General features: G+C 63.9%; 54 protein-coding genes, 1 tRNA gene and 1 riboswitch (2 of these 56 running past the window's edge). Of the genes, 15 read left to right on the top strand and 40 right to left on the bottom strand.

Going from position 1 to position 55516, the window contains the following annotated elements; genetic code table 11:
* The 8 genes from dnaJ to J3U95_RS16475 all read right to left on the bottom strand — a co-directional run.
* On the bottom strand, nt 1–558 hold the start of the coding sequence (dnaJ, locus tag J3U95_RS16510; RefSeq protein ID WP_208279764.1) for a molecular chaperone DnaJ. Its footprint begins 570 nt before the window's first position; 558 of the gene's 1128 nt are visible here — the first part of the coding sequence; the start codon lies at nt 556–558; its stop codon lies beyond the left edge, outside the window.
* Between the two features lie 117 nt (nt 559–675).
* On the bottom strand, nt 676–2628 hold the full coding sequence (gene dnaK, locus J3U95_RS16505) for a molecular chaperone DnaK (RefSeq protein ID WP_208279763.1): 1953 nt from the start codon (nt 2626–2628) through the stop codon (nt 676–678).
* A gap of 121 nt (nt 2629–2749) precedes the next feature.
* Nucleotides 2750–3334, bottom strand: a complete 585-nt coding sequence (gene grpE, locus J3U95_RS16500) for a nucleotide exchange factor GrpE (RefSeq protein WP_208279762.1) — start codon at nt 3332–3334, stop codon at nt 2750–2752.
* A gap of 236 nt (nt 3335–3570) precedes the next feature.
* On the bottom strand, nt 3571–4674 hold the full coding sequence (gene hemH, locus J3U95_RS16495; RefSeq protein WP_208279761.1) for a ferrochelatase: 1104 nt from the start codon (nt 4672–4674) through the stop codon (nt 3571–3573).
* A 136-nt stretch (nt 4675–4810) separates the two neighbouring features.
* Nucleotides 4811–5239, bottom strand: coding sequence for an organic hydroperoxide resistance protein (locus J3U95_RS16490; protein ID WP_208279760.1), 429 nt, complete (start codon nt 5237–5239; stop codon nt 4811–4813).
* 135 nt (nt 5240–5374) lie between these two features.
* Nucleotides 5375–7039: a DNA repair protein RecN gene (recN, locus tag J3U95_RS16485; protein ID WP_208279759.1), complete on the bottom strand. Its 1665-nt coding sequence runs from the start codon at nt 7037–7039 to the stop codon at nt 5375–5377.
* Between the two features lie 66 nt (nt 7040–7105).
* A complete protein-coding gene (locus J3U95_RS16480) occupies nt 7106–8008 on the bottom strand; it encodes an NAD kinase (RefSeq protein WP_208279758.1) in 903 nt (300 codons plus the stop codon).
* Nucleotides 8009–8146: 138 nt separating this feature from the next.
* Nucleotides 8147–9055 carry a DUF3667 domain-containing protein gene (locus J3U95_RS16475; RefSeq protein ID WP_208279757.1) on the bottom strand — a complete coding sequence of 303 codons (909 nt, stop codon included), beginning with the start codon at nt 9053–9055 and terminating at the stop codon, nt 8147–8149.
* A 145-nt stretch (nt 9056–9200) separates the two neighbouring features.
* On the opposite strand from J3U95_RS16475, the gene J3U95_RS16470 reads away from it, so the two are divergent.
* The 8 genes from J3U95_RS16470 to ribB all read left to right on the top strand — a co-directional run bounded on the left by J3U95_RS16470 (nt 9201) and on the right by ribB (nt 17228).
* On the top strand, nt 9201–9521 hold the full coding sequence (locus tag J3U95_RS16470; RefSeq protein ID WP_208279756.1) for a hypothetical protein: 321 nt from the start codon (nt 9201–9203) through the stop codon (nt 9519–9521).
* Nucleotides 9522–9524: 3 nt separating this feature from the next.
* Nucleotides 9525–9956 carry an OsmC family protein gene (locus tag J3U95_RS16465; protein ID WP_208279755.1) on the top strand — a complete coding sequence of 144 codons (432 nt, stop codon included), beginning with the start codon at nt 9525–9527 and terminating at the stop codon, nt 9954–9956.
* A gap of 99 nt (nt 9957–10055) precedes the next feature.
* Nucleotides 10056–10469, top strand: a complete 414-nt coding sequence (gene gloA, locus J3U95_RS16460) for a lactoylglutathione lyase (RefSeq protein WP_208279754.1) — start codon at nt 10056–10058, stop codon at nt 10467–10469.
* A 204-nt stretch (nt 10470–10673) separates the two neighbouring features.
* Nucleotides 10674–13499 (top strand): type VI secretion system Vgr family protein, encoded by a 2826-nt coding sequence (locus J3U95_RS16455; RefSeq protein WP_208279753.1) that lies wholly within the window; start codon nt 10674–10676, stop codon nt 13497–13499.
* Nucleotides 13500–13537: 38 nt separating this feature from the next.
* Nucleotides 13538–14203, top strand: a complete 666-nt coding sequence (locus tag J3U95_RS16450; RefSeq protein WP_208279752.1) for a hypothetical protein — start codon at nt 13538–13540, stop codon at nt 14201–14203.
* Nucleotides 14142–15101 carry a hypothetical protein gene (locus J3U95_RS16445; RefSeq protein ID WP_208279751.1) on the top strand — a complete coding sequence of 320 codons (960 nt, stop codon included), beginning with the start codon at nt 14142–14144 and terminating at the stop codon, nt 15099–15101. Before J3U95_RS16450 ends, J3U95_RS16445 begins: the two co-directional genes overlap by 62 nt.
* A gap of 15 nt (nt 15102–15116) precedes the next feature.
* Nucleotides 15117–16226: a hypothetical protein gene (locus tag J3U95_RS16440; RefSeq protein ID WP_208279750.1), complete on the top strand. Its 1110-nt coding sequence runs from the start codon at nt 15117–15119 to the stop codon at nt 16224–16226.
* A 100-nt stretch (nt 16227–16326) separates the two neighbouring features.
* Nucleotides 16327–16478: riboswitch (FMN riboswitch) on the top strand.
* A 102-nt stretch (nt 16479–16580) separates the two neighbouring features.
* Nucleotides 16581–17228, top strand: coding sequence for a 3,4-dihydroxy-2-butanone-4-phosphate synthase (gene ribB / locus J3U95_RS16435; RefSeq protein ID WP_208279749.1), 648 nt, complete (start codon nt 16581–16583; stop codon nt 17226–17228).
* An 89-nt stretch (nt 17229–17317) separates the two neighbouring features.
* On the opposite strand, the gene J3U95_RS16430 is transcribed toward ribB, so the two are convergent.
* From J3U95_RS16430 to J3U95_RS16415, 4 genes are all read right to left on the bottom strand, one after another.
* Nucleotides 17318–18676 (bottom strand): TolC family outer membrane protein, encoded by a 1359-nt coding sequence (locus tag J3U95_RS16430; RefSeq protein ID WP_208279748.1) that lies wholly within the window; start codon nt 18674–18676, stop codon nt 17318–17320.
* A 37-nt stretch (nt 18677–18713) separates the two neighbouring features.
* The gene (locus J3U95_RS16425) at nt 18714–19037 is read right to left on the bottom strand and encodes a rhodanese-like domain-containing protein (RefSeq protein WP_109346086.1); all 324 of its coding nucleotides are present in this window, start codon (nt 19035–19037) and stop codon (nt 18714–18716) included.
* Nucleotides 19038–19046: 9 nt separating this feature from the next.
* A complete protein-coding gene (locus J3U95_RS16420; protein ID WP_208279747.1) occupies nt 19047–19700 on the bottom strand; it encodes a protein-L-isoaspartate O-methyltransferase family protein in 654 nt (217 codons plus the stop codon).
* Nucleotides 19701–19861: 161 nt separating this feature from the next.
* Complete coding sequence (locus J3U95_RS16415) at nt 19862–20503, bottom strand: TetR/AcrR family transcriptional regulator (RefSeq protein ID WP_208279746.1); 642 nt, start codon at nt 20501–20503, stop codon at nt 19862–19864.
* Nucleotides 20504–20707: 204 nt separating this feature from the next.
* Here J3U95_RS16415 and J3U95_RS16410 point away from each other — a divergent pair, with 204 nt between their 5' ends.
* Nucleotides 20708–20974 (top strand): YkgJ family cysteine cluster protein, encoded by a 267-nt coding sequence (locus J3U95_RS16410; RefSeq protein ID WP_370661264.1) that lies wholly within the window; start codon nt 20708–20710, stop codon nt 20972–20974.
* A gap of 15 nt (nt 20975–20989) precedes the next feature.
* Here J3U95_RS16410 and J3U95_RS16405 read toward each other — a convergent pair whose 3' ends face one another.
* The gene (locus tag J3U95_RS16405; protein WP_208279744.1) at nt 20990–21397 is read right to left on the bottom strand and encodes a hypothetical protein; all 408 of its coding nucleotides are present in this window, start codon (nt 21395–21397) and stop codon (nt 20990–20992) included.
* A 237-nt stretch (nt 21398–21634) separates the two neighbouring features.
* Between J3U95_RS16405 and J3U95_RS16400 the strand changes: the two genes are divergently transcribed.
* A complete protein-coding gene (locus J3U95_RS16400) occupies nt 21635–22468 on the top strand; it encodes an undecaprenyl-diphosphate phosphatase (RefSeq protein ID WP_208279743.1) in 834 nt (277 codons plus the stop codon).
* A 41-nt stretch (nt 22469–22509) separates the two neighbouring features.
* A complete protein-coding gene (gene recQ / locus J3U95_RS16395) occupies nt 22510–24342 on the top strand; it encodes a DNA helicase RecQ (RefSeq protein WP_208279742.1) in 1833 nt (610 codons plus the stop codon).
* A 5-nt stretch (nt 24343–24347) separates the two neighbouring features.
* Here recQ and J3U95_RS16390 read toward each other — a convergent pair whose 3' ends face one another.
* The 3 genes from J3U95_RS16390 to trmB all read right to left on the bottom strand — a co-directional run bounded on the left by J3U95_RS16390 (nt 24348) and on the right by trmB (nt 27108).
* The gene (locus J3U95_RS16390; RefSeq protein WP_208279741.1) at nt 24348–25097 is read right to left on the bottom strand and encodes a LytR/AlgR family response regulator transcription factor; all 750 of its coding nucleotides are present in this window, start codon (nt 25095–25097) and stop codon (nt 24348–24350) included.
* The gene (locus tag J3U95_RS16385; RefSeq protein ID WP_208279740.1) at nt 25094–26176 is read right to left on the bottom strand and encodes a sensor histidine kinase; all 1083 of its coding nucleotides are present in this window, start codon (nt 26174–26176) and stop codon (nt 25094–25096) included. The genes J3U95_RS16390 and J3U95_RS16385 overlap by 4 nt, the downstream gene beginning before the upstream one ends.
* A gap of 251 nt (nt 26177–26427) precedes the next feature.
* Complete coding sequence (trmB, locus tag J3U95_RS16380; RefSeq protein WP_208279739.1) at nt 26428–27108, bottom strand: tRNA (guanosine(46)-N7)-methyltransferase TrmB; 681 nt, start codon at nt 27106–27108, stop codon at nt 26428–26430.
* Nucleotides 27109–27280: 172 nt separating this feature from the next.
* On the opposite strand from trmB, the gene J3U95_RS16375 reads away from it, so the two are divergent.
* Nucleotides 27281–28396, top strand: a complete 1116-nt coding sequence (locus tag J3U95_RS16375) for a succinylglutamate desuccinylase/aspartoacylase family protein (protein ID WP_208279738.1) — start codon at nt 27281–27283, stop codon at nt 28394–28396.
* Here the strand turns inward: J3U95_RS16375 and J3U95_RS16370 are convergent.
* From J3U95_RS16370 to J3U95_RS16360, 3 genes are read right to left on the bottom strand one after another with little or no spacing between them, the layout of a single operon-like run.
* Nucleotides 28373–28807: a nuclear transport factor 2 family protein gene (locus J3U95_RS16370; protein WP_208279737.1), complete on the bottom strand. Its 435-nt coding sequence runs from the start codon at nt 28805–28807 to the stop codon at nt 28373–28375. The genes J3U95_RS16375 and J3U95_RS16370 overlap by 24 nt on opposite strands.
* 47 nt (nt 28808–28854) lie before the next feature.
* The gene (locus J3U95_RS16365) at nt 28855–29604 is read right to left on the bottom strand and encodes an SDR family NAD(P)-dependent oxidoreductase (protein ID WP_208279736.1); all 750 of its coding nucleotides are present in this window, start codon (nt 29602–29604) and stop codon (nt 28855–28857) included.
* A 37-nt stretch (nt 29605–29641) separates the two neighbouring features.
* A complete protein-coding gene (locus J3U95_RS16360; protein WP_208279735.1) occupies nt 29642–30703 on the bottom strand; it encodes an aldo/keto reductase in 1062 nt (353 codons plus the stop codon).
* A gap of 282 nt (nt 30704–30985) precedes the next feature.
* Here J3U95_RS16360 and J3U95_RS16355 point away from each other — a divergent pair, with 282 nt between their 5' ends.
* Nucleotides 30986–31366 (top strand): CHAP domain-containing protein, encoded by a 381-nt coding sequence (locus J3U95_RS16355; protein WP_208279734.1) that lies wholly within the window; start codon nt 30986–30988, stop codon nt 31364–31366.
* On the top strand, nt 31347–31877 hold the full coding sequence (locus J3U95_RS16350) for a YqhG/Tai3 family protein (RefSeq protein ID WP_208279733.1): 531 nt from the start codon (nt 31347–31349) through the stop codon (nt 31875–31877). Before J3U95_RS16355 ends, J3U95_RS16350 begins: the two co-directional genes overlap by 20 nt.
* Nucleotides 31878–31885: 8 nt before the next feature.
* Here J3U95_RS16350 and J3U95_RS16345 read toward each other — a convergent pair whose 3' ends face one another.
* From J3U95_RS16345 to J3U95_RS16250, 20 genes are all read right to left on the bottom strand, one after another.
* Complete coding sequence (locus tag J3U95_RS16345) at nt 31886–32566, bottom strand: DUF6064 family protein (RefSeq protein ID WP_208279732.1); 681 nt, start codon at nt 32564–32566, stop codon at nt 31886–31888.
* Nucleotides 32563–33510, bottom strand: a complete 948-nt coding sequence (locus J3U95_RS16340) for an aldo/keto reductase (protein ID WP_208279731.1) — start codon at nt 33508–33510, stop codon at nt 32563–32565. The genes J3U95_RS16345 and J3U95_RS16340 overlap by 4 nt, the downstream gene beginning before the upstream one ends.
* Before the next feature lie 70 nt (nt 33511–33580).
* Entirely contained in the window at nt 33581–33790 is a 210-nt protein-coding gene (locus J3U95_RS16335) for a hypothetical protein (RefSeq protein ID WP_208279730.1), read from the bottom strand.
* 33 nt (nt 33791–33823) lie between these two features.
* Nucleotides 33824–33897: transfer RNA gene (locus J3U95_RS16330), tRNA-Gly, on the bottom strand.
* 68 nt (nt 33898–33965) lie between these two features.
* Nucleotides 33966–34991, bottom strand: coding sequence for a TraB/GumN family protein (locus J3U95_RS16325; RefSeq protein WP_208279729.1), 1026 nt, complete (start codon nt 34989–34991; stop codon nt 33966–33968).
* A gap of 110 nt (nt 34992–35101) precedes the next feature.
* The gene (locus tag J3U95_RS16320; RefSeq protein WP_208279728.1) at nt 35102–36643 is read right to left on the bottom strand and encodes a UdgX family uracil-DNA binding protein; all 1542 of its coding nucleotides are present in this window, start codon (nt 36641–36643) and stop codon (nt 35102–35104) included.
* Nucleotides 36640–37869 (bottom strand): putative DNA modification/repair radical SAM protein, encoded by a 1230-nt coding sequence (locus tag J3U95_RS16315; RefSeq protein WP_208279727.1) that lies wholly within the window; start codon nt 37867–37869, stop codon nt 36640–36642. The genes J3U95_RS16320 and J3U95_RS16315 overlap by 4 nt, the downstream gene beginning before the upstream one ends.
* A 104-nt stretch (nt 37870–37973) precedes the next feature.
* A complete protein-coding gene (locus J3U95_RS16310; protein ID WP_208279726.1) occupies nt 37974–39545 on the bottom strand; it encodes an SEL1-like repeat protein in 1572 nt (523 codons plus the stop codon).
* Nucleotides 39546–39551: 6 nt separating this feature from the next.
* Nucleotides 39552–41765 carry an EAL domain-containing response regulator gene (locus tag J3U95_RS16305; protein WP_208279725.1) on the bottom strand — a complete coding sequence of 738 codons (2214 nt, stop codon included), beginning with the start codon at nt 41763–41765 and terminating at the stop codon, nt 39552–39554.
* 8 nt (nt 41766–41773) lie between these two features.
* Complete coding sequence (locus J3U95_RS16300) at nt 41774–43951, bottom strand: HDOD domain-containing protein (RefSeq protein WP_208279724.1); 2178 nt, start codon at nt 43949–43951, stop codon at nt 41774–41776.
* Between the two features lie 317 nt (nt 43952–44268).
* Nucleotides 44269–45558: a multidrug effflux MFS transporter gene (locus tag J3U95_RS16295; RefSeq protein ID WP_208279723.1), complete on the bottom strand. Its 1290-nt coding sequence runs from the start codon at nt 45556–45558 to the stop codon at nt 44269–44271.
* A 12-nt stretch (nt 45559–45570) separates the two neighbouring features.
* Entirely contained in the window at nt 45571–46773 is a 1203-nt protein-coding gene (locus J3U95_RS16290) for a THUMP domain-containing class I SAM-dependent RNA methyltransferase (RefSeq protein WP_441295265.1), read from the bottom strand.
* Nucleotides 46774–46989: 216 nt separating this feature from the next.
* Nucleotides 46990–47403, bottom strand: a complete 414-nt coding sequence (locus tag J3U95_RS16285; RefSeq protein ID WP_208279722.1) for a CopD family protein — start codon at nt 47401–47403, stop codon at nt 46990–46992.
* 21 nt (nt 47404–47424) lie between these two features.
* Nucleotides 47425–48690, bottom strand: a complete 1266-nt coding sequence (locus J3U95_RS16280) for a glutamate-5-semialdehyde dehydrogenase (protein ID WP_208279721.1) — start codon at nt 48688–48690, stop codon at nt 47425–47427.
* Between the two features lie 67 nt (nt 48691–48757).
* Nucleotides 48758–49771: a DNA polymerase III subunit delta gene (gene holA, locus J3U95_RS16275; RefSeq protein ID WP_208279720.1), complete on the bottom strand. Its 1014-nt coding sequence runs from the start codon at nt 49769–49771 to the stop codon at nt 48758–48760.
* A 14-nt stretch (nt 49772–49785) separates the two neighbouring features.
* Complete coding sequence (locus J3U95_RS16270) at nt 49786–50295, bottom strand: LPS-assembly lipoprotein LptE (protein WP_208279719.1); 510 nt, start codon at nt 50293–50295, stop codon at nt 49786–49788.
* A gap of 9 nt (nt 50296–50304) precedes the next feature.
* The gene (gene leuS, locus J3U95_RS16265; RefSeq protein WP_208279718.1) at nt 50305–52947 is read right to left on the bottom strand and encodes a leucine--tRNA ligase; all 2643 of its coding nucleotides are present in this window, start codon (nt 52945–52947) and stop codon (nt 50305–50307) included.
* A gap of 129 nt (nt 52948–53076) precedes the next feature.
* A complete protein-coding gene (locus J3U95_RS16260) occupies nt 53077–53403 on the bottom strand; it encodes a barstar family protein (protein WP_208279717.1) in 327 nt (108 codons plus the stop codon).
* Nucleotides 53403–54215, bottom strand: coding sequence for a 4-hydroxy-tetrahydrodipicolinate reductase (dapB, locus tag J3U95_RS16255; RefSeq protein ID WP_208279716.1), 813 nt, complete (start codon nt 54213–54215; stop codon nt 53403–53405). The genes J3U95_RS16260 and dapB overlap by 1 nt, the downstream gene beginning before the upstream one ends.
* 10 nt (nt 54216–54225) lie before the next feature.
* On the bottom strand, nt 54226–54831 hold the full coding sequence (locus J3U95_RS16250; protein WP_208279715.1) for an outer membrane protein assembly factor BamE: 606 nt from the start codon (nt 54829–54831) through the stop codon (nt 54226–54228).
* 79 nt (nt 54832–54910) lie between these two features.
* Between J3U95_RS16250 and fur the strand changes: the two genes are divergently transcribed.
* A complete protein-coding gene (fur, locus tag J3U95_RS16245) occupies nt 54911–55342 on the top strand; it encodes a ferric iron uptake transcriptional regulator (RefSeq protein ID WP_123071719.1) in 432 nt (143 codons plus the stop codon).
* Between the two features lie 84 nt (nt 55343–55426).
* Here the strand turns inward: fur and J3U95_RS16240 are convergent, their stop codons facing one another.
* Nucleotides 55427–55516, bottom strand: the 3' end of a protein-coding gene (locus J3U95_RS16240; protein WP_208279714.1) for a TonB-dependent siderophore receptor. It continues 2118 nt past the right edge of the window; only the last 90 of its 2208 coding nucleotides appear in the window; the start codon falls outside the window, past its right edge; its stop codon occupies nt 55427–55429.

The raw sequence follows: 55516 nt of genomic DNA, 5'->3' as shown, positions 1-55516 counted from the left end.
GGTCTGCTGGATGCTGAAGAAGCCCTGCTGCATGCGCACCTGGCCGTGGCCGGCGCAGGTGGTGCAGGTGACCGGCTGGGTGCCCGGCTTGGCGCCGCTGCCGTGGCAGGTGTCGCACTTGTCCCAGCTCGGCACGCGGATGGTCGTGTCGAAGCCGTGGGCCGCCTGTTCCAGCGTGATCTCGAGGTTGTAGCGCAGGTCGGCGCCGCGGTACACCTGCGGGCCGCCGCCGCGGCCGCCACGGCCGCCGCCGAAGATGTCGCCGAAGATGTCGCCGAAGGCGTCGCCGAAGCCGCCGCCACCGAAGCCGCCTCCGCCCATGCCGCTGTTCGGGTCGACGCCGGCGTGACCGTAACGGTCATACGCTTCGCGCTTCTCCGGATTGGTCAGCATCTCGTAGGCCTCTTTGACCTCCTTGAACTTCTCTTCCGCTTCCTTGTTGTCCGGGTTGCGGTCAGGGTGGTACTTCATCGCAAGCTTGCGATACGACTTCTTGATCTCGTCTTCTGACGCACCCTTTGCGACCCCGAGGATCTCGTAAAAATCACGCTTCGCCATGGTCGGCACCTAAAGTTATCTGCTGTATCTCTGAACCAAAAAAACCGAGCCGATGACCGGTGAAGGTTTCGGCTCGGCCTGTGCGCGGGAAGCTGTTCGTTCCCGCGCCAAAGACGCTTACTTGGCGTCCTTCACTTCCTTGAAGTCGGCGTCGACCACGTCGTCGTCCTGCTTGGCCGACTGTTCGCCACCGGCCGCACCGGCTGCACCTGCACCAGCGGCGCCCGCGCCGCCGGCCTGCTGCGCCTGCATGTCGGCGTACATCTTCTCGCCCAGCGATTGCGCTGCGCTCGACAGGGCCGCGGTCTTGGCATCGATGTCCGCCTTGTCGCCGCTCTTGATCGCGCCTTCCAGGTCGGTGATCGCCGCTTCGATCTTCTCTTTCTCGGCCGCGTCCAGCTTGTCGCCGTATTCGGTCAGCGACTTGCGGGTCGAGTGGACCAGCGCGTCGCCCTGGTTACGGGCTTCGGCCAGTTCCTTGACCTTCTTGTCTTCTTCCGCGTTCAGCTCGGCGTCCTTCACCATCTTCTGGATTTCTTCTTCCGACAGGCCCGAGTTGGCCTTGATGGTGATCTTGTTTTCCTTGCCGGTGGCCTTGTCTTTCGCACCGACGTGCAGGATGCCGTTGGCGTCGATGTCGAAGGTCACTTCGATCTGTGGCGTACCGCGTGCTGCCGGCGGGATGCCTTCCAGGTTGAACTCGCCCAGGCTCTTGTTGCCTTGCGCGATTTCACGCTCGCCCTGGTAGACCTTGATGGTCACGGCCGGCTGGTTGTCGTCGGCGGTCGAGAACACCTGCGAGAACTTGGTCGGGATCGTGGTGTTCTTGTGGATCATCTTGGTCATCACGCCGCCCAGGGTCTCGATGCCCAGCGACAGCGGGGTCACGTCCAGCAGCAGCAGGTCCTTGCGCTCGCCCGACAGGACCGAACCTTGAATCGCAGCGCCGACGGCGACGGCTTCGTCCGGGTTCACGTCCTTGCGTGCATCCTTGCCGAAGAACTCTTTAACTTTCTCTTGCACCTTCGGCATACGGGTCATGCCGCCGACCAGGATGATGTCGTCGATGTCCGAGACCTTGACGCCCGCATCCTTGATGGCGATGCGGCATGGCTCGATGGTCTTGGCGATCAGTTCTTCGACCAGCGACTCCAGCTTGGCGCGGGTGATCTTGAGGTTCAGGTGGACCGGCGCGCCGTTCGCCATGGCGATGTACGGCTCGTTGATTTCGGTCTGCTGCGACGACGACAGTTCGATCTTGGCGCGCTCGGCCGAGGCCTTGATGCGCTGCAGGGCGATCGGGTCTTTCGACAGGTCGAGGCCGTTGATCTTCTTGAATTCGTCGATGATGTAGTCGATCACGCGCTGGTCGAAGTCTTCACCGCCCAGGAAGGTGTCGCCGTTGGTCGACAGCACTTCGAACTGCTTCTCGCCGTCCACGTCCGCGATCTCGATGATCGAGACGTCGAAGGTGCCGCCACCCAGGTCATACACGGCGATCTTGCGGTCGCCCTTGTCGGTCTTGTCCAGGCCGAATGCCAGCGCTGCCGCTGTCGGCTCGTTGATGATGCGCTTGACGTCCAGGCCGGCGATGCGGCCGGCGTCCTTGGTCGCCTGGCGCTGCGAGTCGTTGAAGTAGGCCGGCACGGTAATGACGGCTTCGGTGACTTCTTCGCCCAGGTAGTCCTCGGCGGTCTTCTTCATCTTGCGCAGGACTTCAGCCGAGATCTGCTGGGCTGCCAGTTTCTTGTCGCGCACGCTGACCCAGGCGTCGCCGTTGTCGGCCTTGACGATCTGGTATGGCATCAGCGAGATGTCTTTCTGCACTTCCTTCTCGTCGAACTTGCGGCCGATGAGGCGCTTGACGGCGAACAGGGTGTTCTTCGGGTTGGTGACGGCCTGGCGCTTGGCCGGCGCGCCGACGAGGATCTCGCCGTCTTCCTGGTAGGCGATGATCGACGGCGTGGTACGCGCGCCTTCGGCGTTCTCGATCACCTTCGGGGTACCGTTTTCCATGATGGCGACGCAGGAGTTGGTGGTGCCCAGGTCGATACCGATGATTTTGCCCATGATGTGTTCCTTTAGTATTTGTGAATTTCTGATGGATTCAATATTGGGAAGGAGCAGCGTGCTTTCAAGTGGCTCAGTTGACAGCGTCAGTTAGAACACACACAGATGCCGCTGCGGCTCCTTATTTCGGCGCTGCGGCGGTCACGATGGCCGGACGCAGCAGACGGTCGGCGATCATATAGCCCTTTTGCAGCACGGTGACCACGGTATTGGCTTCCTGTTCCGACGGCACGACGGCCACGGCCTGGTGCTTGTTCGGGTCCAGCTTGTCGCCCGCCTGCGGCATCACTTCGACCAGGCGGTTCTTTTCGAAGGCGGCGGTAAGCTGCTTGAGGGTCATTTCGACGCCTTCCTTGATCGACTCGACCGTCGGGGCTTCGACCTTGACGGCCATTTCCAGGCTGTCGCGCACCGGCACCATGGCCTCGGCGAAGCTTTCGATGGCGAATTTATGGGCCTTGCTCACGTCTTCCTGGGCGCGGCGGCGGATATTGTCCGCTTCGGCCTTGGCGCGCATGAAGGCGTCATGCATCTCGGCCAGCTTGGCTTCGGTCGCGCTCAGTTGTTCTTCGAGGCCCGGTTCGGCCGATGGCGCGGCCGGAGCAGCCGGCGCCGCGGTTTGTTCGGTCGCAGCCTCAGTGGCGTCAGCGGCAGGCGCTTCGCCAGCCTGCTGGTCGAGCACCTCTTTGTTTTCTTGGTCTTGCATCGGAAAAACTCCTAGAATCAAGGACTTGGCTGAGTTGAAAACGTATCCTGATCGATACACAGCGCCCCAGATGGGGCGATCTCCTACAATTTCAAGGGGAATTGCAGAGATGGCATCTAAAAAACGGATAAATACGGCACCCAGCACCAACAACCTGGCATTTTAGCAGGTTGTCAATAAGCAAGCGCTTGTGGACGCCCGTGGAATCGATGCCGGCCTGGCGCCGGCATGCAGGGTCAGGCGCCCAGGCGGGCCGCGTTCTGGGCGCCGCGCTCGGCGTCGAGGCGGCGTGCCTCGTGCTGGGCCGGGGTCTGGATCGTGGGCCAGCCGATCAGGTGCTGCTCGGCGATCTCGGCCATGCCACGGATCCAGGACGGCGAGGCGTTCAGGCAGGGGATGTAGTGGAATTCCTTGCCGCCATTGGCTTCGAAGTCGTGCCGCACTTCCATCGAGATCTCTTCCAGCGTCTCCAGGCAGTCGCTGGTGAAGCCCGGACAGATCACGTCGATGCGCTCGACACCGTCGCGCGCCAGCTGCTGCACGGTCGGCGCGGTGTACGGCTGCAGCCATTCGGCCTTGCCGAAGCGCGACTGGAAGGTGACCAGGTAGTCGTCCGGCGCCAGCCCGAGCGCGTCGGCCAGCAGGCGCCCGGTCTTCTGGCACTCGCAGAAATACGGGTCGCCCAGCTCCAGGGTGCGCTTGGGCGTGCCATGGAAGCTCATCACCAGCTTCTGGCCGCGGCCGTGGGCGTCCCAATGGGCCTGGACGCTGTCGCGCAGCGCGTTGATATAGCCTTCATGGTCGTGGTAGTGCTTCACCAGGCGCAGCTCGGGCACGTTGCGCACGCGCGCGTAGTGCTGGAACACCGAGTCCCAGATCGAGGCGGTGGTGGTGCCGGAATACTGCGGGTAGGCGGGCAGCACGACGATGCGGTCGCAACCGTCGGCCTTCAGCTGGTCGAGCACGTCGGGCAGGGACGGCGTGCCGTAGCGCATGGCCATCGCCACCTTGACGTCTTCATGGCCGCGTTCGGCCAGCACGGCCTGCAGCTTTGCCGCCTGCTGGGCGGTGTGGATGCGCAGGGGCGAGCCTTCGCGGGTCCAGATGGTGCGGTACTTGGCGGCCGACTGGCCGGAGCGGAACGGCAGGATGAACAGGTTCAGGATGAACCACCAGATGCGGCTGGGGATCTCGACCACGCGCGGATCGGACAGGAACTGCTTCAGGTAGCGGCGCACGCTCGAGCGGGTCGGCTCGTCCGGGGTGCCGAGGTTGACCAGGACGATCGCGCTGTGCGATACGGAGCCGTGAATGTGAGGCGGTTCTTTACGAAATGGCATAGACAGGGGCTGGAGAAAAGACCTGCCTATTATAAGTGGCGGCTATCGGCCACGCGGATGGCGCCCCCTTTTGCCGGAGTGGCGCCACCGCCTTCCGTGGCGCTGCCGCCACGGAAACTCTTCTAACTGCCAGGAATCAGGTGTTCACGTGCAGGCGCACGTCGATATTACCGCGGGTGGCGTTCGAGTACGGGCACACGATGTGGGCCTTGTCGACCAGCTCTTGCAGCTGGGCGTGGTCCATGCCCGGGGCCTTGATGGTGAGGTCGACTTCGATGCCGAAGCCGGTCGGGATCTGGCCAATGCCGACGTCGCCGGTGATGGTCAGGTCTTGCGGCAGCGCGACCTTGGCCTGGCCGGCCACGAATTTCAGGGCGCCCAGGAAGCAGGCCGAGTAGCCGGCCGCGAACAGCTGCTCCGGATTCGTGCCCGGGCCGCCGCCGCCGCCGAGTTCCTTCGGCGTGCTCAGTTTCAGGTCAAGGACGCCATCGGAACTTTTCGAGGTGCCTTCACGGCCGCCTTGCGAGGTGGCTTGGGCGCGGTACAGGACTTTTTCGATGCTCATGCGAATTCCTTCCATGGTTGAGGTTGGCGAACGATGCTGCGGCGTGAGGACCGCAGGTCGAACGTCACTCTGCCACAGAATGAAGAAAGCGGCATGACACCAGATTGAAGAGTTCCGTAGTGGAAGCGCAGTGGTTCAGGAAGCGAGCAATTCCCGCGCATGCTTGCGCGTGGTCTCGGTGATCTCGATCCCGCCCAGCATGCGCGCCACCTCTTCCACCCGTGCGCGAGTGTCGAGCACGTCGATGCGCGAGACGGTGCGCCCTTCGCCGGTCGTGCCCTTGGCCACCTGGAAATGCTGGTTGGCCTGGCTCGCCACCTGCGGCAGGTGGGTCACGCACAGCACTTGCCGCTGCTGGCCCAGGCGCTTCAGGAGACGCCCCACCACCTCGGCCACGCCGCCGCCGATGCCGGTGTCGACCTCGTCGAAGATCAGGGTCGGCACCGTGGTCGCGTTCGAGGTGATCACCGAGATCGCCAGCGAGATGCGCGCCAGTTCGCCGCCCGAGGCCACCTTGGCCAGTGGACGCGGCGCCACGCCGGCATGGCCGGCGACCAGGAATTCGATCTGCTCGAGGCCATGCGCGCCCGGCTCGCCGCTGTTGAGACCGATGGCGAAGCTGCCGCCGCTCATGCTAAGCTCTTGCATCGCGGCCGTCACCTGCGTGCCCAGCTCGGCGGCGGCCTTGACGCGGCGCGCCGACAGGCGCCCCGCCACTTCCATATAGGCGGCTGCGGCCTTGTCTTCCTGCTTGCGCAAGCCGTCGATATCGGTGGCGTCGGCCAGCTGGCGCAGCTTGGTGGCCAATTGCGCATGTTCTTCGGGCAGTTCTTCGGGCGTCACGCGGTACTTGCGCGCGGCGCTGTGCAGGGCGTCCATGCGGGCATCGACTTCGCGCAGGCGGTCAGGGTCGAGCTCGACCTTGTCGATGTAGTTGTTCAGCTCGGACACCGCCTCTTGCAGCTGGATGCGGGCCGGCTCCATGCAGTCGAGCACCGCCTGCAGCTGCGCATCGACGTCGACCAGCTTGCCGAGCTTGGCGTTGAGCGAGGACAGCTGCGACAGGATCGGATGCTCCGATTCCGAGATCGCGGCCAAGGCTTCCTGCGCGCCTTCGAGCAGGCTGGCGGCGTGCGACAGGCGGCTGTGCTCGTTGCTGATCTCGACCCATTCGCCGGCCTTCGGCGCCAGTTTATCCAGCTCGCTGACCTGCCACTCGAGACGCTCGCGTTCGATCAGCACGTTCTTGGCATTGGTCTCGTATTCTTCGCGCTGGCGCACCAGCGCGCGCCAGGCGCGCCAGGCTTGCGACACGGCTTGCGCCTCGATGCGCGCCTGCGGATCGCGCACCGCGATCTGATTGTCGAGCAGCGCGCGCTGGGCGTCCGGCTTGAGCAGCGACTGGTGGGCGTGCTGGCCGTGGATGTCGACCAGCAGCTCGCCCAGTTCGCGCAGCTGGGCTGCGGTGGCGGCCACGCCGTTGATATAGGCCTTGGAACGGCCGGCGTTGTCGATCACGCGGCGCAGCAGCGCCCCGCCCTCCTCGACGCTGAATTCATGCTGTTCAAGCCAGGCACTGGCCGCCTCGGTCGGCGAAAAATCGGCCGTGATGTCGGCCTTGGCCGCGCCTTCGCGCACCATGCTGGCGTCGCCGCGTCCGCCCAGCGCCAGTTGCAGCGCATCGATCAGGATCGACTTGCCGGCGCCGGTCTCGCCGGTGAACACCGAAAAGCCGTTCGAGAACTCCAGTTCGATGGCGTCGACGATGACGAAGTCGCGGATGGTCAGTGTGCGCAGCATGAAAAATCGGGTCTCCGGTGATTGGCGATTCTGTGGCGATCAGGTCAGGCGCTGGATCGTGGCGACTTACTTGAGCTTGCCGTCGTTGGTGGGGTATTCGTTCCAGTGCAGCTTCTGGCGCAGCGTGTGGTAGTAGCTCCAGTCGAGCGGATGCAGGAAGGTGATCGTGTGCGGCGAACGCGAGATGACGATCTGGTCGCCCAGTTGCAGGCTGGTGAAGGTCTGCATGTCGAAGTTCACGCTGATGTCGCGTCCGCTGACCAGCTCGACCACGATCTCGCTGGTATCCGGCACCACGATCGGCCGGTTCGACAGCGCATGCGGCGCGATCGGCACCAGCACCGTGCCTTTCAGCCTCGGATGCAGCAGCGGACCGCCGGCCGACAGCGCATAGGCCGTGGAGCCGGTGGGCGTGGACACGATCAGGCCGTCCGAGCGCTGGTTGTACATGAATTGACCGTCGACGGTCAGCTTGAGTTCGACCATGCCGGCGCCGGTGCCGCGCGCCACGACCACGTCGTTGACGGCCACGCTGCAGAAGATCTGCTCGCCGCCACGCATCACGCGCGCCTCGAGCAAAGTGCGTTCCTCCAGACGCGAACGGCCCTCCAGGATCTCGCTGAGCGCCGGCAGCATGTCGTCGAGCGGAATGTCGGTGATGAAACCGAGCCGGCCCAGGTTGATGCCGACCAGGGCGATGTCGTACTCGGCCAGCTGGCGCGCGATGCCCAGCATGGTGCCGTCGCCGCCGACCACGATCCCGATCTTCGCCTGCGCGCCGATCTCGGCCACGGTCATCGAATCGATGTTATCCAGTTGCAGGTGCGCCGCGGTATCGGCTTCGAACACCACGCGGTAGCCCGCCTCTTGCAGGAAATCGCGGATGCGGCCGACCGGCTCTTCGACGCCTGCCGTGTTGTGCCGCACCACGAGCGCGATGATCTGTTGCGGTTGGGGCGAAGCGGGCATGACGGTCTCTGCGATAGTGGGTTAACGACAGGCTGAGATTAACCGATAATCCCTGCGGCTGCCATACGGCGCTCGGCAATTACTGTATAGATGAACAGTATAGCTGGCGCTGCCCCTGCCCTGCAAGAGCCGACAGGTTCAGCCCATCAGTACCATGCCCATCACGGTCAATACGGCCGAGGCCAGGGTCACGACGTGCGCGAAGATCAGCACGATCCAGCGGATCACGGTGCCCACCCAGCTGCGCTCGTAGACGCGGCGCATCGCCATCGGCAGGTAGAACACAAGCCACAGCAACAGCGCGAAGGTGATGAATTTCCAGGTCTCCGGCACCAGGATCATCACCGACAGCATCAGGAAGGCGAAGGCATTCACGTGCAGGGCGAACAGGAAATGCTCGCCGTAGCGGCGTCCGGTGCCCAGGTACAGGATCTTCAGGTACAGCGCGAACAGCGGCATCATCGCGAAGATCGCGTAAGGCGTGTAACTGTAGAAGGCCTGCTTGAGCGCCGCCTTCTGCGCTGCCGGGGTCAGGGACAGGAAGCGCGCCACCCGTTCGCGCAATACCGGATGCACGTTGCTGGCCCTCTTTTCGAGCACGGCCAGGACTCTTTCATACTCGGCGGCGTCCGCCCCCATGGCCGGACCCAGCACCGTCTCCTTGGCGCGCCCTTCAGCCACCGCGGCGGCCAGGGCTGGCGTCGGCTCGTCGAAGCGCATCAGCTCGACGCCACTGAGCTTGAACAGCGCGAAGAAAATGATGCTGAAGGTGAGGTAGAGGCGCAGCGGCTCCAGATAGCGCACGCGGCGGCCCTCGATGTATTCGCAGGTCAGCAAACCCGGCTTGGCGATCAGCAGGGCCAGCGACTTCCACAGTTTCCCTTCCAGCGCCACGTAGTGGGCGATGAACTCGTGCAGGAATTCGCGTGCGCTCGGCACGTGCAGGTGGACGGCCTGCCCGCACTGCTGGCAATAATTGCCGTGAGAATTCGTACCGCAGTTCTTGCAGGCGATGCCGGCGTCGTGGGTCAGGGTGTCGGTGCTCAAGGCGCGCCTTCAGTCAATACGTTCACCTTCCCATCTTAGCCGTGTAATTGCAAAAAAGCATCATCAAATTACAAGGTTCAATTGCGCGACTCATTCAGCGACAGGAAGTTAGGATGATGATGACGAAAATGCAAAGGAGAGCACCATGGTGACCGAATCCAAGGACCGGTTCGTCAATACCAAGGAACCGATGAGCAACGATGGCGTCAAACGCCAGCCGCATGAACGCGACGAGACGCCGGACGGCCAGGACCAGGCGCCGCGCGGCGTCATGAAGCAGGCGGCCAAGGACCTCGAGCAGGGCCTGGTCGACACTGATTCGCGTAACACGCCCGGCATTTCGGAGGCGGTCGATCCCGCCCCCGGCGCCAGTGGCCAGGCCAAGCCGCAGCCCGACCGTCATCGCGACATGCGCGACCATGACGCCGAGCCTGCACCCGAAGACAACGACAAGGAAAGGAAATAACTGATGACGATCAAACGCGATGGCAGCGCCGTCTGGAGTGGCGGCATCAAGGATGGCAAGGGCCAGGTGTCGACCGGCAGCGGCGCGCTCAAGGACCAGCCCTACGGCTTCAACACCCGCTTCGAAGACGCGCCGGGCACCAATCCCGAAGAGCTGATCGGCGCGGCGCACGCGGGCTGCTTCACGATGGCGCTGTCGGGCCAGTTGGGCCAGGCCGGCCTCACCGCCGACGAGCTGCGCACCAAGGCGACGGTGTCGATGGAAAAGGTCGAGGGCGGCTTCTCGATCACGGCCGTGCACCTCGACCTGGTGGCGAAGATCCCGGGCGCGAGCCAGGAAGCCTTCGACAAGGCGGCCACCACGGCCAAGGAAAACTGCCCGGTCTCGAAGCTGCTGAACGCGAAGATCACGCTCGACGCCAGGCTCGAGAACTGATCCGGCGCGCCGCGGGCCTGCCTGCCTGCGGCGCCTCCGGCAAGGATGCCGTCGAACGCATAAAATGGCGGTTCTTCGAAACACATAGGGCAAGCCAAAATGCGCATCCTGCATACCATGTTGAGGGTCGGCGACCTGCAACGCTCCATCGACTTCTACACCAAGGTGCTGGGCATGAAACTGCTGCGCACCAGCGATAATCCGGAATACAAGTACAGCCTGGCCTTCCTCGGCTACGGCAGCAATCCGGACCACGCCGAGCTCGAGCTGACCTATAACTGGGGCACCGACAGCTACGACATGGGCAGCGCCTACGGCCACATCGCGATCTCGGCCGAAGACATCTACGCCACCTGCGAACAGGTGCGCGCGGCCGGCGGCAACATCACCCGCGAACCGGGCCCGGTCAAGGGCGGCACCACCGTGATCGCCTTCATCACCGATCCGGACGGCTACAAGGTCGAGCTGATCGAGCGCGCCGACCATGCCGGCGGCGGTGGGCTGAGCAACTAAGTACTGCCTGGATTTTCAGCAAGAATGGCGCGGCGCCTCAGGCACCGCGCCATTTTTTATTTCGACCTACCCGTTACGCATATCCCACTTGCGGCTTGACGGCCGTCATGCCTGCAGGCATCACCTGGAAGACCCGCTCTCTTAAGATCGACATTGCCGCCAACGCAAAGGAGCGACGATGTCCATCCAGGCCTGCCTGCGCCCATGAGAGCCTTTCCCTCCCCCGCCGTGCTCGGCCTGTTCGGCACGGGCCTGAGCCAGCATGCGCGGCTCCTCACCCTGGCCAGCAGCCAGAAAAGCGGCCTGCCGCAATCGCTCGTGGCGGAGCGCTTTTCGGGACGCGAGGCCGTCAATGCGCTGTTCCGCTTCGAGGTCGATGCGCTCAGCACCTCGACCGACCTCGATCTTTCTTCCTTCATCGGCGAAGAATTGAGCGTCGGCCTGCTGCAGCCGGATGGCGGCCGGCGCGCCTGGCATGGCTTGTGTACGGCGGCCTCGTGGCTGGGCGCCGATGGCGGCGTCGCCCGCTACCGGCTGGTGCTCGAACCGGCGCTGGCGCTGTTGACCCTGCGGCGCGATTGCTACCTGTTCCAGAACAAGAACGTGCGCGACATCGTCTGTGAATTACTGGCGGATTATCCACAGGTCGAAGTCTCATTCGACGTGACGCAGGAACTGGCGCCACGGCCCGTCTGCACCCAGTACCGCGAAAGCGATTACGCGTTCTTCGCGCGGCTGCTCGCCTCCGAGGGCTTGAGCTGGCGCTTCGATCATTCTCCGTTCGAGTCAGTGGCGGGCGCCGACCACGGCCAGGCGCGGCACCGGCTGGTGATCTTCGACCGAAGGGCGCGGATTCCCCCGACGCCGGGCGGCGCGACGCTGCGCTTTCACGGCGTACGCGCGACCGAGCACGACGATGCGATCGACGCATTCCACGCGCGGCGCCGGCTTGCCGCGAACGGCGTCAGCATCAGCAGCTGGAATCCGGCCATCTTGCTGGCGCCGGCGGCCGAACTGGGTTCGCACCTCGACGCCGGCGCCCTGCCGGTGCTCTCCATCCATGACGGCAGCGGCGAACGCATCGGCGGAGACACTGGCGACGCGATGCGCGGTCACAGCGAGTTGATGCTGCTGGCGCTCGAGCTGGACAACAAGGTCTTCGAAGGCGCGGGCGCCGTGCGCCGGCTGGCGGCGGGACATGGCTTTACCTTGACGCAGCACGATCGCTATCCTGCCGGCGCCAACGCCTTCACCGTGCTGTGGGTCCGGCACGAGGCGCGCAACAACTTCGACACGGGCATCGCGGGCGCGTCGAAACAGGTCGAGAACGGCACCTACCGCAACACCTTCGCCTGCGTGCGCGACGTGGTGGCGCTGGTGCCGGTCGCAACCGCCGCGCCGCATCCCTGCACGAGCCTGGGGCCGCAGACCGCACTCGTGGTCGGCTTGCCAAATGCGGTCGCCACCAGCACGCGCGATCATCAAGTAAAAGTCCAGTTCGCGTGGCAACGTGGTGTCAATCCGAATCCGGGTGGTGTGTCGCACAACCTGGATGAGCGGGGCAACGCGCCCGGCAATGACGCTTCCGGCAGCTGGATACGCGTGGCCGAGGCGCTGGCCGGGCCGAACTGGGGCACCGTGTTCACGCCGCGCATCGGCACCGAGGTGCTGGTGGATTTCATCGAAGGAGACATCGACCGGCCGGTCATCGTGGCGCAGTTGCACAACGGCGTCGACCTGCCGCCCTTCCCGGCTGGCGTGGATTCCGGCGCCGAGCATGCCGGCGTGCTGTCCGGGATCCATAGCCAAAACTTCGATGGCGGCGGTTTCAATCAGTGGCAGGTGGACGATACGTCCGGCCAGTTACGCACGCGGCTGGCAAGCAGCAGCGCCGGCAGCGAACTCAATCTTGGTTATCTGATCGAGCAACCGCCCGGCACGTCACAGCGCGGGCGCTATCGCGGCAGCGGCTTCGAGCTGCGCACCGATGCCTGGGCGGTCGTGCGTGGCGGTGAAGGTGTGCTGCTATCGACCAGTGCGCGGCCGCAGCTCGGGAGCGGGATCACGTCGACGCAGATGGATGCGGCGGAGGCGGTGGCGCAGTTCAAGGCGGCGCAGTCGCTGGGCGATGCGCTGCGCGATGCGGCGAGTCAGTCGCAGGCGCTGTTCAGTCTTGACGCGGCCAAGGCGCAGGAGGAGTTCATCGCGCTGATCGATCCGCAGGCCAAGGGCAAGTACGACGGCGCGGTTGGGGGGCAGACGGCGCTCAAGGCCAAGGCTGGGTCGCGCGAGCTCGATGGCGAGCAGCCCGTTGAAAAATTTGGGGCGGCGATCGTTCTGATGGATTCGGCGGCCAGCGTGAATTGGGCGACGCCGGCATCGACCGTGGTCTATGCCGGCGGGCAGATGCAGTGGACGACGCAGTCGGATTTCCATATCGCCGCGGCGCATACGGTATCGACCGTGGCGGGTGGCGCGGCCAGCCTGTTTTCCCATGCGGGCGGGATCCAGGCGATCGCGGCGAACGGGCCGGTGTCATTGCAGGCGCATACGGATCAGCTGGAGATTTTGGCTGACAAGGAAGTCACCGTGATTTCGGTGAATGATCGGATTGAGATCAAGGCGAAGGAAAAGATCGTGCTGCAGGCGGGCGAGTCGGCGATCACGCTGGAAGGTGGGGACATTACCTTCGCCTGTCCGGGGAAGTTTTCGGTCAAGGGTGGCAAGCACCTCTTCGACAAGGGCGGTCGCAATACCGCCAATCTGCGCAATCTGCCGGGAGAACTCAGTCCCGAGATGCAGCATTGGATTGCCTTGCACTACCTCGATCCTGAGATCGCCGAGGGCATCCCCGACGTCGATTACGAAATCCATTTTCAGGATGGAACAGTCGTGACGGGAACGCTCGACAGGGATGGCAAGGCTTTGCACGAGAACGTCGAAAACAAGGCGGTCAAGAAGGTCATTTACAAGCCGCGAAAGCCTGACGATGAGGATCCTCACGATCCATTGGAAGCATTGACCCGTTGACGTCTTCCCCATAACGCAGTGCCTGCCGGAGCGTAGCAATGGCCGAGATAAATCCTACCCAGTTGCGTAGTGCAGTTGCATGGAGTACCGGCACGCCACAAGCAGAAACAGAGGACGACAAAAGTGCCTGGGAGTGGTTTTGGGAGGCGATTCAGGGAGACTTCAATGAGAACCGGTCCACCGGACAGATCGTGGCCGATGCCGCGATCTCGATGATTCCCCTGGTCGACCAGGTCTGCGATGTGCGGGACTTGGTCGCGAACTGCAAGAAGCTGCGTCAGGAACCGGACGATACATGGGCGAGGGTTGCGCTGGCGCTGACGCTCATCGGGCTGTTTCCGGTTCTTGGGTCCTTGGTCAAGGGCGTGTTGAAGGTGTTCTTCTCGTATGTACGACGGGGAGCAAGCAAGGGATTTTCGCTTGCCGTAGATGCCTCGATGACGTGCGTGGTGGCGTTGCTACGCCGCGAAACATGTCAGCACTACCTTCGTCGTCTCAAGGTCGACGATGTGTTCGCGTGGCTCGCGAAGGAGATCAAGCAGGTCAAGGCGAAAACGAATCCTGGCGCGGCTATTATGCGCGTTCGACAAAGGCGTAAATACGACACGAGCCCTTGTAGCCAAGGTCGAGCATATTCCACGCGTGGGAACCAAGGCGAAAGCGGCGCTCGATACAATTGTTTGGGTTCGTGGGAAAGCGGATGAGGGGTTACGGAAAGCATGTGGGCCGATAGAGGAAATACTCGATGCGATCATCATGCGACTGGGAAAAGAATCGCTAAGACTGCGCCACGGAATTATAAGCGTTAAGAATGTCCACTATCGTGGAGCAATTCCGGAGGCGGCAGCCGTAACCCAGTTAAAAAATGCGAATCCGAAGCCATCATGGCTGAGCACGGGACAAAATCTGAAATTTCCTTCACAAAAAGTAAAACTAGAACGCCAGCGCGTCGAGGAAAAGGTCAAAGAGGGTTGGCCGCCGCTAAGCGATGACAACATCGAATCTTTCCACAAAATGGCCAGTGTTTCCATCAAAGGACCAACACGTCTTTTTCGGATTATTTCTCCTAATAGCCGAGCCATGAGTGACTGCTGGATAAGCGAAAAAGTATTTAACGAGATACAGAACTCTCCAGATCCAAAAGCTGCTTGGAGAAAAATTCTCGCGGTGTGGCCAGATTGGAATGGAAATGGTCAATTTGTTGTCTATGACGTCAAGCCAGGAGAGACATTAAAGGCATGGCAAGGACCCGCAGCTGGTCAGAAAAAGGAAATGTTGTCAGATCATCATCTTGAAGGTGGGGGAGAGCAAATAGTTTTCAAAATCGATAGGACTGACCCGCGGAACGATACAACAAAGTTTTATAAGAAAACGGGCGAAGAAGATGACTACCTGACTGAGCCAATTGATCGATCCACATACGAAAGAATCGGAAAACCCGAGAGAAATCAGTATGTCGAAATACGAGAATCCATCAATCATCCAAATATAAGTGGCCCGTTTGAAACCGGGTGGGACTATACCGAATTCGGAGGAGCTGGTTTCAGCAAAAGGATCGGCCTTCCATCTCTTCCTGGCCAAATCACAAAAATTAACAAATGAGATCGAAAAAAAATCATGACTCAGAATATTTCACTCACTACTTGGCAAAAGAAACAAGCGGCTCTCTTATACTATTTTTCATCGTTAAGTTATTTAGAAGGGCTTCGCGAAAAAGTCTATCAAATAAAATCTTTTGCTGAATCAAAAGTCAATCAAAGCCGCATTGAGGGCAGGGATCGATTCTTGCGTAGCGCACAATGGGGGGATCGCGATACAACCGAGAACTGGTCAAATTGCGCCTGGCAATTTTTAGCTGATTTTCAACAATCTGTCGCGCAAGACATATCGGATCGCTCCTCCAATATTTTCCATGTCACAGGCACTCACCAGTGTGCTCGCGGATTAAGCGAGTATTCGATGCAATGGGCCACTGTTGACGAAGAAAAGCAATTTGATGCCATGTTCGCCGAACTCTCAAATTATGCTCGCAAGATCGATAGCACGATGCAAAAAAGTTATCAAGTAAGTTGGTGGAGCGACTTCGAACTTGCGCTGGCATGGGTAGATCATGCATCGGCAATGCAGACAATTCCAAAGTTTCGGGTATTGCCAGAGGTTATTTCAGGTACGGACCAAGTACCGCCCCGAACCGGTGTATATGTCGCCGTTGACGATCCGCACGCGTCTCTGCAGTTCGCATGGAATGGCTCACCAAATGGCAAACTAATACCTAGCTCGACATTTAACGATCTGGGTCTAGCAGCTTTGGCCGCAGTTGGACGATCCAAGCTCTGGATCGATGAAGCAGCAATGCGTGACTTTGTCTTGGCAAACTTGTCAAATCCAGATCTGGCAAGCGATGAATACGCGAACAATTCACTAAGTCTCGCATTAGCTCCGAGTTTGGTCGCACGCTATGCATTCACGGCGCGTCCGACACGCTGGTGCTTTGTCGAGATTGTAGAGGGAGAATTCGAGCCCATAGAAGAAGTTGAATCGTCCATGCCCTCTGCCACATGGGCGACCCGACGCTTCCAAGCAGGCGACAAGTGCCAGAACTCGGGGTACTACTTCACGCCCGCGCGCCTACAGTCGAGACGTTGGTTTGAGCATGGCGAGGCATTTCCAGATGTCGAGTCATCGTATGGGAAAACTATCTGGCAATGGGACACCCAGCAAGACTGACAGACGGGGCGGCAGCCAGGATTCGACTGCCCTCCAGCAAACTCCGCACACCGCTGCTACAATCCCTCCGCCTGCTGCTGAGCAGTGCACCACAATGTAATTACGTCTTCGGGGCGGGGTGCGATTCCCCACCGGCGGTATGACCTTCACGGGTCGAGCCCGCGAGCGCCTGCTCAACTCCCATTGAGCAGGGTCAGCAGACCTGGTGAGAAGCCAGGGCCGACGGTATAGTCCGGATGAAAGAAGATGTGCGCTGTCATGCGCCTGCTCACCCGCGCCTTCGCGGTTGGACAGGTGCGCGGTTTCGCTTTGCCCTGATGCGTTTTTCGCCAACCACTGCGAGGAGCGTTTCACATGTTAGTCCCTACCTACACCCTTCAAAGCAACGACCTCGAAGGTCGTATCGCCGCCGCCCTGGCCGCCATGCGCGCCGGCATTCCCGTCATCCTGCTCGACGACTTCGACCGCGAAAACGAGGCCGACCTGATCGTCGCCGCCGAAAAGCTGAGCGTCGAAACGATGGCGCTGATGATCCGCGAATGCAGCGGCATCGTCTGCCTGTGCCTGTCCGACGAGAAGGTGCGCGCGCTCGAGCTGCCGCCGATGGCGCCGGAAAACGGCAGCCGCTACGGCACCCCGTTCACGGTCTCGATCGAAGCCCGCCACGGCGTGACCACCGGCGTCTCGGCTGCGGACCGCGTCTCCACCATCCAGGCCGCGATCGCGCGCAATGCCCAGCCGGACGACCTGGTGCGCCCCGGCCACGTGTTCCCGCTGCGCGCCACCCCGGGCGGCGTGCTGGCGCGCGCCGGCCATACCGAAGGCTCGGTCGACCTGGCCAGGCTGGCCGGCCTGCAGCCGGCCGCCGTGCTGTGCGAGCTGATGAACCCGGACGGCACCATGATGCGCGGCGAGCAGATCGAGCAGTTCGCCGAAGAGCGCGCGTTCCCGATCCTCGCCATCGCCGAACTGATCCAGTGGCGCCGCGCACGGGCGCTGTAATTTAAAAATGAAAAAGCCCGGGGTGCCAGCACGCTGGCCTCCCGGGCTTTTTCACACCTGCCTGCGCACCCAAGCGCAGGCACAAAAGATCACTCTCCCAACAAGCTGTTCACCGGCACCAGGTCCGCCTCGCGCAGCGATCCGGCCGCCGCCTTCAGGCGCAGGCCGTTGATGATCACGTCATAGCGCGCGCGCGACAGGTCGGTGCGGGTCTGGTACAGCTGGCGCTGGGCGTTCAGCACGTCGATATTGATGCGCACGCCGACCTGGTAACCCAGCTTGTTCGACTCCAGCGCCGACTGGCTCGACACTTCCGCCGCTTCCAGCGCCTTGACCTGGGCCAGGCCGCTGTTCACGCCCAGGAACGACTGGCGCGCCTGCAGCGCCGCGTTGCGGCGGGTCGCTTCCAGGTCGTTGCGTGCGCGGTCTTCCAGCGCGATCGATTCGCGCACCCGGCTGGTGACGGCGAAGCCGCTGAAGATCGGCACGCTCCACTGCACGCCGATCGCGTTGTTCTTCGTGTCGCCCGAGCTGCCGGTGCGGCCGTTGACGTCGCGGCGGGTCGAGCTCGCCACCAGGTCGACGGTCGGCAGGTGGCCGGCGCGGTTGCGCGAGATGTCGCGCATGGCGATCTCGACTTGCAACTGGCCGACGGTCACGCCATAGTTCTGGTTCTCGGCCGACGACACCCAGGGATCGACCGAAGCCGGCTGCGGCACCGCCAGCGTCACGCCAGGCTTGAGCGCGGCCAGGTTGCCCGGCGCGGTGCCGATGATCGTCTGCAGCGTGTTGCGCTTGTTGTCCAGGTCGTTGACGGCGGCGAATTCCTGCGCCAGCACCAGGTCATAGGCGGCCTGCGCCTCGTGGGTATCGGTGATGGTCTGGGTGCCGACCTCGAAGTTGCGCTTGGCCGATGCCAGCTGTTCGGTGGTCGCTTCCTTCTGGGCGCGGGTCGACTCCAGTTTATCCTGCGCCGCCAGCACGTCGAAATAGGCCGTGGCCACGCGCGTGATCAGGTCTTGCTGGGCCTGGGCGAACTGCGCCTCGGCGATCGCCTGCTGCAGCTTGCTCTGCTGGTAGGTCTGCCAGCGATCCCAGCGATACAGCGGTTGCTGCAGCGACAGCGTGTATTCGTTGGTGCGCAGGTTCGAACCGGTCGAATCGATGATGCCCGGCTGGCCGTTCGGCAAGGTGCCCACCTGGCCGATATTCCATGGATCGAAGTCGTTGTCGTTCTTGCTGATACCACCACTGAGACCCACGGTCGGCAGCAAGCCTGCACGCCCCTGTGTGATCCGCTCGCGGCCGGCGGCCAGCGAGGCGCGCGCACTCGCATACGTCGCATCGTTGGCCAGCGCCTGCTGGTAAACCTGGATCAGGTCGGCAGCGTGGGCGTTGAGCGAGAAGCACGCGCTGGCAAGCAGCACGGCAAGTAGGGGTTTCTGCATTGCTATCTCCACAGGAGTCATCTAGTTGAGGATCAGGTCAATACTTCGGCATCGACGGATCGACCTGTACGGCCCAGGCGTGTACCCCGCCCGTTAAATTCGTTACGTTACTGAACCCATTACGCTCGAGGAAGGCGGCCACGTTCATGCTGCGCGCGCCGTGGTGGCAGATGCACACCACCTCCCTGTCGTCGTCGATCTCGCCCACGCGCACTGGAATCAGGTGCATCGGGATCTGGACCGAGCCTGCGATCTTGCAGGTCTCGAATTCCCAGTCCTCGCGCACGTCGAGCAGCAGCGGCTGCTCGCGCGCCGGGTCGGCCAGCCAGGCGGCCAACTCGGGTGCGGTAATCTGTCGCATCGATCGCCCTCAGAAGGTGAAGCGCGACGGCGCTTCGGCGCCGGTCAACGGCTTGGCCACGGTCTCGAACACCTTGACCGAATCGTGCGCCGTTTCCGAGGTGCGGGTGATCAGGTGGCAGCTCATCGCTGGCGCCTCGCCCAGGATGGCGATCATGCGGCCGCCCACCTTCAGCTGCTTGACCAGCGCTTCCGGCAGCACCGGCAGGCCGCCCGAGACCACGATCACGTCGTATTCGGTGCCCGTCGACCAGCCCTGGGCGCCGTTGCCTTCTTCCACGCTGACGTTGGTCACGCCAGCCTTGGCCAGGTTTTCCTTGGCCAGGGCGACGCTCTCGGGCTGGATCTCGACCGTGGTCACGTGACGCGCCTTGTGCGCCAGCAGCGCGGCCATGTAGCCGGAACCGGTGCCGATCTCGAGCACGTTCTCATGCTTCTTCACCGCGATTTCTTGGGCGATGCGCGCTTCGACCTTCGGATTGAACATCGCCTCGCCACCCGCCAGCGGAATCTCGACATCCGCGAACGCCAGGTTCTCGTAGGCCTTCGGCACGAATTGTTCGCGCTTGACCACGTGCAGCAGGTCCAGCACATCCTGGTCCAGGACGTTCCACGGACGGATTTGCTGTTCGATCATGTTGAAGCGGGCTTGTTCGATATTCATTTCAGTTCTCGGTGGAAAAATAAATAATCCGATATTCTAATCGCTCAATGGCCTCTGGACGCACATCTTAACGATGCACGGCCGAGCCAGAGGAAAATTGCGACAGTCTGCAGTTTGAGGGGGATGAACGCCAGAAATCCGTCCCTGGCGTGATTGACAAGTTACTTGGATGGGGGAAGCAGGCCGTGCAGGGTGATGTCGAGGAAGGCTTCCAGGAAGGCCTCCGGCTGCAGGTCGCAGCGCTCGCAGGGGGCGATCGTATGCTTCCAGGTGGAGAGCATCAGCAGCGGCGCGATCAGCACCTGGGCCGTCTGTGGCACGTCGATCGCGCGGAATTCGCCGCGGCGGATGCCGCGTTCGAGCATGTTCGAAATCATGCGCATGCGGCGCGTCATGACCTCTTCCTGGTAAAAGCGCGCCAGTTCGGGGAAATTATCGGCTTCGGCGAGGATCAGCTTGCTGATGCCGGAAGCCTTGGTCGAGCCGATGCGCACCCACCATGACAGGATCACGTGCCGCAGCAATTCGGCGCTATGGCCATCGAACTCCGCCACCGAGGTCTCGGCATCGTCGATCATCGGCAGGATGGTCTGGCGCACGACGGCCTTGAACAGGTCTTCCTTGTTGGCGTAATACAGGTACAGCGTTCCCTTGGACACCCCGGCGCGGCGGGCCACGTCTTCCAGGCGAGTGGAGGCGAAACCACGTTCGACGAACAGCTCGATCGCGGAGGCCAGGAGCTCTTTGGGACGCGCCTCCTTGCGACGTTCCCAGCGCGGCTTGCTGTCAAGTTGGCAGTCCATATTCCCGCCCAGAAATTATCTAAGGAACAATTAATATAGACCGCGCTCGTCGGTACAGTCAAGCAACCGTTGTATAGCCGAAACTATATTAGTTGAAATGTGGTAGTAACCGTAGATTCATCCGTTTTCACGAAGATGTCGCAGGCCGATGACGGATGACCGGGATATACTGGCGGGCTCTGTTTCATGCCTTCCTCGATGTCCATGTCCGCCTCTTTCCAGTGCCGGCCGCAATGCGGCGCCTGCTGCACCGCGCCCTCGATCACCAGCCCGATTCCCGGTATGCCGAACGGCAAACCAGCCGGGGTGCGTTGCGTGCAACTGGGGGAGGATGAGCGCTGCCGCATCTTTGGACAACCGGAACGGCCAGTCTTCTGCGGCGGCCTGCAGCCGTCGCACGAGATGTGCGGCGACGATCGCCCGCAGGCGATCCGCTGGCTGAGCGAGCTGGAAGAAGCGACAGCGCCGTAGGGCGAGCCGCCGGTCCTACTTCGCCGCTTTGCCGCGCGCCTGTTGCACGCGCTGGAACAGCCCGCCCAGGGTCAAACTGTCATGCCAGACCTCGTCCAGGCGCAGGCCGTAACGCTCGCGCAGGGCGTGCGCCAGCGGCTCGATATCGGACTCATCGGGCTTCCAGCGCGCCGGTTTGGCGGCGCGCACCACGCCCAGCACCTGGTCGTCGGGACGCAGGTGCAGCTTGTCGCTGTCGCCGAACGAGAAGGCGGCGCCGAACACCGACAGGAATTCACGGATATCTTTACGGGATGCGGATGGGAAGGAACTGCGCCAGACCCGGCCCTGGAAGGGTCGGTAGCGTAATGCGTTGGGCAACTGCCAGTCATGAAATGCCAGCCAGGACAGCGCGGCAAGGATGATGACTAATAATAGACTCATTGGGTGAGTGCAGGATTACTCATGGTTTTAGTGTAGCACGCGATTTCACAATCGATGCAAGCGCTTTTTTCATTCGAGCGCCCGTCAAGACGTCCGATCACCGCACTTTCCCCTCGCAAAATCGCCCGTACGGTTCAGTTAGCACAACGGTGGCGGCCCGGCTCATGGTAAGCTTCGAGCCCGAGTCGGCGTGCCTGAGCCGGCTCGTCCCAGATCACTTCCACACCAATACAATTCATGGATATTGCGCTCGCCATCAAGGCGATCATCATGGGCCTGGTCGAGGGCTTCACCGAATTTCTTCCGATTTCTTCCACCGGTCACCTGATTCTTGCGGGCGAGTTGCTCAACTTTACAGGCGTCAGGGAAACGGTATTCAAGATCGTGATCCAGCTGGGCGCCGTGCTGGCCGTCGTCTGGGAGTACCGGGAGCGCGTCACGCGCCTGTTTTCCGGGCTGGGGTCGGATCCGATCCAGCAGCGCTTCGCGCGCAATGTCGCGATCGCCTTCATGCCGGCCGCCGTTGCCGGCGTGCTGTTCAGCGCCACGATCACCGAACTCCTGTTCCACCCGGTGCCGGTGGCGATCGCCCTGGTCGTGGGCGGCGTCATCATCCTCTGGGTGGAACACCGCCAGCGCCAGCGCATGGCGCCGCCGCGGGTCGAGACGGTCGACCAGATGACGGCGCTCGATGCACTCAAGGTCGGTTTCGCCCAGTCCTTCGCCCTGATTCCCGGCACCAGCCGTTCGGGCTCGACCATCATCGGCGGCATGCTGTTCGGCCTGTCGCGCAAGGCGGCCACCGAGTTCTCGTTTTTCCTTGCCATGCCGACGATGCTTGGCGCTACGGTGTATTCTGTGGTCAAGGAACGCGAGGCACTGTCGATGGCCGACTTCCCGCTGTTCGGCCTCGGCTTCGTCTCGGCCTTCATCGCGGCCTTCCTGTGCGTGCGCTGGCTGCTGCGCTACATCAGCTCGCACGACTTCACGATCTTCGCCTGGTACCGTATCGTATTCGGTATCCTGGTGCTGGTGACCGCTCACTTTGGCTTGGTCAACTGGTCGGAGTAAACTAGCGCCTTACCCCTGATCCAAACACTGAAACAGACAGTATGAATCCCGATATCGGCGCCGACCTCGGCGCGCGCGCTCTCCATGTGCTGGAGACGGTCTTCGGCTATCCCGCCTTCCGCGGGCAGCAGGGAGAGATCGTCGAGCACGTGGCCAGCGGTGGCGACGCGCTGGTCCTGATGCCGACCGGCGGCGGCAAGTCGCTGTGCTACCAGATCCCCGCGCTGCTGCGCGACGGCGTCGGCGTCGTCATCTCCCCGCTCATCGCGCTGATGCAAGACCAGGTCGATGCGCTGGAAGAAGTCGGGGTCAGGGCGGCGTTCCTCAACTCGACCCAGACCTTCGAAGAGACCCTGCGCATCGAGCGCCTGGTGCGTAGTGGCGAGATCGACCTCGTCTACGTGGCGCCCGAGCGCCTGATGACGCCGCGCTGCCTCGAACTGTTCGAAGCCTCGCGCATCTCGCTGTTCGCCATCGACGAGGCCCACTGCGTCTCGCAATGGGGCCATGACTTCCGTCCCGAATACATCCGCCTGTCGATCCTGCACGAGCGCTTTCCGAACGTGCCGCGCATCGCGCTCACCGCGACCGCCGACCAGCAGACCCGGGCCGAGATCGCGCACCGCCTGCAGCTGGAAGACGCGCGCCAGTTCGTCTCGTCGTTCGACCGCCCCAATATCCGCTACTCGATCGTCGAGAAGACCACCGGCCGCAAGCAGCTGATCGATTTCATCACGAGCGAACATCCGCAGGATTCCGGCATCGTCTACTGCCTGTCGCGCAAGAAGGTCGAAGAGACGGCGGACTTCCTGAACGAGCACGGCATCCGCGCCATGGCCTACCACGCCGGCATGGAGCACACGGTGCGCGCCGCCAACCAGGCTAGATTCCTGCGCGAAGAGAATATCGTCATGGTCGCCACCATCGCCTTCGGCATGGGCATCGACAAACCCGACGTGCGTTTCGTCTGCCACCTCGACCTGCCCAAGAGCATCGAGGGCTATTACCAGGAGACGGGCCGCGCCGGCCGCGACGGCCTGCCGGCCAGCGCCTGGATGGCCTACGGCCTGCAAGACGTCGTCCTGCAGCGCCGCATGATCGACGAATCCGAGGCCGACGAAACCTTCAAGCGCGTGCTGTCGATGAAACTCGACGCCATGCTCGGACTATGCGAGACCCTGTCCTGCCGGCGCATGCGCCTGCTCGACTACTTCGGCGAGCGCTCCGGCCCCTGCGGCAACTGCGACACCTGCCTGGTGCCGCCGGTCAGCTTCGACGGCACGGTGCCGGTGCAGAAGCTGCTGTCGGCCATCTACCGGGTCGACCAGCGCTTCGCCGGCGGCCACGTGATCGACGTGCTGCGCGGCGCGCAGACGGAACGCATCAGCCAGTGGCATCACGACAAGCTCACCGTGTATGGCGTCGGCGCCGACCGCTCCGAGCAGGAATGGCGCGCCATCCTGCGGCAAGCGATCGCGCTGGGCCTGGTGACGGTCGACCACGACGCCTTCAGCTCCCTCAAGCTGACCGACCTGGCGCGGCCGGTGCTCAAGGGCGAGCAGAAGGTGCAGCTGCGCCAGTACGCCAAGCCGGTCAAGGCCAAGCGTCCGTCCACCTCGCGCTCGAGCTACGAAGAGACCGAACTGTCGCGCGACGAACAGGCGATCTTCGACCGCCTGCGCTCGTGGCGCATGGGCACCGCGCGCGAACACGGCGTGCCGGCCTATGTCGTGTTCCAGGATGCGACCCTGCGCGAGATCGCCAAGGTCAAGCCGGCCTCGATCGACCAGCTGCGCGGCGTGTCGGGCGTGGGCGAGAAGAAGCTCGTCTCGTACGGCGACGAGATCGTCGCCATCATCAACGAGATGAGCTGACCGGATTATTCCCGGAACAGGTGAGTGAAACTGCGGCTGACCGGGAGCACCTCGTCGCTCCCGCGCAGCAGCACCTGCATGCGTTCGGCGTCGACCCGCTCGGCCGCCCGGATCGCATTCACGTTCACCAGCGTGCCGCGGTGGATCTGCCAGAACAGGCCTGGATCGAGCCCGCCCACCAGATCTTTCAAGGGAATGCGCACCAGCGCCTCCGAATCGGCCAGCACCACCCGCGTGTACTTGCTGTCGGCCTGGAAGAACAGCACTTCGTCGACGTCGATCAGGCGGATCTGCTTGCCGACGCTGGCTTTCAGCCATTTCAGCTTTTCGCGCTTCGGCTCGGGCGACGCTTCCCTCACCTGCTGGATGACCTTGCCGACATCGTCCGGGCGGGCGTCCAGTTTTTCACGCAGGCGCGCCAGGGCCTTGTCGAGCCGCCCCGGCTGGATGGGTTTCAGCAGGTAGTCGACCGCACCGGTGTCGAAGGCATCGACCGCATACTGGTCGTAGGCGGTGACGAACACCACGTGCGAGCGGCGGCCGATGCGCTCCGCGACTTCCAGGCCCGACATGCCGGGCATGCGGATGTCGAGAAAGACCACCTGCGGCTCGTGCTCGAGCCAGGCGTCCCAGGCATCGATGCCGTTCTCGGGGGCCGCGACTACCTGCGCTTCGGGCCAGGCCGTGGCCAGCATGCCGAGCAGGCGCTCGCGCATCAATGGTTCGTCTTCGGCGACGAGCACGTTGACACTCATGCTTGCTCCTTGCAGGGGATGGCGATTTCGGCCAGCAGGCCGGGTTCGGCTTCACTCAGCAACAGGCAGGCGCCCTCGCCGTAAGCCAGGCGCAGGCGGTGGCGCACGTTTTCCAGGCCGGCGCCGGCGCCCGGCGTGTCGCTCATGCCGACGCCGCTGTCGCGCACCCGGATGCGGATCGTCCCGCCGTCGTCATGGGCCGTGACCGCGATCTCGCCGCCATGCAGGGAGGGCTCGATGCCGTGCTTGATCGCGTTCTCGGCCAGGGTCAGCACGAGCATGCTGGGAATCTGCGTGTCAGCCAGTGCGTCGGGTACGTCGACCATGTAGCGCAAGCGCTCGCCCATGCGGATCTGCATCACCCGCAGGTAGGATTCGACCAGGCCGAACTCGGTGGCCAACGCTACCTGCTCGCAGCGCATATCGCTCATGCTGCCGCGCAGGAAGTCGATCAGGTGGGATGTGAGTTCGGCAGCGCGCGGCGCACCCTGCTCGGCCAGCTGCTGCACCGCGCCCAGGGTATTGAACAGGAAGTGCGGCTCAATCTGGGCGCGCAGGAGGCGCAACTGGGTTTCGCTCAGCTCGCGCGCCAGGCGTTCCTGTTCGGCTTCCTGGGTCAGCTGCGCCGTGAGGAGCTCATGGTGACGATTGCGCATCATGGCCAGGCCGACTCCCAGCAAGCCCAGCAACAGCAAGCCAAAGCCGATAACGGCCAGGATGCTCGGCAGGGAATCGAGCAAGTCTTGCCAGCTGTCTCCCTTGAACAAGATGGCGATAGCTCCGCCATACAGTCCCCCCAGCAACGCCAAACCGGCGGTCTTGACCATCAGTCCGCGGCCAGGCCGGGCATATCGCGCGTGGTTGAACCAGACGGTGACGACACCCATGCAGGTCATCAGACCCAAGGCATTCGCCGCCACGACCGCCTGCAAGGTGGAAAGCTCTGGCTTGAAGGCCAGCTTGAACAGTGCGCCGGTGACGGAAAATACCAGGCACAGCTTGGCCAGTAGACGCCATAGCGCCCATCCCCGATAAGTCATCGAGAACCGTAGCAGCTCCTGGCGTTCGAGGGGGGACATCCGGGCGACCTTCAATCCCATCGAGCGGCGCCAGCCAGCAGGCAAACCGCTTGCCAGATCGGGCTGCCGAAGCAGCTCCAGCTGCTCCCGCTCCCAATCCCGGTACCACCTTGCAATGCGTCCAAACATGGTAATTCTCCGTATTCGTCAATGTATTGCAACGAGCACAGTCTAGGAACGATCGCAGCTGAAAGACAGCGGCAGGCGACGAACGACGGAGGAAGCGGAACGAACGACGAACCGCGAGCTGCTTACGTGCGCGTGAAGACCAGGTCCCACACCCCGTGGCCCAGCTTGATGCCGCGGTTTTCGAACTTGGTCAGCGGACGGTATGCGGGCTGTGGCGCGTAGCCCTCGGCGGTATTGACCAGCTCCGGCTCGGCGCTCAAGACCTCGAGCATCTGCACCGCATAGTCTTCCCAGTCGGTCGCCAGGTGCAGGTAGCCGCCCGGCGCGATCTTCTGGCACAGCAGCTTCACAAAAGCCGGCTGGATCAGGCGGCGCTTGTTGTGGCGCGCCTTGTGCCATGGATCGGGGAAGAACACGTGCACGCCGTGCAGCGCGCCGTCAGCGATCATGTGGTTCAGCACCTCGAATACGTCGTGCTGGACCAGGCGCAGGTTGGCGATGTCCTGCTCGCCGATCTGCTTGAGCAGGCTGCCCACGCCCGGCGTGTGCACCTCGACGCCCAGGAAGTCCGTCTCGGGCATCAGCTTCGCGATATGGGCCGTGGTGTCGCCCATGCCGAAGCCGATTTCGAGGACGACCGGCGCCTTGCGGCCGAAGGCCTGCTCGAGGTCGAGCGCTTCCTTCTTGTACTCGATCAGGAACTTCGGCCCATGCTGCTCGAAAGCCCGCGCCTGCGCGGTCGACAACCGCCCTGCGCGCGTGACGAAACTGCGGATGCGGTGCTCGGTGGGATCGTACAGCATGGACCGTGCCGGACCACTGGTAGGCTTTTCAGAAGACATGGGGAGTGTGGAATATGCGGAAAAAAACGGCTGTCATTATAGCGCAGCCTCCCCCGCCATCGACCGTGCGTGGCGGCAAGACGGAATCGCGCATAATCTGTGTCTTCCCCTCGCAACGCCGGAGCCCTTTGCCATGCACTCGACGAAATACCCGATCTCCATCGAAGACAGTGTCGCCACCCTGAACCTGACGGCCTTCCACTATGGCTCGCCCGGCAGCGGCAAGAAGGTATACATCCAGGCCGCGATCCACGCCGACGAGGTGCCGGCGATGCTGGTCGCGCACCTGCTGCGCGGGCAGCTCGACGAACTCGATGCGAAAGGGAAGATCAAGGGCGAGATCGTCCTGGTCCCGGCCGCCAACCCGCTCGGCCTGTCCCAGGTGCTGCATGGCGCGCCGTTCGGCCGCTACGACCTGTCCACGGGACTGAACTTCAACCGTTCCTACCGCCACGTCGCCGCCGCGCTCAAGACCGCGCTCGAAGGCCAACTGGGCACTGACGCCGCGGCCAACGTCGCCCTGATCCGCGAGCACGCGCGGCGCGAGGTGGCGGCCTGGGAACCGGCGGACAATGCCGCCACGCTCAAGAAAACCCTGCTGGGCATGGCGATCGACGCCGACATCGTGCTCGACCTGCACTGCGATAACGAGGCGGTGCTGCACATGTACACCGGTACCCCGCTGGTCGACGTGATCCAGCCGCTGGCCGACCTGATGGGCGCGCGCGTGCTGCTGGTGGCGAAGGAGTCAGGCGGCGAAGCCTTCGACGAAGCCTGCAGCCGGGTGTGGTGGGACCTGGCGGATCATTTTCCGCAAGCCGCGATCCCGCCCGCCTGCGCCGCCGTCACCGTCGAGCTGCGCGGCGAGAACGATGTGAACTACGACTATGCGGAGCAGGATGCCGACGCCATCCTGCAATACCTGGCGCACCAGGGCGTGCTCGATATCCCGACAGCCGCCCTGCCCGCGGCCCAGTGCGGCCCGACGCCGCTGGACGCGGTCGAGCCGCTGGCGGCGCCGCATGCGGGCGTGCTGGTGTTTCGCAAGCAGCTGGGCGACCAGGTGGCGGCGGGCGAGCCGATCGCGGATATCGTCAATCCGGTCAGCGGCCAGGTCACGCCGGTGGCGGCCAGCCGCCCGGGACTGCTGTTCGCCAGCACGGCGCACCGGCACCTGTTACGTGGCATGCACGTGTGCAAGGTGGCGGGCGAGGATTCGTTCAGGTCAGGAAATCTCCTGTCGAGCTGAGTCGGCCTGGAACGCGCGCCACAGGCCATATGAATCCTCGATGAAGTTGTACGCGCTGACCTTGCCGTCTCTTACCGAACAGAGTGCCGCGAAGTCGCTTTCGAACTCCTTGCCGGTGCTCAGGATGCGGTGCTTGAAGTGTCCTGTGATGACCACCTGGTCGCCGCTCTCGAAGATGCGCTCGGTATGGAACTCGAGCGGCTCGAAGTTGACGGGAAACAGCGCCATCCAGGCGCGTACTTCTTCCTTGCCATGCTGGACGCCGATCGTCGGCACGTCGGGCGCCCCTTGTACCTTCCACACGACGTCATCGGTCAGGCATTCGAGGGTGCGCTCGACGTCCTTCCTGAAGAAGGTATCGAGGTAATGCTGGACGACCTGTCCGGGCGTCATATCGGTTGTCGTTGCCATTTCAATCCTCCTTGCAGCCCGCCCGTCGGCGGGCGGGAATGATCACATCAACGGTGTCCACCAGCGAGCACCATGAATTCGCCCGTGGTCCAGGCCGATTCGTCGGACGCCAGGTAGACGGCCGCGGGCGTGACGTCGTCGGGAACGCCCAGCCGGCCCAGCGGCGTCCGGGCCGTGATGGCCGGGCCAAATTCCGACTCCAGGAAGCCGCCCGCGTGCACACCCTCGGTCGCGACGACGCCCGGCTTGATCGCATTCACGCGGATCCGGCGTGGCGCGAGCTCGTTCGACAGAGCGCGGGTAAGGCCATCGATCGCCCCCTTGGTCGCGGAATAGACCGACGCGTTCTCTGGTCCGAACAGCGTCACGGTGGAGCTCATATTGATGATGCTGCCGCCGTCATGCATGTAGGCAGCCGCTTCCCGGATGGCGAGCAGATAGCCGAAGACGTTCAGCTCGAAATGCTTGCGGAAGAGTTCGAGCGAGAGGTTCTCCAGAGGCTGGAAGTCATATACCCCAGCATTGTTGACGAGTACGTCGATGCGCCCGCAGGCCTCGTTCGCCTGGGCGAAGAGCTGCCTGACGTCATCCGGGTCGCGCATGTCGGCCCTGATGGCAATGGCCTTGCCACCGGCTTCGACGATCTCGTCCACGATATCGTCGGCCGCTTCCTTGCTGCTTGCGTAGTTGACCACGACCGATGCCCCCTCGGCCGCGAAGTGCTTTGCGATGGCCGCACCCAGGCCCTTCGATGCGCCGGTAATCACGGCGACTTTTTCCTGTAATCGATAACTCATGACTGAAATCCTTTCAGTAAGTGCCGCAGGGCGGCCTTTAGGAAGTGGACGACATCTTGTCGGCCCACAGGTCGACCGGGCCGAGGCGATCCGCGCCCTGGGTCGCAAGCATCCAGCCTGGATATTCCGGTGGCAGCTCGCTGACTTCGTCGAGCTGGCGGATCTCGTCTTCGCTGAGGGTGATGTCGACTGCGGCGATGTTGTCCTCGAGCTGGCTCAGTCGCTTGGCCCCGACCAGCACGGAAGTGACGACCGGCTTGGCCAGCAGCCAGGCCAGCGCAATCCGGGCCGGGCTGCACGCGTGCGCTTCGGCGATGGGGCGCAGCACGTCGATGACGTTCCAGGCGCGCTCCTTGTTGATGATCGGGAAATCGAATTCGGAGCGGCGCGAACCTTCCGGCGACTGGTTCTCGCGGCTGAACTTACCCGACAACAGCCCACCGGCCAGCGGACTCCAGACGAGCAGGCCCATTTTTTCCGCTTCGAGCAATGGCCCCAGTTCGCGTTCGAGATCGCGGCTTGCGATCGAGTAGTGGGCCTGCAGCGTATTGAAACGCGCCAGGTTCAGGCGGGCGGAAATCCCGAGCGCGGTCGCGACGCGCCATGCCGGCCAGTTCGAGACACCGATATAGCGGACCTTGCCCTGGTGGACCAGATCGTCCAGCGCGCGCAGCGTTTCCTCGGTGGGCGTCAGGATATCGGTGGCGTGGATCTGGTACAGGTCGATGTGATCCGTCTGCAGCCGTTGCAGGCTCGCTTCGACCGCATCCATGATGTGGCCGCGCGAAGCGCCGACATCGTTGCGGCCTGGCCCCATGCGGCTGTACACCTTGGTGGCCAGCACATAGTCCTTGCGCGCGATGCCGAGATTCTTGAACGACTGGCCGAGCGTGCTTTCGCTTTCGCCACCGGAATACACGTCGGCGGTATCGAAGAAATTGATGCCCGCCTCGATGCTGGCCTTGACGAGTCCATCGGCGCCAGCCTGATCGACATTGCCGATATGATTGTACACGCCGCTACCGCCGCTAAAGGTCATCGTTCCCAGGCACAGCTGCGATACGAGTAAGCCGGTGTTACCCAAGGTCTTGTATTTCATCGTGTTCTCCTCAGAAGACTTCGAATGAATACCAAGGCGCGTTGACGTCAGCCGTTCGGCCCTGGATGACGACAGTCTGGCGCCTTCCGGGATGCCAAGGAATACACATTCTTGGCGAAGCAATGCCTGATTTTGGATCCGCCAGATCGTCCTGCTCACCGTGTACCGGGCTGGCTAGGTTTGCTGCGCGATCTGTTGTCGAGCTGAGCGATTGCGAATACGCAATGCTCACAGCAGGGAGACAACAATAATTGGTCGTGTCTTCAATAGCACGCCAAAATCATGCCAATTGATGTGGAAAAGTTCGCATCGCATTTGCGTACAAACGCGAAAAATCAAAGTCAAGGCAGATGCGCCCGCTTTGTTCGGCTGGCGCTTGAAGCTGCTGGCGCCAATACTTCAGGGCATCCGCTCATGGCCAAGGATTGGGGGCCTATCCTGACGAGAAATGGATTTCATGTTGTCGCCGTTCCTACCCCTGAGCATTTCAAGTTTCAAAAAGGCGATATCGTGGTGATCCAACCGTATCGCGGCGGGAATCCAGCAGGCCATATCGCGGGATTCGACGGCGAGAGATGGATATCCGACTTCGCCCAACGAGACTTCTGGGCTGGTCCAACCTATCGCAGAGAAAGGCCCGTGTATGCTGTCTACCGTCCTTAGCCGCGCACTCTGCGCGATATCTTTCGCTCTCGTTTCAATCACTCCATCCACTGCCGCGCCACGTGAATCAGATGAACAAGTCGCTATCGTGGGCAGCCTGTACAAGACCTTCGCATGGCAGGTGCTGTCGAGTTCATTTAACGTTTTTGGCAAGCCGCTGGCGCAGCAGGCAAGTCCGGTCCTTCGTCGTTACTTTGATCAGGAGCTGGCTTCTCTACTGATCAAAGACGGTCACTGCGCCGCAAAAACCGGCGAAATATGTAACCTGGACTTCGACCCCATCTTCGCGTCACAGGACCCGGCTGCCGCTGACTTGACGATACGTCCCATGCCAAAAGACATTGTGGCTGTTGAATTTACCTATCCCTCCAGCGGTGAGAAAGTGCGGCTGGAGTACCGCATGGCTAGAAGAGAAAATGGCTGGCGGATCGATGACATTCATTATTCGGGAATGTCGAATGGCTCTCTCAAGCAGCTGCTCAAGCGCAAACTCCCCCCCAGCGACGAATAACATCAGGCTCATTGTGCTGGCGAGTGTCTTGAGTGCCTGAAGAGCAAGCCGGCTGCGACTGCCAGGATGGCGAACGTCGGCAACAGCCAGGCATAGCCAACGCGCAGCTCCATCAGGGTTGCCCCGCTTACCGCGCACCAGGCCAGCGGAATCAGCCAATAAATTGGGTGGGCGCGGCATGCCAGCAGCACGCCCAGCGTGGCGACGGCGGTCGGATCGGGCGCGATGCCGAACACTTCAGCGCGATCCCAGCCGCGGCCGCTGACCGGCGCGAGCAGCGGATACCCGAGCACCGCCAGGGCGCAAAGGCCCAGCGCCACGTGTTTCTGCACGCGGGCAGGCGCGGCGCCGTGCGGCCGCAGCGCCACGAAGCACAGCAGCAGGGCCTGCACGCCAAATGCGAGCGCGAAATAAGGACCGGCGGTATTGATGTCCGCATGGCGTTCCAGGTGATAGGCCCAGCCGACCCAGGTCCAGGCCGCGGCCAGCAACAGCAGCGCGCCGCGGCGCGTACGGGCGCCGGGACGCGCAACGCAACCGAGCATGGCCAGACCGGCCGCCAGCGCCAGCAGGTGCGCGGGCCAGACCGCCTCGTTGTACAGGGCGATGAGCCGGTAGTAGCTGCGCTGCGAAAACATCAACAAGTCCGACAGCCTGTAGGTCGCCCACTCGGTCCACCACTCGCTCATGCCAGTCTTTCGGCATCCTGGGCGATGCGCTTGCGCAGGGCCTCGTCGGGCATCCGGCCGGTGCCGGCCAACAGGTTCTCGCGCACGTGGGCCACGCTCGACGTGGCGGGGATCGCGCAGGTGACGGCGGGGTGGGACACGATGAACTTCAGCAGCGCCTGGGCCCAGGTGGCGCAGCCGATGTCCGCGGCCCAGCCGGGCAGCGGCTTGCCGGCCAGCGCGTGAGTCAGGTCACCCTGGCGGAACGGCCGGTTGACGATCACGCCGATGCGACGCTCGCGCGCCAGCGGCAGGATGCGCCCCTCCACCTCACGATCGAGGGCGTTGTACGAGATTTGTACGAAGTCGATAGGGTGTGACGCCATGATCTTCTCGATCTCGCCGTGGCGCCGGCCTTCGGACGTCGTGATGCCGACGTAGCGCAGCCGTCCTTCCTTCTTCATCGCCAGCAGGGTTTTCAGGTGCTCTTCCCACGACAGCAGGTTATGCACCTGCAGCAGGTCGAAGCGCGGCACGCGCCACAGCTTGCGCGAAGTCTCGATCTGCTGCACGCCGCGGGCGCCGCCGCTGATCCAGACCTTGTCGGCCGAGAACAAGGCCGGCGGCTTGATGGCTTGTACGGCTTCGCCGATCACGTCCTGGGCCGAGCCGTACATGGGAGACGAATCGATCATCCGGCCGCCGCCGGCGAAGAACTGGCGCATCACCTCCTGGCATTCCTTGCGCGCCTGCGGGTCGCGGCCGACGTTGAAGGTGATCCAGCTGCCCAGGCCCATGACCGGGATCTGCTCACCGGACGAGGGAATCGGGTGGGTGAGCAGCGGCGCCGGCCCCGGTGCCGGCCCCGGTGCCGGCGCGGCGTGCAGCGCTGGCAGGGCCAGGCTGCCGGATGCGGCGAGCATTGCTTGCAGCAGGCGGCGGCGTGAAGGTGAGTCCAGTATCATCCTTGTTCCTCGCATGGCTGAGTGCAGGAATCGACAGGACACTGCGTCCGAAGATGAGATGGCGCTGCTGTCAGCGCTGATCCGGCCCGGATGGCGGCTTGTCGCCCAGCTGGCGTCGCAGACGCCGATTGTCGAGCCAGAGCGTCACCATCGCAATGACCGCCAGCACGGCAAATCCGTTTTCGCCGAGATAGCGCCAGAACGCCCATGCTGCCCCTGCTGCGACGAGGCCCGTCAACAGCAGCAGAGAGCGGTCTTTGAATGATGTCTTGGAGATCATTTCATGAGCACCGACGGATACGACATGATCGTGTGGAGCGGGTGAAGGGAATCGAACCCTCGTATGAAGCTTGGGAAGCTGCCGTTCTACCATTGAACTACACCCGCGTTGCCAGCATTCTACGCGCGTTTGGGACGGTTTGACAATTTTCCGCCCCTCCCACGCCTGCCCCGGATCAATCCGGCTGCTCGACCGCATACCCCTTCGCCGCCAGCGCCGCGATCACCCCTTTCGGGTCGAAGATATCCTCGATCTTCAGGACGGCGAAGGTCGAGGCATTGGCCGCGAGCGCCTTCTCGGCCGAAGCGATCCATTTCTCGTTCGCACGCGTCCTCATGTGCTTGAATTCGGGCTCGGCATCGAATGCCGCGCTGTTCATCACGGCCCCGGAACAGGCCTCCTCGCGGCTGGTGAAGTCCAGCTTGCGCATTTCATCCATATCGCCCTTGGCCCAGGCATTGGCGCGCTGGCTGGCGGCCTCGATGTCCTGCTCCAGCGTGGCCATCGTGCGCGCCAGGCAGGCGGCGTCGCCCAGGGTCGACTTCTTGAAGTTCTTGAGCACCGTGCGTGCATTATCCATCGGCAGCTGGAAGGTCGACGCGGTCTCCTTCAGCTTCGCTTTCTTGACCAGTTCCAGCAGCGGCTTGCGCACCGCGTAGCTGTCGACCAGGCCCGCCTGCTTGCGCGCGGCGTTCGACAACACCTCCGCCGCGAAGATCGGACGCTCACGTTCGACGTCGTCGTTCTCGGGCAAGTACTTGGCCTTGAACGTGGTCCAGCGCGCATACTCTTCCGCCGGCATCACGTCACGCAAGCTTGCGCCATCCGGATTCTTGCGCATGCCGATGAAGCTTGGCAGCAGCGTGATACCCCTGAAGAAGCCCGGATTGGCCGAGACGCTTGGCGCCGAAAGGTATTCCTGCGAATTCATGATGACGCTCTCGACTTCATGCGAGCGCCATTGCATGTCCTTCGGCACCGGCCCGTACATGCCGAACACCCACAAGACATGCTCGCCCTTCCTTACCTTCCACATGCCCGGGCCGGGACGCTGGGCCACGACGTGGATCTGCTCCGGCGCCGGTTCGGCCGCGCCGGCGTCGACGACGATTGGCGCGGGGGACTGCACGTCTTCCGATTGCGCCCACGCAGGAGCGGCCAGCAGGGATAGACAGAAAGCGGATACGGCGAGTTTGCTCATGAGGAAATCCGGTTGTGGAAAACCACCAGATCTTACGTCAAGAACGACGTCGGCAACCTTGCCGTAACACGGCTGTTTCAATTACATGAGCAACGCATATCGTGCATATATCAGCCTTCCGGCGGCTCCGGCGCGTCTGGCTGGTCCAGCAATTCCTGCGCCAGCTTCAAGCCCTCGACCATCACCGAAAACGCCTCGTGCTTGGACGCCTCGTCCGGTACGCGCAGCACGTACGACGGGTGGTAGATCGTCACCACCCAGCTGTCGCCATGGCGCACCGGCCGTCCCAGCTTGTCCTTGAGCGTCGCGCTGCCCGTCTGCAGCACCGACTTGAGCGCGGTCGCGCCCATCGCCACGATGACCTTAGGCTTGCGGGTGGCGATCTCTTTCTCGAGCCAATAGTGGCAGGCCTCGATCTCCTTCTGTGCCGGCGTCTTGTGCAGGCGCCGCTTGCCGCGCGGCTCCCACTTGAAATGCTTAACGGCGTTGGTGATGTAGACGCCCTTGCGCTCCACACCGGCCTGCTCGAACACGCGGTCGAGCAGCTTGCCGGCCGGGCCGACGAAGGGCTGGCCGGCCAGGTCTTCCTGGTCGCCCGGCTGCTCGCCGACGATCATGATTTTCGCGTGCTTCGGCCCTTCGCCGCCGACCGCCTGGGTCGCGTGCTCCCACAGGTCGCAGCGCCGGCACTCGTCCAGCTTCGACGGCTGCTGGCGCTCGGGCTGCGCCTGCTCGGCTTCGATCGGGATCGTGCGGCCGCTGCGCCTTCCTACCGCCTCGACCTGGCCGATGCGGCGCGCACCGAGGCCGGCCTGGCTGACCAGGGACGGCACCAGCACGCCTTCCGGCAGGTTCTTCCAGAAGCGCGACGGGATGTGGCTTTGCATGACCTGCGTGTTCAGGCGCGCCGGGTTGAAGATGCTGCGGTAATAGGTCAGCCACAAGGCTTCGCCGGCGTCGTCGAGATCGGCCGCGCTCGACATCAGGGGACCAGTGTGGTGCAGGGTGGCGCCGTCCCACAGCACGCTGGCGTCGGGCGTGGCGATCATCCAGCTCACCTTGCCCATGCGCGCGACAAAGTGTTCGGCCACCTGCGGCAGGACGTCATGGGCGGGCTCGAACCAGGCCACGAAATGGGGCGCGCCGGCCTCGATCGGCCGTTCGCGGAATCGGATGTAGGCGTGCATATCGTGTACCTCGCGCCGCACCGCCTTGACCATCGCGTGCAGCCGCTGCCCGTCCGGATCGGCGGGCGATTGCACGTCGTGCTCGCCCTGCTGCCAGCGCCAGATCACCCGGTAAAGGAAGGCCCAGCGGTCATGGTCGCGAAAGCAGGCGGCGCTCTGCAACATCTCCATCAGGGAGCGAGGGACATGCGGCCTTGGCGTCGTTGCATTGGAAGGCTCCTGCTCAACCGCTTGAGTCGCCAGGAGGTCGCCTCCATTATGCGCAGCCGCCTGGCAAGCCGGCGCACCCGAGAACAGGTCGGCGCCCGGCGCGCCCCATGTCACCGCTTCGGGGGGCACGCCGGCGCGCAGCAGTTCGCGCGCCACCGCGCGCCATGCGGTGAAGCCGTCCACCAGCAGCGGCTGGCCCGCGCGCACGTTCGCCACCGCGGTCGCGGCGAGGGCGGCGGCGGCATCGGCGTTCATGCCGCCTGCAATTCGGGCCACAGATTCATCTGCTGCGGCGCATCGGCCATGTGCTTGCGCAGCAGTTCGGAACTGGTCGCGCCCTGCGCCGGCTTGTAGTCGGCGGTGACGACGAAGGGCGCCAGCTTCTTGAGGCTGCAGCGCAGGCGCGACAGATCTTCCCAGCGGATGCGGCGCAGGCGGCGCAGCTCGACGATGCGCTTGGCGTTGCGCAGGCCAATGCCGGGAATGCGCGGGATCAGGGAGGCGTCGACCCGGTTCAGGTCCATCGGGAAGTGCTCGCGGTTGCTCAAGGCCCAGGCCAGCTTGGGATCGACGTCCAGCGCCAGGTTGCCCGTTTGCGGCATCAGTTCGCCGGCCGTGAAGCCGTAGCCGCGCAATAAAAAGTCCGCCTGGTACAGGCGGTGCTCACGCAGCAGCGGCGGCGGCGCCAGCGGCACGCTGCCGGGGCTTTGCGGGATCGGGCTGAAGGCCGAGTAGTACACGCGCTTGAGCTTGTAGCTGCCGTACAGCGTCTCGGCCGTGTTCAGGATGGTGTGGTCGTCGCTGGCGTCGGCGCCGACGATCATCTGCGTGCTTTGGCCAGCCGGCGCGAAGGCCGGCGCCTTCGGCTCTTCGGCTTTTTCGTCCAGCTTGCGGCGAATGGAACCCATCGCCAGCTTGATCGTGTGGACGCTTTTTTCGGGCGCGAGGCGGGTCACGCTGTCATGGGTCGGCAGCTCGATGTTCACCGACAGGCGGTCGGCCCAGCGGCCGGCTTCCTGGATCAGCAATGGATCGGCGTCGGGGATGGTCTTGAGGTGGATATAGCCGCGGAACTGGTGCACCTCGCGCAGCTGGCGCGCCACCGCGACCAGCTGCTCCATCGTGTAGTCGGCCGACTGGATGATGCCCGAGCTGAGGAACAGGCCGTCGATGTAGTTGCGCAGGTAAAAATCCTGGGTCAGCTTGACGACTTCGTCCACCGCGAAGCGCGCCCGCGGCACGTTCGAGGTGCGCCGGTTGATGCAGTACTGGCAGTCGTAGATGCAGAAATTGGTGAGCAGGATCTTGAGCAGCGAGACGCAGCGGCCGTCCGGCGTGTAGCTGTGGCAGATGCCCATGCCGGTAGTGGCGCCCAGGCCGTCCTTGCCTTCGGAACCGCGCTTGGGCGCACCGCTGCTGGCGCAGGATGCGTCGTACTTGGCCGCGTCGGCCAGGATTTCGAGCTTGTCGTTGAGTTCCATCGCGCGCGCGTGACTGTATGGGCATACAGTATAACGCGATGTGCATACGCACACGGTGCGCTGGCGCAGGCATGTGTGCCTGCCGACGGTTCAAATGCGGGACGTCAGACCGAAATCAAGCGCTCGGCCTGGGACAACTGTTGCGGCTCCATCCTGCCCGCGATCTTCGCCAGATAGGCCGTGGCCGGCGCCACGCCGGCGCCGCCGGCCCGGTGCAGCCAGGCATAGGCCTCGACCAGGTCACGCTGGGCGCCCTGGCCCGCCGCATACATCACGCCGAGATTGAACTGGGCCCGCGCATGGCCCTGGCGCGCGGCGCACAGGTACCAGAAATGGGCCGCCTCGTAGTCGCGCTCCACGCCCTTGCCGCAGTCGTAGCGCAGCCCCAGCTCGAACTGCGCCAGCGCGTGCCTGTGGTCGGCCGCCTTGTGGAACCAGTCGGTCGCCTCGGCTGGGTCGCCCGTCTCGAGCCGGTCGAGCAGCGCGCCGACCATGTACTGGGCCGGTGCGTAATCCTGGCCGGCCGCGCGCCGATACCAGGCCAGGGCCTGCGCGCTGTCCTGTTCGACGCCGTTGCCACTTTCATAGCGCAGGCCCAGGTCGAACTGGGCCCGCAGGTGTCCCTGCTCGGCCGCCTTGCGATACCACTCGGTCGCCTGGGCCGGATCCTGCTCGACGCCGATACCCGCATCGAGCAGCTGCCCCAGCTGGTACTGGGCCGCCGGCAGTCCCTGCTCGGCCGCGCGCCGGTACCAGGCGGCCGCCTGCGCGGCATCGCGCTCCACGCCCTGGCCGTGTTCATAGCGCATGCCCAGGCTGTTCTGGGCGCCGGCATGGCCCTGGTTCCCGGCGCGGCGGTACCACGCCAGGGCCAGCGCCTCGTCGCGCGCCACGCCGTGGCCCGTGTCGTAGATCAGTGCGAGATTGAACTGCGAGCTGGCGTGTCCCTGCTCGCCGGCACGGCCGTACCACAGGATCGCCTGCCGGCTGTCCTGCTCGACGTCCTGGCCCTTGTCGTAGCGCAGGCCGAGGTTGAACTGGGCCGGCGCATGGCCCTGCTCCGCCGCCTTGCGCATCCAGGCCAGCGCTTCGCGGGGGTCGCGCGCCACGCCCTGGCCGGCGTCGTAGCGCAGGCCCAGGTTGTACTGCGAGCGCGCATAGCCCTGTTCCGCGGCGCGCCGGTACCAGTGCAGCGCCGCTTCCTGGTCCTGGGCCACGCCCTTGCCGGTCTCGAACATCATGCCCAGGTTGTGCTGCGCGCCCGGCTCGCCCTGGTCCGCCGCCTGGCTGAACCAGTGCAGCGCCTGGCCCACGTCGCTGGTCACGCCCTGGCCTTTCGCGTACAGCCAGCCCAGGTTGTACTGGGCCGGCGCGTAACCCTGGTCGGCCGCGCGCCCGTACCAATGGGCCGCCTGGGCGAAATCCTGCTCCACGCCCTGGCCCTTCTGGAACATAACGCCGAGGTTGTACTGGGCCTGCGCCAGGCCGCTTGTCGCGGCCATCCGGTACCAGACCACCGCCAGCTCGTCGTTCCTGGGCACGCCTTGGCCGCTCACGTACATGAAGCCCAGGCTGTGCTGGGCCTGGACAACGCCGCGCTCGGCCTGCGCTTTTACACGCAGGAACTCCGCGCTATACGTCGGCGTCTCACCGGACACGAGTGGCGTGTCGAGCATGATCGGTCAGGCCTGCACCGCGCGCAGGCTGGCGCCCGACTGGGTGCGCAGCGCGGCCATGAAGTCCTGCAGCGAGATCGGGCGATAGAACAGATAGCCCTGCATCGTCAGGCAGCCGTTGGCGCGCAGGTAGCGCGCCTGCTCCTCGGTCTCGACGCCTTCGGCGATCAGGTTCAGGCCCAGGCCGCGCGCGATCGAGATGATCGCCAGGATCACCGGATAGTGGCCGTCTTCCTGGTGGATCTCCTTGACGAAGGACTGGTCGATCTTGACGGTGTGGATCGGGAAGCGGTGCAGGTAGGACAGGGACGAGTAGCCGGTGCCGAAGTCGTCGATGGCGATCGACACGCCCAGCTGGCACAGCTTGTTGAGCTGCTCGATCGCATACTGCGGGTTGCGGATGCAGATGTTCTCGGTGATCTCGACCTCGATCTGCTGCGGCGAGATGCCGTAGCGCGCCAGCGCGCCGCGCATCTTCTCGAAGAAATCGCCGCGGTCCAGGTATTGCGGCGACAGGTTCAGCGACAGGCGGATCTCGCTGCCGCCGATCGCATTCCACTGCAGCATGTCGCGGCACAGCGCGCCGATCATCCAGTCCGAAATCGGCAACATCAGGCCGTTCTCTTCGGCGAACGGCAGGAACTCGCCGGCCGACAGGCGCCCGCGCGTTGGATGGTTCCAGCGCATCAGGGCTTCGGCGCCGGTGATGCGGCCGCTCATGGCATCGATCTGCGGCTGGTAGAACATCTCCAGCTCGTCGTGCTCGAGCGCGCGGCGCAGCGCCTGCTCCAGCGCGATCTTCTGGTGCGACACTTCGAGCATCGAGTCATGGTAGAAGCTGTGGCCGTTCTTGCCCAGCGCCTTGACCTGGTACATCGCGATGTCGGCGTGGCGCAGCAGCTCGTCGATCGATTCGCCGTCCTTCGGGTAGATGGCGATGCCGATCGAGGCCGAGATGTGCACCTCGTGGCCGTCCAGGTCGAACGGTTCCTGCAGCACCTCCAGGAATTTGTCCGCCACCATGCGCGCGTCGTCGCGGTCGCGCAGCTCGGGCAGCACGATGGTGAACTCGTCGCCGCCCTGGCGCGCCAGGGTGTCGCCCTTGCGCAGGCATTCCTTCAGGCGGCCGGCCGCCTGCTGCAGCAGTTCGTCGCCCTTCACATGGCCCAGCGTGTCGTTGACCAGCTTGAAGCGATCGAGGTCGATGAACATCACCGCGAGCTCGGTCTGCTTGCGCTTGGCCTGGATCACGGCCAGGCCGAGGCGGTCCTTGAACAGGATGCGGTTCGGCAGGTCGGTCAGGATGTCGTGGTAGGCCTGGTAGGAGATGACCTCTTCGGCGCGCTTGCGGTCGGTGATGTCGCGCGCCACGCCATAGGTGCCGAAGAACTCGAGCTTCTTCACTTCCTGGTCCGGCACGTGCATGCCGATCGCGTTGAGCGAGATCGTCATCAGGGTGGTGTTGAAGGTGCGGTCATGTCCATTGCCGCCGCGGCACTTGAGGCGCAGCTCGACGTTGCGCGACGCGCGCTCGTCGACGCGGCGCTCGTTGAACACGTAGCGCGCGCGCTCCAGGTCTTCCTCGTGCACCAGGATCGAGTAGTGCTGGCCGATCAGCTCTTCGCGCGTGTAGCCGAGCAGCTGGTAGGCGCGGTCGTTGACGAAGGTGAAGCGGCCCTCGTGGTTCAGCGTATAGATGATGTCCGGCGACGAGTCCACCAGGTAGCGGTACATCTTCTCGGAGTTCTCGAGCTGGTTCGCGATGCGCGCATTATCCAGCGTCAGGCGCCGCCGCTGCAGGGCATTGCTCACGGTGGAGAGCAGCTCCTCGCGGCTGTAGGGCTTGCGCAGGTAGCTGTAGGCGCCGCGCTTGAGCGCGCCGATCGCGGCGTCGATGCCGATCTCGCCGCTCATCACGATGACGTCGGCGTCGATGCCCTTCTCGTTGATGAAATCCATGATCTCGTGGCCGCCGATGTCGGGCAGGCGCAGGTCGAGCAGGACGAGATCGAAGTGCTGACGCGAAAGGTGAGCGAGAGCATCAGTCCCTGACGGCGCCGTCACAAGACGGTAGCCGCGTCCCTGCAGCAGTTCGTACAGCGAGGACAGCAGGCGTGGCTCGTCGTCGACCAGCAGCAGGCGCGGCTGGCTGTCGGTCTCGAGCGTCTGGGAGAAGGGAGCGGGTTCGCCGGGAAGCATGTTGGCGGGATGCGCGTGCATGGTGAGGGTTAAGCGGAACCGAGGGCGCGCGCCGGGAGCGCGGGGGCCGCACCGGCGCCGGACCACGCCGGCAGGAGGATTTCAAAGGAAGTGCCGGCGCTGCCGCTGCGGCAGGCGATGTGGCCGCTCAGCTGCTTGACCAGGCCGTGGACGATCGACAGGCCCAGGCCGCGGTTGCCGCTGGCGCCGGCGTTGGCGCCGTCCTTGGCGCTCCTGACCGGAGAAAACAGGTTGGCCAGCACCTCGCGCGACAGGCCCGGGCCGTTGTCGCTGACGACGAGTTCCAGGTAGACCTGGCGCTCGCGATTCACGTGGCCGCGGTTGACGATCTCGATCCGTCCCGCCGGGCGCGAGCCCAGGGCTTCGACCGCGTTCTTGACCAGGTTGACCAGGATCTGCTTGAGCACGTCGGGGTCGCCCTCGATCGCGCCATCGCCTTCCATGCGCGCCACGATCTGGGTGTTGGCCGGCACGTAGCCGCTGCCGCGGAACAGGCGCAGCACGTCGTCCACCACCTTGGCCGCATCGAGCGGACGCGGAGCAGCGTCCGGCGTGCGCTGGTCGGCCAGGCTGCCGATCAGCTGGCCGACGCGGTCGATCTCTTCGTTCAGGATCGACAGCTCGCCGCCCACCGGCTCCTGGCGCGCCAGCTTGCCGTCCAGGACACTGAGGTAGTTCTTGATGATCGCCAGCGGATTGTTCACTTCGTGGATCACGCGGCGCGAGGCGTCGCGGAATTCCTCGGCCACGCTGGCCAGCTGGCGCCGCGCGTGGCCGCGCTCGAGCAGCAGGTTTTCCAGCGCGCTCGCGGCCTGCGCGCCGAAGGCCTGCATGAAGCGCTCGCGGCGCTGGCAATGCGGCAGCTGCCAGCCCGGCACGCCGCCGACCAGCACGCCCAGGCAGCGCGGACCGGCGACCAGTGGCACCACCACCAGGCTGTCGGTGCCGAGCATGCGCAGCAGCTGTTCCTCGGCCAGGCCCAATTGATCCTGGTGGCGCGCACGCTGTACGAAGGCTGGACGGCGTTCCAGCGCGCTGCGCGCGACCGGGCCGCCTTTCGCCAGCGGCAGCGTGAACTCCGCAATGCGCTGCGCGCCGAAGGTCGGGGCGCCGGCAAGCAGCTGGCCGGTCGGGTTCTCGAGCAGCACCACGGCGCTGTCGAAATCGAACAGGATGCGCGCCGTGCGCGTCATCGCGTCCAGCAGGCTGGACTCGCCCTGCTGGCGCGCCAGGCTCTGGCCGACTTCGGACACCAGCACCATATTGCGCACTTCGTCGTTCAGGCGCTGCTGCACCGGATCGACGGGCGGCGGCGGCGCGTAAGCCGGCGGACTCGGGATGTCGTCGGCGCCCGCCAGGTCGATGCCAAGGTGGGCGGCGGCCTGCTCGACCTGGCGCGCGGCGTGTCCGACCAGCTGGGCCGCCTGCGCGGCGTCGATGCCGCACAGCGCGCCGGCCTCGCTCACCATCGTCGCATCGTCGGCATGATGGGACAGCACGTGCGCCAGGCGCACGATGCGGATCAGGGGATGGCTGGACTCGAGCCGTTCGCTCGGTTCGTGGTGGTACAGCACCGCGTCGGCCAGGAAGGAATCGAGCTGCCAGCGCTCGATCAGCCAGGCGCCGGCCTCGGTGTGGGTGATCTGCAGGGTGCGCTGCTCGACCGCGCACAAGTCGTCGTCGTCGCGCGCGGTGAAGTTGAAGCCGTATTCCTTGGGCGCCGCGGCCAGCAGCGCCAGCCGGCCGACGTTATGCAGCAGGCCGGCCAGGTAGGCTTCTTCGGGATGCGCGTAGTCGAGCGAGCGCGCCACGTCGCGCGCCAGTACCGCCGCGCTGAGCGAATGCTTCCAGAACGCGCGCAGGTCGGTGCTGTTCGAATGGGGGAAGCTGTTGAAAGTCTGGAATACCGAATCGCTGATGACCAGGGTCTTGATCATGTCGGTGCCGAGCGCCACCAGCGATTGTTCGAGGTCGGCGCTGCGCGTGTGGCGATGGTAGGCGGAGCTGTTGGCGACCGCCAGCAGCTTGCCGGTCATGCCGGCATCCTTCGCGATCAGGGCGGCGAGTTCCGGCATGCCGAGGTCGTCGGCCTGCAGGTGCTCGATCAGCTTGACCAGGATCTGCGGCATGGCCGGCAGACGGGCAATCAGCAAACGATTGCGAATGTCCTGGTCGGATTGGTGCATGTTTTCTAGCACGGCCGCCACTTGTCGAAGATTGGGTTGGTGGCGTTGCCCGCTACCCGGGGCGGCCACAACATCTGGCACTTCAGTCAATGGAACAGGCGAGTGAATTGCCCTCTGCTCCGGATGTAAAAAACGTATCGTAGCATATATACATTTCTGATCAGGAACAATAGTTACAGTAATAACTCTTGCCGAGGGCTAGCTCTAACTGTATGGCAGAGAGAAAATGAACATATGCTTGTTGCATCAATACGACTGTTGCATAAAAAATCGTAAATTTCAGACACAAAAAAACCCGGCATTCGCCGGGTTCGCGATCAGGGAACGTGCTCTCCCCGTGCCCGCAATTTGCGCCGGTGGCGCCGCGCCGTGTCCCAGAACGCCAGCGAGACCAGCACGAAGAACATCTGGCCGACGGCCAGCGCCAGCACCGAGTGCGACAGCATGGGGGCGACGACGCCGGCCACCACCGCGCCCAGCAGGGTCGAGACGAAGGACTGGCACGAGGCCACGGTGCCGCGGATGTGCGGGAACAGGTCGAGCGCCAGCAGGGTCGCGCCGGGCGCGATCAGCGAGCTGCCGAAGGTGAAGAAGAACATCGGCGCCACCGTCCACGGCAGCGCCGGCGGCAGGAAGGCGTGGTAGGTCACGTTGAAGGCCACCGCCCCCAGCATGAAGAAGTAGCCGATGCGGATCTGGCGCGCGAAGTCCATCCTGCCGGCCAGGCGGTTGGCCATCAGCGAGCCGAGGAAGATCCCGCTCACGGTCGGCACGAACAGCCAGGCGAATTGCGATGGCCCCAGGCCCAGGCTTTCGGGCAGCATGACCGGCGCCGCCGCGATGTACAGGAACAGGCCGCCGAAGTTCAGGGCAGTCACGCCGGCCTTCATGTGGAACAGGAAGGAGCTGAAGATGGCGCCATAGCTCTTGGCCAGGAAGCGCGGGTTGAATGGCTGGCGCTGGGTACTGGGGATGGTCTCGGGCAGGTGCTTCCAGCAGAACCAGCCCAGCAGCACGGTGTACAGGCACAGCGCCAGGAAGATCGCGCGCCAGTCGAACCACAGCACGATCCAGCCGCCCACCACCGGCGCGATGGCCGGCGCGATCGAGAAGATCATGGTCACCATCGACAGCAGGCGCGCCGCCGCGGTGTCGGAATACAGGTCGCGGATGATGGCGCGTCCCACCACCACGCCCGCCCCCGCCGACACGCCCTGCATGATGCGGAACACCCACAGATAATGCACCGAGGACGCCGAGGCGCAGCCGAAGGTGCCGATCGCGAACACCACCAGCGCCACCAGGATCACGTTGCGGCGTCCGAAGGCGTCCGACAGCGCGCCATGCCACAGCACCATGCCGGCGAAGGCCAGCATGTAGGCGGTCAGTGTCTGCTGCACCTCGAGCGGGGTCGCCGCCAGCTCGGCCTGGATCTGCGGGAAGGCCGGCAGGTAGGCGTCGATCGAGAACGGCCCCAGCATCGACAGGGCCGCCAGCAGGGTCGCCAGGCCGCCGGCCGACAGCATCGCGATCTTGTGGGGAGTGGGGAGCGGAACCGGGGTGACGGGGTCCTTCGGAAGATCGGGCGGGTCGGTTGGCGGCAGCATCGTCAGTCCAGGTCAGTCCTGCTTTGGTTTTGCTTCTTCGCGGCGGTTGAAACCGGCCACCATGTCGAAACGGAACAGGCGGCATTCGAGCGCGCCGTTGAAGAACGGCGTCTTGCGCGATTCCTTCAGGCGCAGCATCTTGGGCAATCCCAGGTCGGCAGTGAACAGATAAGCGGTCCAGCCGGCGAAGCGCTGCTTGAGCGTGGTGGAAAAGGCCGAGTAGAAGCCCATTGCCATCTCGTCCTGCGGCACGGTGCTGTCGCCGCGCACGCCGATCCGTTCGCCGTACGGCGGGTTGGTGAGCAGGATGCCCGGTTGCGCGGTCGGCGCCACCACGTGCTGGGCCTCGATCTGCTTGAGCGGCACCTCGAACAGGATGCCGGCCACCTTCAGGTTATGGCGCGTCATGGCCACCATATCGCCCGAGATGTCGGAGCCGAAGATGGTCGGCTCGGTCGGCAGCGGGTTCGGCTTGATCGCGGCCTTCATGTCGGCCCAGGCCTGGCGGTCGTGGTCGGCGAACTGTTCGAAGGCGAAGCGGCGGCGCGCGCCGGGCGGGATGCCCTGCACCATCTGGGCCGCCTCGACCAGGATCGTGCCCGAGCCGCACATCGGGTCGAACAGCGGCACGCCCGGCTTCCAGCCCGAGACGCGCAGCAGGCCAGCGGCCAGGTTCTCGCGCAGCGGCGCGTCGCCCGTCTCTTCGCGCCAGCCGCGCTTGAACAGCGCCTCGCCCGAGGTGTCGAGGTAGATGATGAAGTTGCGCTGGTCGAGGAAGCCGACGATGCGCATGTCCGGCTCGCGCGTATTGACCGAGGGACGCTTGTTGTACTGGTCGCGGAAGCGGTCGCAGATCGCGTCCTTGATCTTGAGCGTGGTGAATTCGAGGCTCTTGAGCGGCGACTTGACGGCGGTGACGTCCACGCGGATCGTGTGGTCGGGGCCGAACCAGTCTTCCCAGGGCTGCTCGAGCACCAGGTCGTAGATGTCGTTCTCGTTACTGTAGCTGCGCTGGCCCATGCGCATCAGCACGCGCGAGGCGATGCGCGAATGCAGGTTGACCAGCCAGGCGTCCTGCATCGAACCCGAGCAGTGCACGCCGCCCGGCACCTGGTTGTGCACCTTGAAGGTGGTGGAAAGCTGGGCGATCTCGCCCAGTTCTTCGGCCAGCGCCGCTTCCATGCCGCGCGGGCATGGGCAAAAATATGAGGCCATGAGGGGTACCCTTTGTCCGTTGATGAAACTGTGTTGATAACGCGTCAGCCGTGGTGCCGGATGACCGTTGGATTAGTTATTGCCACCTGCTTCCGCACGTCGTCCCCGCGGAGGCGGGTACCCAAGTCCTGCGCTCAGTCAGAAGTGCATGCTTAAGTGGCTACGCGAGCCACTTGGGTACCCGCCTTCGCGGGTACTACGTGCAAAGGCTGCGTCTTAGAACGGCTTGACCGTCGCCAGGATCACGATCACCAGCAGCAGGATCACCGGCACTTCATTGAACCAGCGGAACCACGTATGGCTGCGCGTGTTCACGCCGCGCTCGAATTTTTTCAGGATCGAACCGCAGGCATGATGGTAGCCGATCGCCAGGATCACCAGCACCAGCTTCGCGTGCAGCCAGCCGTGCTTCATGCCGATCATCATCGCCAGCCACAGGCCGAGCAGCAGCGCCGGCACCATCAGGATCGTGGTGAAGCGGTACAGGCGGCGCGCCATGCCCTGCAGGCGTTCCAGCGCTGCCGGGTTGGTTTCCTGGGCCAGGTTCACGAAGATGCGCGGCAGGTAGAACAGGCCGGCGAACCACGAGGCGATGAAGACGATGTGCAGGGCTTTGATCCAGAGGTACATGCGATTCCTTGTTATTGTTGATTACTGACGAACTTCGCCGTGTCCGAACACGACGTACTTGAGCGAGGTGAGTCCTTCCAGCCCTACGGGTCCGCGCGCATGCAGCTTGTCGTTCGAGATGCCGATCTCGGCGCCCAGGCCGTATTCGAAGCCGTCGGCGAAGCGGGTCGAGGCGTTCACCATCACCGAGGCCGAGTCTACTTCGCGCAGGAAGCGCATGGCGCTCGTATAGTCCTCGGTGACGATGGCCTCGGTGTGCTTCGACGAATACGCGGTGATATGGTCGATCGCCTCATTCATGTCGGCCACCACCCTGACCGCCAGGATCGGGGCCAGGTATTCGGTGCTCCAGTCTTCATCCGTCGCGGCGGCCAGGTGCGGATAGCCGGCCAGGATCTCGCGCGCCTCCGGGTCGGCGCGCAGCTCGACCTCTTTGGTGGCATACAGCGCGGCCAGGCGCGGCAGCACGGTGGGCGCGATCCCGCGCGCCACCAGCAGGGTTTCCATCGTGTTGCAGGTGCCGTAGCGGTGGCATTTGGCGTTGAACGCGACCGCCAGCGCCTTCTCGACGTCGGCCTTGTCGTCGATGTAGACGTGGCAGATGCCGTCCAGGTGCTTGATCATCGGCACCGTGCTTTCCTTCATCAGGCGCGCGATCAGGCCCTTGCCGCCGCGCGGGACGATCACGTCCACGTACTCCGGCATCGTGATCAGGGCGCCGACGGCGGCGCGGTCGGTCGTGTCGACCACCTGCACCGCATCCTGCGGCAGGCCGGCGCCCGCCAGGCCCTCGGCCACGAGCGTCGCCAGCGCGCGGTTGCAGTGGATCGCTTCCGAACCGCCGCGCAGGATGGCGGCGTTGCCGCTCTTGATGCACAGGCCGGCCGCGTCGACCGTCACGTTCGGGCGCGCCTCGTAGATGATGCCGATCACGCCCAGCGGCACGCGCATCTGGCCGACCTGGATGCCGCTCGGACGCACCTTCATGTTCGAGATCTCGCCGACCGGATCGGGCAAGGTGGCGATCTGGCGCAGGCCGGCGACCATGGTGGCGATCGCGCCGTCCGACAGCGCCAGGCGGTCCATCAGGGCCGGGGCCAGGCCGGCGGCCTGCGCCATTTCCAGGTCCTTCTGGTTGGCGGCGCGCAGGCTGTCGGCATCGCGCTCGATGGCGGCGGCGATCAGTTCCAATGCGCGGTTGCGGGTGGCCGTATTGGCGCGCGCCATGGCGCGCGAGGCGGCCCGGGCCTGGCGGCCCAGCTGGTGCATGTGTGCGGTGATGTCCATCGTGATTCCCGTTGCGTTATCGATCAGGCGCGCCGAGCGATGCACATCCGTATCGAGAGCGGCTGCCTTAGCGCGCCACCTTCAACGCCAGCTGCAACATCGCATCCCACGCATCGCCCGCAAATTGCTTCGCGCGCAAGCCCTTGACCATGCGGTCGACCTGCGCCGCGTCCTGCAGCGCCGCCTCGAGCGTGCCAAGCGACACGCGGCGCAGCGCCGGTTCCATCATCCGCTCGCGCGGTCCCCAGATCCGGTATTCCTTCAGCAGCGCGCCCAGCGGGCGTCCCTGCGACATGCCGGTCTTTAATTTTAGCAGCGTGCGGATCTCTTCGGACACCGCCCACAATACCAGCGGCAGCGCCTCGCCCTCGCCTTTCAAGCCTTCGAGCATGCGCGCCAGGCGCGCCGGGTCGCCGCCCAGCATCGCCTCGGACAGCTTGAACACGTCGTAGCGCGCCACGTTCAGCACCGCGTCGTGCACCTGCTCGAAACTGAGCTTGCCCGGTTCGTACAGCAGCCCCAGCTTCTGGATTTCCTGGTGCGCCGCCAGCAGGTTGCCCTCGACCCGGTCGGCGATGAAGTCCAGGCTCTGGCGCTCGGCGCTCTGGCCCTGGTTCGACAGGCGCTGGCCGATCCAGCCCGGCAGGTGGGCGCGTTCGACGTTCGGGATCTCGATATAGACCGCCGACTGCTGCAGCGCCGTCACCCACGACGACTTGGCGGTCTGCCAGTCCAGCTTCGGCAAGGTGATCAGGGTGAGGTTGTCGGGGCTGAGGTCTTTCGCGTAGCTCTGCAGCGCGGCGCTGCCGTCCTTGCCGGGTTTGCCGGTCGGGATGCGCAGCTCGATCAGCTTCTTGTCGCCGAACAGCGACAGCGCCTGGTTGGCGGCCAGCAGCTCGCCCCACTTGAAACTGCGCTCGACCGTGAGCACGTCGCGTTCGGTATACCCTTGCGCGCGCGCCGTCTTGCGGATCCGGTCGGCCGCTTCCAGCGCGAGCAGGTGCTCGTCGCTGGTGATCACGTACAAGGGAGCCAGTCCCTTGCCCAGATGGCCTTCGAGCGCCTCGAGCCGCAACTGCATCGTTACTTGTTTCCTTATGCCGGCTTGATCGCCGCCAGGCGGCGCAGGATCTGCTGCACCAGGTCGGACTGCATGTCGCGGTACAGCAGCGCTTCTTCCGATTCCTTGGCCAGCACCTGCGATTCGTCGAACGCGATGTTGCGGCGCAGGGTGATCTCGGTCGGCGCCAGCAACTGGCGGTTGTTGGCGTCGCGCACCTGGAACACCAGGGTGTAGCTGAGCGAGTACTCGCGCACCCGGCCCAGGCTGTTGAGCGACAGGATCGATTTGCCGCGCGTTTCGCTGATCACGTCGAACAGGGCCTGGGCCTTGGAGGCGTCGGTCTCGATGCGCACGGTGTCGCCCGCGCGCAGGTTGCGCTTGAGCTCCGTGCCCAGTGGCGAGGCTTCGTTGAACGACAGCCAGATGCTCTGGAACGGCAGATTGTACTGGCCGTCGCTGCCGCGCAGCTGGAAGCCGCAGCCGGCCAGCACGCCTGCCATCAAGAGCGCCGCCAGCGCACGCACCAGGGTCTTGTTCGACATGCTCATCCTTTATACGACGATGTTGACGAGTTTACCCGGCACCACGATGACCTTCTTCGGCGTGCCTTCGATGAACTTCTGCACAGCCTCGGAAGCCAGCGCCGCGGCTTCGATGGCGGCCTTGTCGGCCTCCTTCGGCACCTTGACCGAGCCGCGCAGCTTGCCGTTCACCTGGATCATCATCTCGATCTCGGACTGCTCCAGCGCGGCCGGGTCGACCTGTGGCCAGGCGGCGTTCAGGATGTCGCCATGGGCGGCGGCAAAGCCAAGTTCCTGCCACAACGCGTGGGTGATGTGCGGCGCGACCGGGTTCAGCAGGCGCAGGAAGATCGAGAAGCCTTCGGCGACGACCGCATTCGAGGCCGCCGAATCGTCCAGCTTCGCCGATTCCAGCGTATTGAGCATCTTCATGCAGGCCGAGACCACGGTGTTGTACTGGATGCGCTTGAGGTCGTAGTCGGCCTGCTGCAGCACCTTGTGCACTTCGCGGCGCAGCGTCTTCTGGTCGTCGTTCAGCGTGCCTTGCGCTTCGCCATTGAACGATGCCGCGATGCGTTCGCGCTGGGCATAACCGAAGGCCCACACGCGGCGCAGGAAACGGCTGGCGCCTTCGACGCCGCTGTTCGACCATTCGAGGGTCTGTTCCGGCGGCGAGGCGAACATCGTGAACAGGCGCGCGGTGTCGGCGCCGTACTGCTCGATCTGGGCTTGCGGGTCGATGCCGTTGTTCTTCGACTTCGACATCTTCTCGGTGCCGCCGATTTCCACCGGCTGGCCATCGGCGCGCAGCACGGCGCTCTGAGGACGGCCCTTGTCGTCGAAGGTCAGATCGACGTCGGCCGGGTTGAACCAGGTCTTCTTGCTGGTCTCGTCCTCGCGGTAATAGGTCTCGTTGAGCACCATGCCCTGGGTGAGCAGGTTCACGAACGGCTCGTCGAACTTCACCAGGCCGAAGTCGCGCATCACCTTGGTCCAGAAGCGCGCGTACAGCAGGTGCATGACGGCGTGCTCGATGCCGCCGATGTACTGGTCCATCGGCATCCAGTAATCGTTGCGGGCGTCGACCATCGCCTCGTTCGAACCCGGCGAGGTATAGCGCATGTAGTACCACGACGAATCGATGAAGGTGTCCATCGTGTCGGTCTCGCGGCGCGCCGGCTTGCCGCATTTCGGGCAGTCGCACTTGAGGAAGGCTTCGTCCTTGTTGAGCGGGTTGCCGGTGCCGTCCGGGACCAGGTGCTCCGGCAACACGACCGGCAGGTCGGCCTCCGGCACCGGCACCGAACCGCACTCGCCGCAGTGGATCATCGGGATCGGGGTGCCCCAGTAGCGCTGGCGCGAGATGCCCCAGTCGCGCAGGCGGAAGGTGGTCTTCTTCTCGCCCAGTCCTTGTTCGGCCAGTTCGCCCGCGACCGCGTTCACGGCCGAGGTGTAGTCGAGGCCATCGTACTTGCCCGAGTTGATGGTGCGGCCGTTTTCCTTGTCGCCGTACCACTCCTGCCAGGCTTCCAGCGAGAATTCCTGGCCCTCGACCGCGACCACCTGCTTGATCGGGAGGTTGTATTTTTTCGCGAAACCGAAGTCGCGCTCGTCGTGCGCCGGCACGCCCATCACGGCGCCGTCGCCATAGGTGATCAGGACATAGTTGCCAACCCAGACCGGGATCTGTTCCTGCGTGACCGGATGGGTGACGAACAGGCCGGTCGGCATGCCCTTCTTCTCCATGGTCGCCATATCGGCTTCGATCACGGAACCCATCTTGCACTCGGCAATGAATTCCTGCAGGGCCGGGTTGTTGCGGGCCGCGTGCTGGGCCAGCGGGTGTTCCGGCGCCACGGCGCAGAAGGTCACGCCCATGATGGTGTCGGCGCGGGTGGTGAACACGTACAGCTTGCCGTCGCCGATCGCGTCGCCGTTATCGTCCTTCACGCTGTGCGGGAAGGCGAAGCGCACGCCGGTCGACTTGCCGATCCAGTTGGCCTGCATGGTGCGCACGCGCTCCGGCCAGCCAGGCAGCTTGTTGTCGACGTGGTCGAGCAGCTCGTCGGCGTAGTCGGTGATGCGCACGTAGTACATCGGGATCTCGCGCTTCTCGATCAGCGCGCCCGAACGCCAGCCGCGGCCATCCACGACCTGTTCGTTGGCCAGCACGGTCTGGTCGACCGGGTCCCAGTTCACGGTGCCGGTCTTCTGGTAGATGATGCCCTTCTCGAGCATCTTGAGGAACATCCACTGGTTCCACTTGTAGTAGTCCGGCTTGCACGCGGTCATCTCGCGCGACCAGTCGATCGCCAGGCCCATCGATTCCATCTGGCCGCGCATGTGGGCGATGTTCGAATAGGTCCATTCGGCAGGTGGCACGTTGTTGGCCATCGCCGCGTTTTCAGCCGGCATGCCGAAGGCGTCCCAACCCATCGGCATCAGGACGTTATAGCCGTTCATCCGCAGGTAGCGGTACATCACGTCGTTGATCGTATAGTTGCGCACGTGACCCATGTGCAGCTTGCCCGATGGGTAAGGCAGCATCGAGCAGGCGTAATACTTGCCTTTCGGGAAACGCGGATCGTTTTCGACGGCCTTATAGGCGTCGATCGATTTCCAGTAGGCCTGGGCGGCTTGTTCTACTTCGGCTGGACTATATTTTTCTTGCATGATTCTGCAGACGTAATGTGGGATGTGGAACCGGTCATTATAACTGGTTCATTTTGCACTGCGGCGTAAGCGCAGTGCGAGGGGGAAAATGCAAAAAGGCAGCATCCCGGTGAACGCTGCCTTTGAGGATTAACGCAGGACCAGTTCCAGCGCCGGCTTCTCGCCGTAGTCCTCGTAGCGCTCGTTGATGCCGCCGACGCAATAGCTCAGCTCTTCGAGCAGGTCCGGCGCCGCCGCCTTCATCTTGTCGGCCTCGAGGATGACGATTTCCAGCACCTCGTCCGGCTTGAGCTTGAACTTGGTCATGTTCTCGTCGTCGCGCAGATAGCTCATGCAGTCGACCCAGGCGTCGATGCTGTCCGCATACGAGGCCGGGAAACCGAAGGCCTCGCGGCTCTGCTGGTGAAACGATGCCTCATCGACAATGACGGCGCCGTTCAGTTGTGCCACTGCCATTATCTATCCTTCAGGCCGAGCACGTCCTGCATGTCGAACAGGCCGTTGGCCTTGTCCGCCAGGAAGCGCGCCGCGCGCAGCGAGCCGTGGGCATAGGTCACGCGGCTGCTCGACTTGTGGCTGATCTCGATGCGCTCGCCGGTGCCGAGGAACATCACGGTATGGTCGCCCACCACGTCGCCGCCGCGCACGGTGGCGAAACCGATGGTCGACGGATCGCGCTCGCCGGTGACGCCTTCGCGGCCATAGACGGCGCACTCGTTCAGGTCGCGGCCGATGGCGTCGGCGATCACTTCGCCCATCCTCAGCGCGGTGCCGGACGGCGCATCGACCTTGTGGCGGTGGTGCGCCTCGACGATCTCGATGTCATAGCCTTCCGAAAAACTTTTTGCGGCCATCTCGAGCAGCTTGAGCGTGACGTTCACGCCCACGCTCATATTGGGGGCGAACACGATGCCGATTTTTTCACCGGCGGCGCGGATCGCGGCCTTGCCGGCCTCGTCGAAGCCGGTGGTACCGATCACCATCTGCTTGCCGTTGGCGGCGCAGTATTCCAGGTGCTGCAGGGTGCCCTCGGGGCGGGTGAAGTCGATCAGCAGGTCGGCATTGTGCAGGCCGTGCTTGATGCTGTCCTCGATCTGCACGCCGGTCAGGATGCCGGCGAAGGCGCCCGCATCCTGGCCGATGAAGGGCGAACCCGGCACATCGAGGGCGCCGGCCAGGCGCATGTCGGGCGCCTCCTGGATGGCTTCGATCAGCATGCGGCCCATGCGGCCGCTGGCGCCGGCAACGGCGATATTCAACATCGTCATGCTCGCCTCCTTATTGCTGCGTTGCAGGCGCATTGACCTTGGCCGGCTCTACCGGGCGGCGGTCGGGATGGGCCTTGCTGCCCTTCGACGGACCGGCAATGCGGTCGATGTACTCGCGCTCGCTCGGCAGGTTGCCGCCCTCGAAACGCTCGACCACGTCATTCTTGAAGAACACGGTCACGCGGCTGGTGGTCAGCTCGCCATTGCCGCGCGCGAGGTAGAACGGGTAATCCCAGCGGTCGGCGTGGAAGGCGTCCATCAGCAGCGGCGAACCGAGCAGGAAGCGCACCTGGTCGCGGGTCTGGCCGGCCTTGAGCTGGTTCAGCATCTCTTGCGAGACGAAGTTGCCCTGTTGGATGTCTGGACGGTAAGGCGAGAAGATCCACAGGAAGCGCTGCAGGCGCGTGGCCTGGACGGTCTGGGCGCCGGCATTGGCGATGGCGGCCGACTTTTCCGCGTCGGACGCACTGGCGGCCGCATCCGTCGCCACCGGCGGCGCCGGACGCGTCTGGTTGCGCCAGGATGCGCAGCCGGACAGCGTCAACGTGCAGGCGAGACCCGCCGCCAGCGCCGCTTTGGCGGAGAATCGATGGAATACGGCTTGTTTGACAGGCATAGTTAACCTCAATACGTTCGAGCGGGAGCTTCCAAAACGCTATATCATAAAGCACTCCGCCAATATTCGAGTGACAAACATGAGTAACAACCCGACTGACCTGAAGGCGAGCGGCCTCAAGGCCACGCTGCCACGACTGAAAATCCTGGAAATCTTCCAGAACAGCTCCGTGCGGCATCTGACGGCGGAAGATGTCTACAAGATTCTTCTTGCTGACAATATGGACGTGGGCCTCGCGACCGTCTACCGCGTATTGACCCAGTTCGAGCAGGCCGGCCTGCTCAACCGCAACCATTTCGAGACCGGCAAGGCCATCTATGAGCTCAACGCCGGTTCCCACCACGACCACCTGGTGTGCGTCACCTGCGGCCGCGTCGAAGAGTTCTATGACGACGAGATCGAGAAGCGCCAGCAGATGATCGCCGAACAACACGGCTTCACGATCGTCGAGCATGCGCTGGCGATCTATGGCAGCTGCCCGCAGTGCCGGGGCATCGGCAAGCCGGAGTAATCTTGCAGCCGGCACAGCCGGTGTAAAAGAAAGTAAAGGGCGCATGGGAGTCATCCCATGCGCCCTTTCTCTATTTAAGCACCGTCAGAACGACGCGGTCAGGTTCACGAACAGCGAGCGGCCTGGCTCGTTGTACGACTCGGCGCCCGTGCTGCCATTGGTGCTGCGCCGGAA

It is taken from the genome of Massilia oculi (assembly GCF_017582745.1).
GTDB lineage: Bacteria > Pseudomonadota > Gammaproteobacteria > Burkholderiales > Burkholderiaceae_D > Telluria > Telluria oculi_A.
The sequence above is the reverse complement of the archived record's forward strand: the minus strand, read 5'-3'. Positions and strand labels throughout refer to the sequence as shown.

What these genes read in the sequence shown, in the direction of transcription:
- gloA (WP_208279754.1), top strand. Translation starts at nt 10,056, where the DNA reads ATGCGCATCCTGCATACCATGTTGAGGGTCGGCGACCTGCAACGCTCC.
- J3U95_RS16415 (WP_208279746.1), bottom strand. Translation starts at nt 20,503, where the DNA reads ATGGACTGCCAACTTGACAGCAAGCCGCGCTGGGAACGTCGCAAGGAG.
- J3U95_RS16450 (WP_208279752.1), top strand. Translation starts at nt 13,538, where the DNA reads ATGGCCGAGATAAATCCTACCCAGTTGCGTAGTGCAGTTGCATGGAGT.
- J3U95_RS16300 (WP_208279724.1), bottom strand. Translation starts at nt 43,951, where the DNA reads ATGCACCAATCCGACCAGGACATTCGCAATCGTTTGCTGATTGCCCGT.
- J3U95_RS16490 (WP_208279760.1), bottom strand. Translation starts at nt 5,239, where the DNA reads ATGAGCATCGAAAAAGTCCTGTACCGCGCCCAAGCCACCTCGCAAGGC.
- dapB (WP_208279716.1), bottom strand. Translation starts at nt 54,215, where the DNA reads ATGACGATGTTGAATATCGCCGTTGCCGGCGCCAGCGGCCGCATGGGC.
- J3U95_RS16405 (WP_208279744.1), bottom strand. Translation starts at nt 21,397, where the DNA reads ATGAGTCTATTATTAGTCATCATCCTTGCCGCGCTGTCCTGGCTGGCA.
- J3U95_RS16305 (WP_208279725.1), bottom strand. Translation starts at nt 41,765, where the DNA reads ATGCACGCGCATCCCGCCAACATGCTTCCCGGCGAACCCGCTCCCTTC.
- J3U95_RS16440 (WP_208279750.1), top strand. Translation starts at nt 15,117, where the DNA reads ATGACTCAGAATATTTCACTCACTACTTGGCAAAAGAAACAAGCGGCT.
- J3U95_RS16325 (WP_208279729.1), bottom strand. Translation starts at nt 34,991, where the DNA reads ATGAGCAAACTCGCCGTATCCGCTTTCTGTCTATCCCTGCTGGCCGCT.
- J3U95_RS16285 (WP_208279722.1), bottom strand. Translation starts at nt 47,403, where the DNA reads ATGTACCTCTGGATCAAAGCCCTGCACATCGTCTTCATCGCCTCGTGG.
- J3U95_RS16470 (WP_208279756.1), top strand. Translation starts at nt 9,201, where the DNA reads ATGGTGACCGAATCCAAGGACCGGTTCGTCAATACCAAGGAACCGATG.
- J3U95_RS16390 (WP_208279741.1), bottom strand. Translation starts at nt 25,097, where the DNA reads ATGAGTGTCAACGTGCTCGTCGCCGAAGACGAACCATTGATGCGCGAG.
- holA (WP_208279720.1), bottom strand. Translation starts at nt 49,771, where the DNA reads ATGCAGTTGCGGCTCGAGGCGCTCGAAGGCCATCTGGGCAAGGGACTG.
- dnaK (WP_208279763.1), bottom strand. Translation starts at nt 2,628, where the DNA reads ATGGGCAAAATCATCGGTATCGACCTGGGCACCACCAACTCCTGCGTC.
- J3U95_RS16315 (WP_208279727.1), bottom strand. Translation starts at nt 37,869, where the DNA reads ATGGAACTCAACGACAAGCTCGAAATCCTGGCCGACGCGGCCAAGTAC.
- J3U95_RS16340 (WP_208279731.1), bottom strand. Translation starts at nt 33,510, where the DNA reads ATGATACTGGACTCACCTTCACGCCGCCGCCTGCTGCAAGCAATGCTC.
- J3U95_RS16295 (WP_208279723.1), bottom strand. Translation starts at nt 45,558, where the DNA reads ATGCTGCCGCCAACCGACCCGCCCGATCTTCCGAAGGACCCCGTCACC.
- J3U95_RS16430 (WP_208279748.1), bottom strand. Translation starts at nt 18,676, where the DNA reads ATGCAGAAACCCCTACTTGCCGTGCTGCTTGCCAGCGCGTGCTTCTCG.
- J3U95_RS16355 (WP_208279734.1), top strand. Translation starts at nt 30,986, where the DNA reads ATGCCAATTGATGTGGAAAAGTTCGCATCGCATTTGCGTACAAACGCG.
- J3U95_RS16385 (WP_208279740.1), bottom strand. Translation starts at nt 26,176, where the DNA reads ATGTCCCCCCTCGAACGCCAGGAGCTGCTACGGTTCTCGATGACTTAT.
- recQ (WP_208279742.1), top strand. Translation starts at nt 22,510, where the DNA reads ATGAATCCCGATATCGGCGCCGACCTCGGCGCGCGCGCTCTCCATGTG.
- J3U95_RS16290 (WP_441295265.1), bottom strand. Translation starts at nt 46,773, where the DNA reads ATGGCCTCATATTTTTGCCCATGCCCGCGCGGCATGGAAGCGGCGCTG.
- J3U95_RS16335 (WP_208279730.1), bottom strand. Translation starts at nt 33,790, where the DNA reads ATGATCTCCAAGACATCATTCAAAGACCGCTCTCTGCTGCTGTTGACG.
- ribB (WP_208279749.1), top strand. Translation starts at nt 16,581, where the DNA reads ATGTTAGTCCCTACCTACACCCTTCAAAGCAACGACCTCGAAGGTCGT.
- fur (WP_123071719.1), top strand. Translation starts at nt 54,911, where the DNA reads ATGAGTAACAACCCGACTGACCTGAAGGCGAGCGGCCTCAAGGCCACG.
- J3U95_RS16360 (WP_208279735.1), bottom strand. Translation starts at nt 30,703, where the DNA reads ATGAAATACAAGACCTTGGGTAACACCGGCTTACTCGTATCGCAGCTG.
- J3U95_RS16365 (WP_208279736.1), bottom strand. Translation starts at nt 29,604, where the DNA reads ATGAGTTATCGATTACAGGAAAAAGTCGCCGTGATTACCGGCGCATCG.
- J3U95_RS16400 (WP_208279743.1), top strand. Translation starts at nt 21,635, where the DNA reads ATGGATATTGCGCTCGCCATCAAGGCGATCATCATGGGCCTGGTCGAG.
- J3U95_RS16250 (WP_208279715.1), bottom strand. Translation starts at nt 54,831, where the DNA reads ATGCCTGTCAAACAAGCCGTATTCCATCGATTCTCCGCCAAAGCGGCG.
- J3U95_RS16480 (WP_208279758.1), bottom strand. Translation starts at nt 8,008, where the DNA reads ATGCCCGCTTCGCCCCAACCGCAACAGATCATCGCGCTCGTGGTGCGG.
- J3U95_RS16420 (WP_208279747.1), bottom strand. Translation starts at nt 19,700, where the DNA reads ATGAATATCGAACAAGCCCGCTTCAACATGATCGAACAGCAAATCCGT.
- J3U95_RS16425 (WP_109346086.1), bottom strand. Translation starts at nt 19,037, where the DNA reads ATGCGACAGATTACCGCACCCGAGTTGGCCGCCTGGCTGGCCGACCCG.
- recN (WP_208279759.1), bottom strand. Translation starts at nt 7,039, where the DNA reads ATGCTGCGCACACTGACCATCCGCGACTTCGTCATCGTCGACGCCATC.
- J3U95_RS16270 (WP_208279719.1), bottom strand. Translation starts at nt 50,295, where the DNA reads ATGTCGAACAAGACCCTGGTGCGTGCGCTGGCGGCGCTCTTGATGGCA.
- J3U95_RS16310 (WP_208279726.1), bottom strand. Translation starts at nt 39,545, where the DNA reads ATGCTCGACACGCCACTCGTGTCCGGTGAGACGCCGACGTATAGCGCG.
- J3U95_RS16260 (WP_208279717.1), bottom strand. Translation starts at nt 53,403, where the DNA reads ATGGCAGTGGCACAACTGAACGGCGCCGTCATTGTCGATGAGGCATCG.
- J3U95_RS16320 (WP_208279728.1), bottom strand. Translation starts at nt 36,643, where the DNA reads ATGAACGCCGATGCCGCCGCCGCCCTCGCCGCGACCGCGGTGGCGAAC.
- J3U95_RS16350 (WP_208279733.1), top strand. Translation starts at nt 31,347, where the DNA reads ATGCTGTCTACCGTCCTTAGCCGCGCACTCTGCGCGATATCTTTCGCT.
- J3U95_RS16465 (WP_208279755.1), top strand. Translation starts at nt 9,525, where the DNA reads ATGACGATCAAACGCGATGGCAGCGCCGTCTGGAGTGGCGGCATCAAG.
- hemH (WP_208279761.1), bottom strand. Translation starts at nt 4,674, where the DNA reads ATGCCATTTCGTAAAGAACCGCCTCACATTCACGGCTCCGTATCGCAC.
- J3U95_RS16375 (WP_208279738.1), top strand. Translation starts at nt 27,281, where the DNA reads ATGCACTCGACGAAATACCCGATCTCCATCGAAGACAGTGTCGCCACC.
- leuS (WP_208279718.1), bottom strand. Translation starts at nt 52,947, where the DNA reads ATGCAAGAAAAATATAGTCCAGCCGAAGTAGAACAAGCCGCCCAGGCC.
- J3U95_RS16345 (WP_208279732.1), bottom strand. Translation starts at nt 32,566, where the DNA reads ATGAGCGAGTGGTGGACCGAGTGGGCGACCTACAGGCTGTCGGACTTG.
- J3U95_RS16410 (WP_370661264.1), top strand. Translation starts at nt 20,708, where the DNA reads ATGTCCGCCTCTTTCCAGTGCCGGCCGCAATGCGGCGCCTGCTGCACC.
- J3U95_RS16455 (WP_208279753.1), top strand. Translation starts at nt 10,674, where the DNA reads ATGAGAGCCTTTCCCTCCCCCGCCGTGCTCGGCCTGTTCGGCACGGGC.
- grpE (WP_208279762.1), bottom strand. Translation starts at nt 3,334, where the DNA reads ATGCAAGACCAAGAAAACAAAGAGGTGCTCGACCAGCAGGCTGGCGAA.
- J3U95_RS16280 (WP_208279721.1), bottom strand. Translation starts at nt 48,690, where the DNA reads ATGGACATCACCGCACACATGCACCAGCTGGGCCGCCAGGCCCGGGCC.
- trmB (WP_208279739.1), bottom strand. Translation starts at nt 27,108, where the DNA reads ATGCTGTACGATCCCACCGAGCACCGCATCCGCAGTTTCGTCACGCGC.
- J3U95_RS16370 (WP_208279737.1), bottom strand. Translation starts at nt 28,807, where the DNA reads ATGGCAACGACAACCGATATGACGCCCGGACAGGTCGTCCAGCATTAC.